At 40.6% G+C, this 57,671-nt stretch carries 47 protein-coding genes (1 of these 47 running past the window's edge); 22 read left to right on the top strand and 25 right to left on the bottom strand.

Going from position 1 to position 57,671, the window contains the following annotated elements:
- On the top strand, positions 1–711 hold the 3' end of the coding sequence (locus V7K73_RS06440) for a fasciclin domain-containing protein (protein ID WP_334878207.1). The gene continues 1,011 nt to the left of window position 1, outside the view; 711 of the gene's 1,722 nt are visible here — the last part of the coding sequence; its start codon lies beyond the left edge, outside the window; it ends in the stop codon at positions 709–711.
- A gap of 83 nt (positions 712–794) precedes the next feature.
- Here the strand turns inward: V7K73_RS06440 and V7K73_RS06435 are convergent, their stop codons facing one another.
- On the bottom strand, positions 795–1,460 hold the full coding sequence (locus V7K73_RS06435; protein ID WP_334878205.1) for a class I SAM-dependent methyltransferase: 666 nt from the start codon (positions 1,458–1,460) through the stop codon (positions 795–797).
- 418 nt (positions 1,461–1,878) lie between these two features.
- Between V7K73_RS06435 and V7K73_RS06430 the strand changes: the two genes are divergently transcribed.
- From V7K73_RS06430 to V7K73_RS06420, 3 genes are all read left to right on the top strand, one after another.
- Entirely contained in the window at positions 1,879–2,493 is a 615-nt protein-coding gene (locus V7K73_RS06430; RefSeq protein ID WP_334878203.1) for a hypothetical protein, read from the top strand.
- A 227-nt stretch (positions 2,494–2,720) separates the two neighbouring features.
- Positions 2,721–3,362 (top strand): DUF938 domain-containing protein, encoded by a 642-nt coding sequence (locus V7K73_RS06425; RefSeq protein ID WP_334878201.1) that lies wholly within the window; start codon positions 2,721–2,723, stop codon positions 3,360–3,362.
- Between the two features lie 199 nt (positions 3,363–3,561).
- Positions 3,562–3,768 carry a hypothetical protein gene (locus V7K73_RS06420; RefSeq protein ID WP_334878199.1) on the top strand — a complete coding sequence of 69 codons (207 nt, stop codon included), beginning with the start codon at positions 3,562–3,564 and terminating at the stop codon, positions 3,766–3,768.
- A gap of 496 nt (positions 3,769–4,264) precedes the next feature.
- Here V7K73_RS06420 and V7K73_RS06415 read toward each other — a convergent pair whose 3' ends face one another.
- The 3 genes from V7K73_RS06415 to V7K73_RS06405 form a co-directional block, all read right to left on the bottom strand.
- The gene (locus tag V7K73_RS06415) at positions 4,265–5,197 is read right to left on the bottom strand and encodes an alpha/beta fold hydrolase (RefSeq protein WP_334878197.1); all 933 of its coding nucleotides are present in this window, start codon (positions 5,195–5,197) and stop codon (positions 4,265–4,267) included.
- 19 nt (positions 5,198–5,216) lie between these two features.
- Positions 5,217–5,723: a DUF4112 domain-containing protein gene (locus tag V7K73_RS06410; protein ID WP_334878195.1), complete on the bottom strand. Its 507-nt coding sequence runs from the start codon at positions 5,721–5,723 to the stop codon at positions 5,217–5,219.
- A 92-nt stretch (positions 5,724–5,815) separates the two neighbouring features.
- Positions 5,816–6,721, bottom strand: a complete 906-nt coding sequence (locus tag V7K73_RS06405; RefSeq protein WP_334878194.1) for a YihY/virulence factor BrkB family protein — start codon at positions 6,719–6,721, stop codon at positions 5,816–5,818.
- Between the two features lie 144 nt (positions 6,722–6,865).
- Between V7K73_RS06405 and V7K73_RS06400 the strand changes: the two genes are divergently transcribed.
- The 3 genes from V7K73_RS06400 (at position 6,866) to V7K73_RS06390 (ending at position 10,067) form a co-directional block, all read left to right on the top strand.
- Positions 6,866–7,321 carry a hypothetical protein gene (locus V7K73_RS06400; protein ID WP_334878193.1) on the top strand — a complete coding sequence of 152 codons (456 nt, stop codon included), beginning with the start codon at positions 6,866–6,868 and terminating at the stop codon, positions 7,319–7,321.
- A 239-nt stretch (positions 7,322–7,560) separates the two neighbouring features.
- Complete coding sequence (locus tag V7K73_RS06395; protein WP_334878191.1) at positions 7,561–7,866, top strand: hypothetical protein; 306 nt, start codon at positions 7,561–7,563, stop codon at positions 7,864–7,866.
- Positions 7,860–10,067 carry a GNAT family N-acetyltransferase gene (locus V7K73_RS06390; RefSeq protein ID WP_334878189.1) on the top strand — a complete coding sequence of 736 codons (2,208 nt, stop codon included), beginning with the start codon at positions 7,860–7,862 and terminating at the stop codon, positions 10,065–10,067. The genes V7K73_RS06395 and V7K73_RS06390 overlap by 7 nt, the downstream gene beginning before the upstream one ends.
- 223 nt (positions 10,068–10,290) lie before the next feature.
- On the opposite strand, the gene V7K73_RS06385 is transcribed toward V7K73_RS06390, so the two are convergent.
- The 4 genes from V7K73_RS06385 to V7K73_RS06370 form a co-directional block, all read right to left on the bottom strand.
- Positions 10,291–12,765, bottom strand: coding sequence for a two-component system response regulator (locus V7K73_RS06385; protein ID WP_334878187.1), 2,475 nt, complete (start codon positions 12,763–12,765; stop codon positions 10,291–10,293).
- A gap of 21 nt (positions 12,766–12,786) precedes the next feature.
- Positions 12,787–13,824, bottom strand: a complete 1,038-nt coding sequence (locus tag V7K73_RS06380; protein ID WP_334878185.1) for a sensor histidine kinase — start codon at positions 13,822–13,824, stop codon at positions 12,787–12,789.
- Between the two features lie 357 nt (positions 13,825–14,181).
- On the bottom strand, positions 14,182–14,610 hold the full coding sequence (locus V7K73_RS06375) for a response regulator (protein ID WP_334878183.1): 429 nt from the start codon (positions 14,608–14,610) through the stop codon (positions 14,182–14,184).
- A 16-nt stretch (positions 14,611–14,626) separates the two neighbouring features.
- Positions 14,627–16,120: a sensor histidine kinase gene (locus tag V7K73_RS06370; protein WP_334878181.1), complete on the bottom strand. Its 1,494-nt coding sequence runs from the start codon at positions 16,118–16,120 to the stop codon at positions 14,627–14,629.
- 934 nt (positions 16,121–17,054) lie between these two features.
- Here V7K73_RS06370 and V7K73_RS06365 point away from each other — a divergent pair.
- Both V7K73_RS06365 and V7K73_RS06360 read left to right on the top strand, forming a co-directional pair.
- Complete coding sequence (locus tag V7K73_RS06365) at positions 17,055–18,278, top strand: tetratricopeptide repeat protein (RefSeq protein WP_334878179.1); 1,224 nt, start codon at positions 17,055–17,057, stop codon at positions 18,276–18,278.
- 497 nt (positions 18,279–18,775) lie between these two features.
- Positions 18,776–19,534, top strand: a complete 759-nt coding sequence (locus V7K73_RS06360) for a Uma2 family endonuclease (RefSeq protein WP_334878323.1) — start codon at positions 18,776–18,778, stop codon at positions 19,532–19,534.
- Here the strand turns inward: V7K73_RS06360 and V7K73_RS06355 are convergent.
- The 6 genes from V7K73_RS06355 to V7K73_RS06330 form a co-directional block, all read right to left on the bottom strand.
- Positions 19,531–20,112, bottom strand: a complete 582-nt coding sequence (locus V7K73_RS06355) for a Uma2 family endonuclease (RefSeq protein ID WP_334878177.1) — start codon at positions 20,110–20,112, stop codon at positions 19,531–19,533. The genes V7K73_RS06360 and V7K73_RS06355 overlap by 4 nt on opposite strands.
- 48 nt (positions 20,113–20,160) lie before the next feature.
- Entirely contained in the window at positions 20,161–21,741 is a 1,581-nt protein-coding gene (locus V7K73_RS06350; RefSeq protein ID WP_334878175.1) for a DHA2 family efflux MFS transporter permease subunit, read from the bottom strand.
- A 102-nt stretch (positions 21,742–21,843) separates the two neighbouring features.
- Positions 21,844–23,094 (bottom strand): MFS transporter, encoded by a 1,251-nt coding sequence (locus V7K73_RS06345; RefSeq protein WP_334878173.1) that lies wholly within the window; start codon positions 23,092–23,094, stop codon positions 21,844–21,846.
- 474 nt (positions 23,095–23,568) lie between these two features.
- The gene (locus V7K73_RS06340; protein WP_334878171.1) at positions 23,569–25,047 is read right to left on the bottom strand and encodes an HlyD family secretion protein; all 1,479 of its coding nucleotides are present in this window, start codon (positions 25,045–25,047) and stop codon (positions 23,569–23,571) included.
- A 162-nt stretch (positions 25,048–25,209) separates the two neighbouring features.
- A complete protein-coding gene (locus tag V7K73_RS06335) occupies positions 25,210–25,677 on the bottom strand; it encodes a MarR family winged helix-turn-helix transcriptional regulator (protein ID WP_334878169.1) in 468 nt (155 codons plus the stop codon).
- Positions 25,678–25,765: 88 nt separating this feature from the next.
- Entirely contained in the window at positions 25,766–25,960 is a 195-nt protein-coding gene (locus V7K73_RS06330; protein ID WP_334878167.1) for a hypothetical protein, read from the bottom strand.
- Positions 25,961–26,172: 212 nt separating this feature from the next.
- Here V7K73_RS06330 and V7K73_RS06325 point away from each other — a divergent pair, with 212 nt between their 5' ends.
- Both V7K73_RS06325 and V7K73_RS06320 read left to right on the top strand, forming a co-directional pair.
- Positions 26,173–27,912, top strand: a complete 1,740-nt coding sequence (locus tag V7K73_RS06325) for a hypothetical protein (RefSeq protein WP_334878165.1) — start codon at positions 26,173–26,175, stop codon at positions 27,910–27,912.
- Positions 27,913–28,108: 196 nt separating this feature from the next.
- On the top strand, positions 28,109–28,753 hold the full coding sequence (locus V7K73_RS06320; protein WP_334878163.1) for a class I SAM-dependent methyltransferase: 645 nt from the start codon (positions 28,109–28,111) through the stop codon (positions 28,751–28,753).
- Between the two features lie 240 nt (positions 28,754–28,993).
- On the opposite strand, the gene V7K73_RS06315 is transcribed toward V7K73_RS06320, so the two are convergent.
- From V7K73_RS06315 to V7K73_RS06305, 3 genes are all read right to left on the bottom strand, one after another.
- Positions 28,994–29,818, bottom strand: a complete 825-nt coding sequence (locus V7K73_RS06315; RefSeq protein WP_334878161.1) for a zinc-dependent peptidase — start codon at positions 29,816–29,818, stop codon at positions 28,994–28,996.
- Between the two features lie 435 nt (positions 29,819–30,253).
- A complete protein-coding gene (locus V7K73_RS06310; protein ID WP_334878159.1) occupies positions 30,254–32,176 on the bottom strand; it encodes an Hsp70 family protein in 1,923 nt (640 codons plus the stop codon).
- 14 nt (positions 32,177–32,190) lie between these two features.
- Entirely contained in the window at positions 32,191–33,093 is a 903-nt protein-coding gene (locus V7K73_RS06305) for a hypothetical protein (RefSeq protein WP_334878321.1), read from the bottom strand.
- Positions 33,094–33,369: 276 nt separating this feature from the next.
- Here V7K73_RS06305 and V7K73_RS06300 point away from each other — a divergent pair, with 276 nt between their 5' ends.
- Positions 33,370–34,164 carry an SAM hydrolase/SAM-dependent halogenase family protein gene (locus V7K73_RS06300; protein WP_334878157.1) on the top strand — a complete coding sequence of 265 codons (795 nt, stop codon included), beginning with the start codon at positions 33,370–33,372 and terminating at the stop codon, positions 34,162–34,164.
- A gap of 361 nt (positions 34,165–34,525) precedes the next feature.
- Positions 34,526–35,689 (top strand): DNA polymerase III subunit beta, encoded by a 1,164-nt coding sequence (gene dnaN, locus V7K73_RS06295; RefSeq protein WP_334878155.1) that lies wholly within the window; start codon positions 34,526–34,528, stop codon positions 35,687–35,689.
- Positions 35,690–36,170: 481 nt separating this feature from the next.
- On the opposite strand, the gene V7K73_RS06290 is transcribed toward dnaN, so the two are convergent.
- On the bottom strand, positions 36,171–37,769 hold the full coding sequence (locus V7K73_RS06290) for a B12-binding domain-containing radical SAM protein (protein ID WP_334878153.1): 1,599 nt from the start codon (positions 37,767–37,769) through the stop codon (positions 36,171–36,173).
- Between the two features lie 121 nt (positions 37,770–37,890).
- On the opposite strand from V7K73_RS06290, the gene V7K73_RS06285 reads away from it, so the two are divergent.
- The gene (locus V7K73_RS06285) at positions 37,891–38,547 is read left to right on the top strand and encodes a hypothetical protein (protein ID WP_334878151.1); all 657 of its coding nucleotides are present in this window, start codon (positions 37,891–37,893) and stop codon (positions 38,545–38,547) included.
- Here V7K73_RS06285 and V7K73_RS06280 read toward each other — a convergent pair.
- Positions 38,531–39,310: a DNA methyltransferase gene (locus V7K73_RS06280; RefSeq protein ID WP_334878149.1), complete on the bottom strand. Its 780-nt coding sequence runs from the start codon at positions 39,308–39,310 to the stop codon at positions 38,531–38,533. The two genes, V7K73_RS06285 and V7K73_RS06280, sit on opposite strands and share 17 nt — an antisense overlap.
- Between V7K73_RS06280 and V7K73_RS06275 the strand changes: the two genes are divergently transcribed.
- Complete coding sequence (locus V7K73_RS06275) at positions 39,295–39,636, top strand: helix-turn-helix transcriptional regulator (RefSeq protein WP_334878147.1); 342 nt, start codon at positions 39,295–39,297, stop codon at positions 39,634–39,636. The two genes, V7K73_RS06280 and V7K73_RS06275, sit on opposite strands and share 16 nt — an antisense overlap.
- Positions 39,637–39,707: 71 nt before the next feature.
- Here the strand turns inward: V7K73_RS06275 and V7K73_RS06270 are convergent, their stop codons facing one another.
- Together V7K73_RS06270 and hemE are read right to left on the bottom strand one after the other, a co-directional pair.
- A complete protein-coding gene (locus tag V7K73_RS06270; RefSeq protein WP_334878145.1) occupies positions 39,708–40,685 on the bottom strand; it encodes an NAD-dependent epimerase/dehydratase family protein in 978 nt (325 codons plus the stop codon).
- A gap of 183 nt (positions 40,686–40,868) precedes the next feature.
- On the bottom strand, positions 40,869–41,930 hold the full coding sequence (hemE, locus tag V7K73_RS06265; protein WP_334878143.1) for a uroporphyrinogen decarboxylase: 1,062 nt from the start codon (positions 41,928–41,930) through the stop codon (positions 40,869–40,871).
- Positions 41,931–42,187: 257 nt separating this feature from the next.
- On the opposite strand from hemE, the gene V7K73_RS06260 reads away from it, so the two are divergent.
- Complete coding sequence (locus tag V7K73_RS06260) at positions 42,188–42,922, top strand: hypothetical protein (protein WP_334878141.1); 735 nt, start codon at positions 42,188–42,190, stop codon at positions 42,920–42,922.
- A 239-nt stretch (positions 42,923–43,161) separates the two neighbouring features.
- Here the strand turns inward: V7K73_RS06260 and V7K73_RS06255 are convergent, their stop codons facing one another.
- Positions 43,162–44,481 (bottom strand): ABC transporter substrate-binding protein, encoded by a 1,320-nt coding sequence (locus V7K73_RS06255; protein WP_334878139.1) that lies wholly within the window; start codon positions 44,479–44,481, stop codon positions 43,162–43,164.
- An 810-nt stretch (positions 44,482–45,291) separates the two neighbouring features.
- Here V7K73_RS06255 and V7K73_RS06250 point away from each other — a divergent pair.
- Together V7K73_RS06250 and V7K73_RS06245 are read left to right on the top strand one after the other, a co-directional pair.
- Positions 45,292–45,978, top strand: a complete 687-nt coding sequence (locus V7K73_RS06250) for a class I SAM-dependent methyltransferase (protein ID WP_334878137.1) — start codon at positions 45,292–45,294, stop codon at positions 45,976–45,978.
- 120 nt (positions 45,979–46,098) lie between these two features.
- Positions 46,099–47,142 (top strand): glycosyltransferase family 4 protein, encoded by a 1,044-nt coding sequence (locus tag V7K73_RS06245; RefSeq protein WP_334878135.1) that lies wholly within the window; start codon positions 46,099–46,101, stop codon positions 47,140–47,142.
- Positions 47,143–47,150: 8 nt separating this feature from the next.
- Here the strand turns inward: V7K73_RS06245 and V7K73_RS06240 are convergent, their stop codons facing one another.
- Complete coding sequence (locus V7K73_RS06240) at positions 47,151–48,047, bottom strand: S66 peptidase family protein (RefSeq protein ID WP_334878133.1); 897 nt, start codon at positions 48,045–48,047, stop codon at positions 47,151–47,153.
- A 405-nt stretch (positions 48,048–48,452) separates the two neighbouring features.
- Entirely contained in the window at positions 48,453–48,980 is a 528-nt protein-coding gene (gene pgsA / locus V7K73_RS06235) for a CDP-diacylglycerol--glycerol-3-phosphate 3-phosphatidyltransferase (protein ID WP_334878131.1), read from the bottom strand.
- Positions 48,981–49,124: 144 nt separating this feature from the next.
- On the opposite strand from pgsA, the gene V7K73_RS06230 reads away from it, so the two are divergent.
- The 3 genes from V7K73_RS06230 to V7K73_RS06220 all read left to right on the top strand — a co-directional run bounded on the left by V7K73_RS06230 (position 49,125) and on the right by V7K73_RS06220 (position 52,741).
- Complete coding sequence (locus V7K73_RS06230) at positions 49,125–50,546, top strand: aspartate ammonia-lyase (RefSeq protein WP_334878129.1); 1,422 nt, start codon at positions 49,125–49,127, stop codon at positions 50,544–50,546.
- A 91-nt stretch (positions 50,547–50,637) separates the two neighbouring features.
- On the top strand, positions 50,638–51,609 hold the full coding sequence (locus V7K73_RS06225) for a DUF362 domain-containing protein (protein WP_334878127.1): 972 nt from the start codon (positions 50,638–50,640) through the stop codon (positions 51,607–51,609).
- Positions 51,610–52,555: 946 nt separating this feature from the next.
- Complete coding sequence (locus V7K73_RS06220) at positions 52,556–52,741, top strand: hypothetical protein (protein ID WP_334878125.1); 186 nt, start codon at positions 52,556–52,558, stop codon at positions 52,739–52,741.
- A 572-nt stretch (positions 52,742–53,313) separates the two neighbouring features.
- Here V7K73_RS06220 and V7K73_RS06215 read toward each other — a convergent pair.
- Positions 53,314–55,902 carry a chloride channel protein gene (locus tag V7K73_RS06215; protein WP_334878319.1) on the bottom strand — a complete coding sequence of 863 codons (2,589 nt, stop codon included), beginning with the start codon at positions 55,900–55,902 and terminating at the stop codon, positions 53,314–53,316.
- Between the two features lie 861 nt (positions 55,903–56,763).
- On the opposite strand from V7K73_RS06215, the gene V7K73_RS06210 reads away from it, so the two are divergent.
- Positions 56,764–57,276, top strand: a complete 513-nt coding sequence (locus V7K73_RS06210) for an inorganic diphosphatase (RefSeq protein ID WP_334878123.1) — start codon at positions 56,764–56,766, stop codon at positions 57,274–57,276.
- Positions 57,277–57,671: the final 395 nt, after the last annotated feature.

Genomic DNA, 57,671 nt, shown 5'->3' with positions numbered 1-57,671 from the left:
TTGATTAAGATTTTGTCATACCATGTCGTTCCAGGTGCAGTCACTTCTAGTCAACTGTCGGCTGGAGACTTGAAAACCTCTGAACAAAGCCCTGTAAATATTAAAATCGATCGCTCTAGTAATCAACTCACGGTGAATAATGCCAGAGTTATCCAGGCGGATGTGAAAGCTAGCAATGGTGTTATCTATGCAATTAATCAAGTCCTCGTCCCGCCTGATGTTAACATTAGTCAGTTAAATCAACCAGGAACAGGAACCACAAATGCTACAACACCTCAGGTAAAGCCAGGTAGAACTACTCTTGGTGGCCCTAGCTATATAGGAGTTGCTGGTAACATTGGTTTGATTGGCAACGATGCAGCTCTGAGCGATGGTAACTTTGCAGTGATCAGCAAAGTTGGTCTGACACGCAATATATCAGTGCGACCATCGGTGATATTTGGGGATAATACACTGTTTATGGTTCCCTTGACTTTGGATTTTTCTCCCCGCACAGCAGGTTCGGTGGGCGCAAGAAGCCTTGCTATATCTCCTTATCTGGGTGCTGGTGTAGCAATTGAAGCTAATGCTAATACTGATATTGGATTACTGCTAACTGGTGGTGTAGACCTTCCTGTTGGTTCTCGATTTACGGTGACAGGTGCTGTAAATGCTGCTTTTCTGGATGACACTGATGTAGGGCTACTATTTGGAGTTGGCTACAACTTCTAAGTAAATAAAAGTAAAACATGCATTAAGGTAGCACATCTGTGCTACCTTAGTGTATTAAAAAAAATTGAGACAGCTATAGTGTATTAAGGTCGCTTGATGGCTAAAGTAAGCCCATCAGCGATGGGGACAAGGGAGAGCGTTACCCGTTCGTCATGATATAACTTCTCGTTGAGCGCCCGGATAGCTTGGGTGCTTTCATCTTGATTTTGCAAGTCAGCAACTTGTCCTGACCACAAAACATTATCAATAGCAATCAATCCACCTGGACGCAGTAATTGCAGCGATCGCTCATAATATCCATCATAATTTTCTTTATCAGCATCAATAAAAGCAAAATCAAATGTCTCGGCTTGCCCAGTTGCCAACAAGTGATCTAAAGTTTCTAAACCTGGTGCTAATCGTAGATCGATTTTATCGGCAACCCCGGCTTCTTGCCAATACCGCCGGGCGATCGCAGTAAATTCTTCACTCACATCAGCAGCGATTATCTTCCCATCAGCCGGTAGTGCTAAAGCTACAGAAAGTGAGCTATAACCCGTAAATACACCAACTTCAAGGGTTTTCTTCGCTCCAATGAGTTGCACCAAAAGTCTCATAAACTGCCCTTGTTCTGGTGAAATCTGCATTGTGCTTCTGGGATGGCTGGCGGTTTCTTGGCGCAACTTCAAAAGAATCTCCGGCTCCCGCAGCGAAACGGATAAAAGGTAATTATAGAGTTGAGGATCGAGACCTATAGACTGTTTTGGCATAGTAGATGAGAGAATTGAAAGAATCTACAGTTATACTATCGCCCAAGAATCGTTTATCAGGAATACCCAGTCAAACCAATTCGCAATTCGCAATTCGCAATTCGCAATTCGCAATTCGCAATTCGCAATTAATGCCCCAGGATTTATCCGGTAGCTCTGAACCAAGCAAAGTTTAAAATTTATCTATCCATAAATGAATTTAGTTGCTCTGTACCATTAAGGAATAATTGGTCAGCAAAGAATTTACTAGTAACATTTTTTGCTTATAATTATAGCCGTAACTTGAGTGAGTATCTAAGGGACAAAGCTTTTGGGCAGTATATAATACCACTTCGCAGTGAACAATAAGTGATATTAATTGTTGAATCAAAGGAAAGCTGACTTGAGTTTTGTATTTATTTAGTCATAGCCAAAATTTATGAATCGACCTCGAATTATTCAACCTGGTCAAAGTTATACATTTAGTAAATATTTTGAACTACCTTTTTCTCCAGGGGATATTCTAGCTGAATTGGGTTGTAACTACGAACGTGAACGGTTAGAATTACCGCGATCGCTATCTATCCCCAATCAAGTCCCAGAATTGCAGCGAACCATTGAACGGAATCTCCGACGTGTCAAACTACTGAGTGAAGATGCACGTAAGCAAGCAATTATCGCACCCATACTACTAGAAGTTTGTGAAATCACGCAAACCCAATTGAATATTGAGTATCCCATTAGCGTCAGCGACCAACTCAAAGGTAACTTAGATTACTACATTGATAAAGGTAAGGGATTGTTAGTGATTGAAGCTAAACAAGCAGACTTAAGTAGGGGTTTTATACAATTAGCAGTAGAATTAATTGCACTAGATCAATGGATAAATTCAGATACACCAATTCTTTATGGAGCAGTAACTACTGGTGAGGATTGGCGATTTGCTACTTATAAACGCCAAGAAAAACAGATAACTGAAGACTTCAAATTATATCGAGTCCCAGAAGAATTAACTGAATTAATTAATATTTTGGTTGGCATACTAAGCAATTAAACCTGGATGTAAAAATTCTAAAACTACTAAATCTCATTTTTGGTTGTGTAAACAAATTCTGGCATAATTAGATAAGTTTTGATTAGAGGTAAAAATCGAGGGCAGCAAACTCAAAGAGGAAATTATTGAAGTCAAAAACAAGTATGTAGAGTTCTTTGTTTGAGATGAAAGTGAGATGCATTGTTTCATATTCATATTCATATTAATTATAAAATATAAGGATACAGATGACAGCACAAGACGCACGACAATATGCACCAGCAACCGAGCGTAACCGTGAACCAATTCTAGAAGTACTTTTACAAGAGTTGCCGAAGAGTGGCACTATTTTAGAAATAGCAAGCGGTACTGGTGAACACGCAGTCTTTTTTGCGTCCCGGCTGAGGGATTTTCTGTGGCTACCAACAGATGTAAATCCACAATTACGAGCGAGTATTATTGCATGGACTGAACACAATGTATGTGATAACATTTATGCACCCCAATATCTTGATGTAAGAGAACCAGTTTGGGCAGTGGAGAATGGTGAATTTGATTGGCTCTCTAGGAAGCCAATTGTTGCCATCGTCAACATCAATATGATTCACATTTCACCTTGGTCAGCCTGTCTGGGCTTAATGGCAGGGGCAGGTCGTATTTTAAAAGCAGGAGGTATCCTCTATTTGTATGGCCCATTCAAACAAGGAGGAGAACATACAGCATCGAGTAATGCAGCTTTTGACGAATATTTACAAGCCGAAAACCAACAGTGGGGTGTGCGTAACTTGGATGATGTTGTAGCAGTAGCTAACGCACAAAATCTCACCTTGAAACAGATTTACCAAATGCCAGCAAATAATCTTTCAGTAGTGTTTCAACGTTACGCATAGTGAATCAGGGCTATTTCATTCTATTTTTACGGCAGTTTTTAGGAATCTTTTTCAGAAAAATAAGAATTTAAACGCGATTTAAGTTGAGAACCGTAGTTTTTGCCCTCACCCTAAATCCCTCTCCCAAGTCTGGGAGAGGGACTTTGATAAACGTCACATTTTAGAATGAAATAGCCCTGCGATTAGCCAAGCACCTGCTATGGAAATATGGTTATCCACCAGAAAAGCAAGAGAAGCCGATGGTGCTGCAACAGGTGAGCAATTTGGAAATTTAAAAACCTGCCAAAATGGCAACCTGATTCTAATTAACCAAGTTAAATTGTACAAAGATAAACGACTTCAAGGGTTTTGTTATCAGGGACTACCACGTAAAAATTCCTTTTGGAAAACACTATCTACTAAGTGATTTGCAAAAACAAAAAACTATCTCTACCAATTATTTGCAGAGTATTTTTCTCAGCAGATAAATATTAATAATCAGGTAGGCATAATTAAATATAAGATTAAACCTCACCCTCAATCCCTCTCCTTAATAAGGAGAGGGAAGCCGGATTGAGGGTGAGGTTTTATATTTAATTTGACCCACTTACTTAATCAGGTTTGACATTTGCTGCAACAGGAATATTAAATGCGTATGGGCGTTGTTGTTGAAGTACGCATTAGCCCCAAATAAGGGCAACGTCCGTATACATTCCTGTTCACTTCAGCAGCAAATGGCTGAGTGGGAGTTTGAAAGCTGACTGATATGCTTCCTCCCACTCTCTTTTTATTTAATTCGTAATTCCTACCTCGGCAACGCTTGGTAACCTAATTCATAATTCGTAATATTGTTGGAACAAACGCGCCAAATTGTGAGGGAATTTTATATATTTGGGATGCCCTCATCAAAAAATGAACTATCTTTAGAAATGAGTCTCTCGTAAAAACTCAATAATCGCTGCATTCAACACTTCAAAAGCACCAGTTGAGGCATCATGATAGCAGTTAGACAAAATTTGTAATTTAGAATTGGGGATATGCTGATGCAATTTTTCACCATGACTAACAGGAAACCAACTATCTCGCTCACCCCACAAAACTAGTGTAGGACACTTAATTGCACTCAGGTTATTTTGAATTTTGGTAAGCATATTTGGCTTATTTTCTTGCCAATTCTCAATTTCTCGCGCTGCTATTTGTAACTCTTCGGCGACTTTTGCAACTGTACCAGGTAGCTCAATAAACGGGTAAGTTATCCAATAAACATCTTCCTGTGTCAAAATTGATGGATCAAATAATACTCTACGTCTTTCTATCGCCATAATTTCTCTAAATAGAGGCGCAAACAAATATGCCAGACGCAAAGAATCAATTGTTTGTATTATTTCCAAGGGCGTTTGGGCAAGTAACCACATAACCCAATGGGGTAGACGTTCGGCAAAAATAGGTACGTTTACGACTACAAGTCGCCCGATTAACTGCGGATTTTGTTGAGCAAGGGCAAGGGCAACCAATCCCCCCAGAGATTCAGCCACAATCACTGCGGGTTCATCGCATAATGCCTCAATAACTCTTTTAAATTCAATAACTTGATGACCGTTGTCTTCTCTACGAGACAATGGTTTTTCGGAAAAACCAAAACATTTGGCATCAAAACAAATTACCCGAAAATGTTTAGATAATGGTGCTATACTATGGCGCCAATTATAGCTCCAACTACCCATACCATGTAATAAAATTAGCGGTTTACCTCTACCTATTTCGCCATAAGCAATTTGTACAGGATACCCTTTAGCATCAGTAATAATTAGACTTTGCCGCCCTTTAGGAAAAGTAGCTTGCCACCAATCTTTCATTCGATTATCAATAAATAATTTAACCGCCAGTTAAGGCATTCCACAGCATTCTAACTAGTATCACTGGTAATGCTACTAAAACAATCGCAATCAGCAACAATCCTACCAAAACGCCAAAGATAAACCACCTGTCTGCACTCTTTTGCTGGCTAGGAAACTTTAAGTAATCTTCTAATAGCTTGATATTATAAGTGTTAGCTGTCCAGGCAAAATCAAAAAAGTCTCCCAAAATTGGGACAGCGCCTACTAAGCCATCAACGATCACATTTAGAACCATTTTGCTTAAAGTAGCTCTAGATACACCCAGCCGCGCTGCTTCTAGGATGATGTAGCTAGAAAACATGACTCCCAAAAAATCACCACCAATAGGTATAAGTCCTACAATTGGATCTAGACCAACACCAATCTTCGTACCAGGAATGGTAATAACATTATCTAGCAGCCGACTTAACTGACGCAAGCGCTTCAAGGTGGGTGCTTTGGCATCAGGTTCAATCATCGAAAATCGAAAAGGAGAATCAGGCATGAAGGCGATCGCTAAGTTTGTCTTGAATCGTTAGACATTTTACTCCCCTACTCAACTTTTGCAAAAAATTTCTCAGGGATTTATAACGATATTTACAATTTAATATTTTTCACGAGATTCTGACTGTGCTTTTGGCGCATATCTTCGCCGACAGTCACGTTCAACTGATCGCCGATTAACAGAACCGCAGCACTCATCGACAGCCAAAGCATTAAAACTATCACAGCCCCTACTGCGCCATAGACTTTATTATAATTGCCAAAATTCGCCACATAAAGCCGAAATAGAGCAGATAATATCGCCCAGAAAACAGCTGCTAAAATTGCTCCAGGCATCATTGGCGTGCCTGAGTTCCACTGGCTTGGACCATAGCGATAGACAAAGCTAAAGGCGATAGCAACAATACTTAAAGCTAAAGGCCAACGTAAAAGCTGCCAAAGATGCAACAAGAAAATCAAAGAACCATTTCCGCGCACTACCATTTCCAGCAGTAGATCGCTAGTAAACACTAAGAAAGAAGCCAACACTAAAAGCAACATTGTCCCAACTGTCAACGCAATAGAGATGAGCTTGGCTTTCCAAAAGGGACGGATGTTTTCTGAAGGAATTTGATGGATTTGGTCGAAGGCAGTCATCGCGGTACTCACCGCCCCAGAAGCAGTCCAAATTGCTAATACAAAGCTCAGAGAAAATAAACTACTGTTTTTGGAGTTAGTAATTTCTGTAGTGGCAAAATTACGTATCAAGTCGAGAGCTTGTTCTGGTAGGACTTGACTAAGTTGTGCCGCCAACTGTTTAAAGGTAGCTTGTAAAGATTCTGCCAATAAGCCAATGGCTGTGACTACAGCAAGTATTGCCGGAAACAGCGATAACATAGCATTGAAAGCAATTTCCGAGGCGAGTCCAAAAAGTCGTCTTTCGATTGTCCTAGCAAAAGTTTTTTTGAGCGTGCGCCAATTGAGGTGGCGAAAGAAGCGGAAAAAACGAGGCTTTGGCATGACTTAGAGTTAAAACTAGTTAGCTTTATTAACTACTGTGCCAAATTTTGCGTAGCGATCGCATTTATCTTTTTACCGCAATAATACCTAGTAGGGAGTAGGGGAGGGACGGGAAGAAAACAAATGACAAATGACAAATTATTTATGAATCAAGATTTAACACAACAGTGGTTGACAGAAATCCAGACACTCAAAGAGCAGATGGCGGCACTTCAGAGCGATCGCAATGCTGGTTGGGAAAGCGCCCAAAAATGGCGTCAGCTTTACAACACAGAAGCAGAACAACGGCGCACAGATGCCCAATTGTCCCAACAGGCGATCGCATCTCTCAAGGCAGATTTGCATAAACTCTCTTGTCTTGAGATCGAGACACGGGCTGCTGAAACACCAGTAACAGCGATCCAACAAGAAATTGAACAACTAAAATCTATAGAGGAATTGCAAGCTAAACTCATCGCCCTAATCAAAGAACGCGATCGCCTCTTGCAAGCTTTGAAAACTGAGCAGGATAACCACGCTCAAACCCGCAATAGCCTTACTACTGCCTTGGGTGATGCTATTGATAGCTTGACACAGGAACGAGCCAAAGGTGCTATATAAGCAGGACTTACGCAAAAACTCTCTCAAACTCTTATTCCTCTGTGTTCTCTGCGTCCTCTGCGGTTCGTTTTTTGGTCATTTTGCGTAAGTCCTAATAAGGTTGAGCTACTTATCGCTCAACGACTAAAGCTTAGTTTTCAGTGTAATTGCGGTTCTCGATAATTTAAGCGGCGTGAAAAGCTAGGAGCATTAACAAAGTAGTGTTTATGCTTTCACTTTACTCAAAGCGTCATTAATCAATGTCCTTATCTGGAGAACCACCTGTTGAATCTTACCAGCCACCGTCGGGTTACTCATTACGGCGTGGCACTTTACAAGATATCCAATCGTACAACTTCAATGCTTCATTTTGGATTGTTGCTATAGCTTTCTTGTTGCTAGTTATTAGCATCCGTTTACTTCTGGAAGCTTGGCTAAATAAATTATCTATCATTCATAAAGCCTATTTGTTTGAATATGGAAAATTACCAGATAATATCTTTTTTGAAGATTTGCAATATATTATCCCATCATTAAAAAAGTTAATTGGTCGTTTATCTTGGTAATAGTATCTGCAATTATTACTGCATTTTTAATTGTAGTTACACTTAAGCATCTAATCCCCAGGTTATTAGCATCACAATCTGCCAATCGTACCGTGTGGGTAGCTGAATATCAACAGCAAATTGTTGGATGGGCAATATTTTTACAACGCTCGAACTACACTATACTTTCTCCACTTTATATTACTTCACAACACCGATCGCGGGGTGTTGGTTCATATCTACTCTGGAGTTGTTTAAATAATATTGGGCAACCAGTCTATCTTATCTGTGTTCCTCAACTGCAATCTTTTTACGCTAAATTTGGCTTTGTTGCGCTTCTCAAAGAGCAAGTGCCTAAAGAACTGCGGTTTTCTAAAATACCCTGTATGGGTTTATTGGGGAAACCAATACCTATCAAAAACGAGCCATCAACTAATGTATTACCATCTGGGATTTTAATTCGCCCATTCCAAAATTTAGAAGAACAATTCCATTTTTACACAACCTTTTGGCACAGAAAGCAATTTAGAAACTCTCGACTTTATGTTTTTAGCTTAATCGCCTTCGTATCAAGCAGTGCTTTTGTTTTATTGAGCGTAATTTTTGGCAGTCTCAGAGCAATATTTGGCAAAACATGGTTAGCTAACTTTGATTTTTATTTTTTGGGTATTCAATTTTTAGGAATTACTATAGCTGCCTGGTTGTATTTAGAACTGATGATTTTGATGTGGTTTTCTGTCAGATGGCAAGAGTGGATTATTGAACAAAATGGTCGTGCGATCGGCTATATTCACTTTTCTCAACAAGCAGAGTGTTCTATACTATACAATTTGTATGTTGAACCACAGGAGCAGGTAGACAATTTTAGTAAGTTGTTGTTAGCTCGTCTCAGCCGCCAAATAGCACTACCTTTATACTTCAATTGCCCACCTCAAAATAGGCAGTTTTATTGTGGATTGGGTTTTACACCAGTTAATCGCAATAGACTACCGTTTGAATTAAAAATTATCCAACTGACTAATCCAATACCTCTTAAACTTACACAGCAGGCAGCTAAAAACTTAATTACACAACTGCCTCAAATCATAGACTTAATTAATTCTCATTACAGTGTGTCATCAACTAATCATCAAAAAACAAAAGTTAAAACACTACGTAATATCAAGAAAATTTTGATTCAAATTGTAGCCGAGCTACTTATAGCATTCATGATTGCGCCAGTCTTCCGACTACCTCAAATGTATGCTGAACTCAAGCAACAAAGTCAAATAGCAAATCCTAGTAATAAACAGGTTGGGAAAACTTTATTAGGGCAAGAACAGATCCGCGTATTAGCGATCGCATCCGATAATCAAACCCTAATTAGTGGTAACGAAAACGAAACTATCACAATTTGGAATTTGAGCAATCAAAGCCTGGAAAAAACTATCAGCTTGCCTTCTGGCTCTGGTAAAATTCAATCTTTGGTAGTGAGTCCAGACAAAGAAACTTTAGTTATTGGAACATCAAAAGGTATAATTCAAGCATGGAATTATAAAAATGGCACAATTAAAAAAATCCTTTCTCCTGGTCACTTGGGAAATATCATAGCATTAAGAATTAGTTCTGATGGTCAAAAGTTAGTTAGTGGGAGTTGGAATGATCCAGTGGTAAAAGTTTGGGATTTACACCTGGGTAAACTTCAACACACTCTTAATACTGGTGGTAATAATGTTCTGTCTTTAGCTATTAGTCAAGATAGTAAAACTATCTATATCGGCTTATTTAGCACGCTCCAGATTTGGCATTTAGAGCGTCAATTTTTTGTAGATAAACTAGCTGCTAATTCTGCTGAAATCGATGCGATCGCTGTTAGTACAGATGGCAAATTATTAGTAACTGGTGGAACAGATCGTCTAATAACTCAAGGTGAGATTCCGAGCAATATTTGGATGGTAAAAGTTTGGGATGCTCAGACATTTAAACTATTAAAAGCATTACAAGGGTATTCTAGTTCAATATACAAATTAATTCTCACCCCCGATGCTAAAACAGTTATTCTTGATAGTTGTTGTGAAGCCCATTTTTGGGACTGGATAAATAATAAAGACATTACAGATATTCATGGACTAGTTCGTAATACTGTACTCAGCCCTAACAGCAAAATTATTGTCAGTGTTGCGTCTGATGGCAAAACAATCACAATCACAGATTTAGACACTTTGAAGATGTTGCGATCGTGAGCATACTAAAAACCTCTCTCATTTAACTGCTGTCCGTGGGTTGAAGTCCCCCGGTTCAATAAAAAAAAGCAAGTAATGCGATTGGGGTTAAATCCCCATTACAAAACAAAATTTACGTACAGCCCAAAAGGCCATGAAAACCGAGGAGCGTGCCAGAGGCTCTATTACGAATTACGAATTACGAATTAAAATGGGATATTTTTTTATTTTGAACTCCCTAACGCTATCCTTGTCTTGGCTGAATGCCAGATGCAATTAATGTCTCTATCGACTTGCTCTCCAGGGGTTGGGAGAACAAATATCCCTGTGCGTACTTGCATTTCATGGCTCTAAGTAGTGCCAGTTGCTCTACAGTTTCTACGCCCTCTGCGATTACATCTATATTTAGACTCTGGGCTAGGGTGATGATCGCTTGGACAATTTCCAAGTTTTCTCCGTTAGCACCAATTTTAGTAACAAAAGAACGATCAATCTTCAAGGCATTACTTGGAAAGCGGTGCAGGTAACTCAAGGATGAATAGCCTATGCCAAAATCATCTAAGTGTAATTGGATATTCATCTGTTGCAGTTGCAAAAGCATAAAAGCTGCTGATTGAATATTTTCCATCAGTACGCTTTCGGTTATTTCCAGCTTTAAATTATTACCTTCCAGACCAGTCTCTTGCATAATTTGGGTAATTTTCTCAATTAGCCCGGGCTGTGAGAACTGTTTAGTAGAAAGATTTACACTGATTGTCAAAGGTGGGTCACTAGGAAATTGTATTTGCCAAGCCCGCATCTGGCGACAAGCTTCGCTAAGTACCCAATAACCAATAGGGATAATCAACCCAGTTTCTTCTGCTAGTGGAATAAAGTTGTTTGGAGGAACTAATCCCTGTTGTGGGTGCTGCCAGCGAACAAGAGCCTCAAAACCAATAATTTTGTAAGTTTCTAACAACACAATTGGCTGGTAGTAAACCTGAAACTCTTGGCGTTCAACTGCCCGCCGTAAATCCATCTCTAACTCTAATAATTTTGTTATTTGCCTGTACATGGTTGAGTCAAATATCTCATGGCGTGCCTTACCCAATGTCTTAGCGCGATACATTGCAATGTCAGCATCGCGCAGGAGTTCTTCTGGATGGTTGTAACTACCCCTATTTAGGGCGATGCCAATGCTGACGGTGGTAAATACCTCATATCCACTGAGTTTGAAGGCAGATGTCAGAGCTTCGTGTATCCGCTCCACTACGCCAGTTACGTCATTGATGTTGTTGAGATCCTCAAGCAAAATTGTAAACTCATCTCCCCCTAGACGGGCAACTGTGTCTCCAGCACGCACGCAGTTCTCCAGTCTGCGAGCAAGGGCAGTTAGTAGTTGATCGCCAATCATGTGGCCGAGACTGTCGTTGACAACTTTGAAGCGATCTAGGTCTAGAAACAGAACAGCAAATGTATATTCCGCACGTCGTTTTGTCAGCATTAACGACCGTTCTAGCCGTTCCATAAATAAAGCGCGGTTTGGCAGACCGGTCAGGACATCGTGAAAAGCTTCATAAATTAATTGCGCTTCTGCAAGTTTTAGAGCAGTTATGTTGCGAGAAATACTCAAAACAAAACATACTGAGCCGTCGCTAGCCAATTCAGGAACAAGACGGGTATGGTAATGTTTTGTTTCTTGAGCGATCGCTAAACTGCATTCAAACTCGGTTTCTTGCTTAGTTTGAAAAACTTGCCCAAGCTTGCGATCGCATATCCGGCAAAATTCTTCTGGCATATTTAACTCTACGTTTGTTTTGCCAATAAATCTTTCGGCTGATATTGCTGTAACCTTTTCAATAACTGGATTAACATAAACGTAGCGCAATTGAGTGTTAAATCTGGAAATAATATCAGGTGCATTTTCAACTAGTGCTTTGAATTCTTGCTGGCGACGCGCTAGTGCCTCCAATATCTGCTTACGCTCAGTGATATCCTGAAAAACGCAAACTGCACCTGTGATGTTACCGTTGTCATCTTTAATTGCTGCGACGCTATCATCAATTGGGATTTCTCTACCGTTTTTAGTAATAAGTATTGTCTGCTCTGGTAAACCGGCAGGGAGGCCAGACTGAAGAACTTGCCTGATCGGACTTTCAATCATTATCCGAGTTTCTTCATGAGCTATATTAAATATTTCTGTTGCTTCTTTACCAAGCGCATCAGAATAATTCCAACCCGTCAGTTCCTCTGCCATCGGGTTCATAAAAGTTACAGTTCCAGATTCGTCACTAGTAATTACAGCATCTCCAATACTTTTAAGTACAGCAGTCAGCCATTGTTCGTTCTGTTTTAATTTTTTTTCAGTTCGATGTTTGGAAAGCGTGATTTCAATAGTGAACTTTAATTCCTTTTCTTTGAAAGGCTTGAGAATGTAGCCAAACGGTTCTGTATTTTTTGCTCGGTTCAATGTTGATTCATCTGCATTAGCAGTAAGATATATTACTGGAATTTTAAAAATATTATAAATTATCTCAGCAGCCTCCACACCGTCCATCTTTCCTTTGAGGTGAATATCCATTAGAACTAAATCTATAGAATTATCTGCTGCTTTTTTGATTGCTTCTTCTCCCGAATCGGCAAGCCCCAAAACAGTGTAACCAAATTTTCGTAGCCGACTTTGTATATCCATTGCTACGATCATTTCATCTTCAACAATTAATATATTTGCTGGATGCATGATTTCGTTAAACTTATAAGTTTAGACTTTTTTAGTCGGGAATATAATTTTATACTCTACTCCGTTATAACTGATAAAATTGATATTGCCTTGTAGCTGATGTGTTAGACCTTTAACTAATCGCAAACCTAATGATTCTGTAGCTTTAAAGTCAAAATCTTCGGCAAACCCGATCCCATTATCACTGATAGTAAGTGTCAAAAAATTTGCTTCTATGGAGCAAATGTCAATACAAATTTCTCCCGGTTTTCTTTGGGGAAAGGCATGTTTTAAGGAATTTGAAATAAGTTCATTGATAATCAAGCCGCAAGGAATAGCCGCATCAATAGCTAGAAAAACCTCCTCAACGTTCATTTTTAAGGTAATATCGCTGGAATTAACGTTGTATGAATAAAATAAATTAGTTACTAAATCTTGGATATAGTCAGCAAAATTAATTTTTGCCAAGTCTTGAGATTGATATAGTTTTTCGTGGATCAAAGCCATTGATTCAATCCGGTTCTGGCTATCTTTAAATACCTCAAGGGCTTGATTGTCCTTGAGATACTCTGCTTGCAAGTTGAGCAGACTAGAAATAATCTGCAAATTATTTTTTACTCGGTGATGAATTTCTTTTAATAGCACCTCTTTTTCTTGAAGCGATGCTTTAATCTGCTCCTCTGCTTGTTTACGCTCTCGCCTCACTAGTGCCTCACGCAACTCGCGGGCAACAGCAGGGATAAGTCGTGCTAAATTGCCTTTAATGATGTAGTCATGGGCGCCACCTTTCATAGCAGCTACTGCGGTATCTTCACCAATAGTGCCTGATACAATAATAAATGGCAAGTCAAGTCCACTTTCCTTAACTTGCTTCAATGCAGCAGGGGCGCTAAAGGCGGGCATGGAATAATCGCAGATGACGATATCCCATGTTTGCCGTGCGATCGCAGCTTTCATGGCTGTGGGTGTATCAATCCGTTCAAAGTTTACTTGATAGCCACCACGTTGCAGTTCACGCAGCATCAACAAAGCGTCATCTTCTGAATCCTCAACAAGTAATACGCGCAGTGGTATACCCATGTAATTCGTAATTCGTAATTCGTAATTCGTAATTCGTAAATTTTGAAAGTCAGCTTTGTATCTATAACCTGATTTTGGAGGATTGCTAAGGAGGCAGGAGGCTCAGTTGGCAACCACTTTTAAAAACGTGGGATTGATCTTCGATCGCCACTTGAGAGTAGTTGCTTCAAGTGGGGAAACCGCAAGGGCGCACTGCCTCCTTTCTTTTATGCCGGAAAACCCTTCCACCGCAGTGGCTTTGCTTTGTATCTCGTAGCACTTGAGCCTCGATACAATTCTTCTTTTCAATTGGGCAATAACCCACAACTAAAGTGTTCATACTTCTTTCTCCCAGCAAGAACTGCCCCCTTTGGTAAGCTATACCCTTGGTGGTGATTCGTTTAAAACAAACCAGTACAACCCTAGTTGGCGAACTGCTTCGCTGAATTGGGAAAAATTTACTGGTTTGCGAACATAGCTGTTAGCACCCAAGCTGTAACCATTGATTAAGTCTTGCTCCTCTTTGGACGAGGTGAGAATGACGACGGGAAGGATTCTTGTCCTGTCGTCGGTTCGCAGGTGTCGCAAAACTTCCAAACCATCCATCTTAGGCAACTTTAAATCTAGGAGGATGAGATTTGGCATAACGTTCATGTCGCGATCGGCGTACACACCTTTACCAAAGAGATAATCTAGGGCTTCTACCCCATCGCGTGCCACTACTACCTCGTTCATAATATTGTTTTTCTTGAGTGCGCGTAGGGTTAGCGCTTCATCGTCAGGATTATCTTCTACAAGTAAAATCATGTTGTATCTCCTATAGTTAAAGGGTGAAGTAAAATGTTGCGCCATGCTCTACTGCACTTTCGGCCCAGACACGGCCACCATGACGGTGAATAATTCGCTGCACAGTAGCTAGTCCGATACCAGTACCTTCAAATTCAGTCATGGCGTGCAGGCGCTGAAAAGCACCAAAGAGTTTCTCAACATAGGCCATATCGAAGCCAGTGCCATCATCACGGACAAAATACACATGGGTGTTATCTTGTTGCAAAAGCCCAAATTCTATACGTGCTTTTGGATTTTTTCCTGTAAACTTCCACGCATTACCCAGCAGGTTTTCTAGCACGATCCGTAAAAGATGAGTATCACCATTGGCAAACAATCCCGGTGTAATGACAAACTCTACTTGGCGTTCTGGTTGGGTTTTGTGCAACTCTGTAGCGATCGCCTCTACCAGTGCGCTCAGATCCACCTTTTCGTAACGCATCTCACTACGCGTCAGTCGTGACAGATTCAGTAAATCGTCGATCAATTGTGCCATTCGCTGGGTAGCTGCACGCACTCGCTGGAGGTAGTTTTGACCTAGTGCGTCGAGGTTATCAGCATAATCTTCTAGTAGCGCTTGGCTAAAGCCGTCGATACTCCGCAAGGGGGCCCGCAGATCGTGAGACACTGAATAACTAAATGCTTCCATCTCTTTATTAGTGGCTTCGAGTTGTGCTGTGCGTTCTGCAACTCGCCCCTCAAGCTCAACGTTCAAACGCAAAATCTCTGACTCTGCCCTTTTACGCTCATTAATTTCAGTTTGCAATTCTTCGTTAATGCTTCTCAGTTCGGCAGTGCGTTTGCTAACTTCTATTTCTAACTCATCACGAGCCTTTTGCAGAAAATTTTCCATCCGCTTGCGTTTTACAAGTTCCTGATTGGTAATTATCGCTGCTAAACCGACGATCGCAGAAGCGATAACGCTACCAAAAATAGTCAAGAAAGTTGTTTGATGAGCGCTGGCGTTCGCCTTTATTGACCGCTGTTTCAACAACTCATTCTCTTCGTTCTCCATACCTGTAGTCAGCATTCGGATATCCTGCATGATCTGGTAACCCTGATCTGTCTGAACTATTTGCAGCGCGGACTCTAAATTTTTACTTCTGGCGTTAATCCCCTGTTCCATCAAAACTAGTTTTTTGCCAACCAGGGGTTCAAGGCGATCGAGCCGTCGTTGTTGATTGGGGTTATCCGCAGTCAATTGGCGCAGAGCCTTAATTTTTTGACTAATCTCACCAGTTGCAGTCCGATAGGGTTCTAGATACTCTTCTTTGCCCGTGAGAAGATAGCCCCGTTGTCCAGTCTCTGCATCTTTGATCTGTGACATTACTTCTTTAGTCTTTTCCAGCACCTCGCGTGTATGTGTAACCCATTGAGCGTTTTCTTTATACTGAAGCAAACTAAGATACGAGACTACGCCAACACCAGTCATAATTGCGACTGCTATTACAAAACTGCCAGTATTCTTTTTGTAAATAGCCCATTCCATTTTTTACCTTCCTAGTTGAAAAAGTAGCTGCTGACTAAATTGGTAAAAACGGTGAGCCAGCTCTGTAGACGGGTAACACTCATTAGTGCAGCGTTTAGCAACCTTAGAAAGTCCGTACCCCTAAAGCTTGCTACGCGTTAGCATCTTTCGTACCCCACAGAAGGAGAAGGGTGACTAGCAGTCCGAGTCCAAGTGGCTATATCTTCGTTCCACCAAATAAGACCTATGAAACAATTGGCTTGCTGAATAAGAAATACCGATATAGAGACGCGATATATCGCGTCTCTACCTCTTAATTCATACTCTAAATCTAGTCTGACAATTCAGGTAATCTGGAAAACCTCACTTCTATTTCTCTCTTCCTTTGAGGAGGAGCCACTGCGCCCTTCGGGCTTTGCCCGATAGCCAAGCATGTGGCGTACTTTGAATTTTCCCCCTTAGAGCCTCGGTAAGGGGTTAGGTGAATCGTTAGCTTTTCCACATAATCTGAAAACTCAGAAATCTAGTAATGCCAAAAGTTTTTTACGGTACTACTCGTCATAGTCGTTCTAACTGATACCAACTTTGTTAACTTCTAGAGCAAATTAGCTCTAATAAAGGATATCTATAATTAGTTAATTATTGGGAGCGTATATTTCCTGACTCATAGGAAGACAAATAATAAATTCTATTAAATTATTCAGTATATCCCTCAGCCATTTTCAAGACATTCTCGCTTGCATAAATTATGTAAATCTGCTATCAGATTCAGCAATTACACTTAAAAAGCTTTGCTGAAATTAGCTTTAACTTGATCGATTAAATACATAGAATAGAATTGATATATACATAAAGTAGTATCAGTAAGGCTTCGGATTTGCTGGAATAAGATAGAAATAATAGGGCATGGGGATAATTAACTCATACAACTAACTCAAGGCAAGGTAAAGTACCCATGAGGCGCTTAATTGTGATTGTTACTGCTGCTATCCTCTTTAGCAGTTCTTTGACGCTGGCACAGACTAAAAAGCCTAAACCACTGGATGAATTTCCTCCTAATCCTTTAGAAATTACCACACCCGATCCACTGCTACCACGTTCGTCTAAGGATAAACAGCCGTTAATCCAAGAACAGCAAAATTTAGAACCAGCGCTGGATGCGTTAAATCAAGAAGCAGCAGCGAAACTGCAAGCAGGAGATCAGGTGGCGGCGTTTGAAATTTGGAACCGGGAACTTCGTTTGCGGCGTTTTTTAGGTTCATTAGCAGAGGTGCAAGCACTATCACGAGTCGGGGCGATCGCTTGGAAGCAAAATAATGGGCAGGAAGTACAATATATTACGCTGCGATTGCAAGCAATTCAAAAGCAGGCACAATCTCAGAAAACAACTGCCCCAATTGATCTAGAATTGTGGCGATCGCTAGGTCAAGCTTATCAAAATGTGCGATCGCCTAAACTAGCTGTGGAAGCTTACGACCAAGTTTTGTTAGTCGTGCGACAGCAAAAAGATACAACAGCACTAGTAGAAACCCTCAAGATAATTGGAGAGGTGCATTTGAGTTGGTTTGATTATGTCAAAGCTGCGCCAATCTACGAGGAATTATTGAGTTTAGCGACATCCCAAGGCGTTCGTGTAAACGAGGTAACATATCTGCGACAACTAGCTGAAATTTACGAGCAAACAAACCAACCGCAGCAATCATTGAATGTGCTTAATAAACTAGTAGAAATATCCGTTAGTGAAAATAATCTTACTGAAATACCACAATTAAAGCTAGCGATCGCTTCAAATTACGAATCTCTAGCAAAGAAAGCTCCTAACTTACTGCTAGAAGCTTTTAAAAATTATCAAGAAGCTTATACCACTGCTTGGCAATTAAAGGAATATGTTCGGGCTGGTGAAGCTTTGCAGAAGTTAATTGCGCTGTACCATTCTCAAGGACAAACAGACGAGGCTTTGCAGGCTAGCCAAATTCTTGTGGAGACAGAGACGCAAGCCACCAACTTTTACGGGCTGATGCAAGCTTATGACCAAATTGGGCAATTGTATCTAGAACGCAAAGAATTTCCTCAAGCACTAACAGCTTTTCAAAAAGGGTTAGAATTAGCGCAACAACTCAAATATCAGGAAGCATACTTTGCTGGGCAAATTCAAAAAGTCTCAAAAGCAAATTTGTAGGCAATCAGGACTTACGCACAGGTAACGGAAAATCGAACCACAGAGACGCAGAGGACACGGAGGAATAAGAGTTTGAGAGGTTTTTTGCGTAAGTACTAGGCAATAAGTAAGTGGGTAGGCAAGATAAAACCAAACTATGTAACGAAAAGTAAAATCTCTGTATTTGGCTCGTAGTTGCGCTTTAGCGCTAAAGCGCAACTACGAGCGAGTGATAATTATTTGCGCCCAGTTACTTAAGTGGGTCAAATTAAATATAGCGCTTCTCGTTTATGTGAGGTACATCGGTAGGGGCATGGCAGTGCCAGACCCCTACTTAGGCATCAAGTACCAAATGTAGGGGCAATTCATGAATTGCCCCTAGAGTAAATCAGGGCTTTCACTGCCTTGAAAGCGTAAGTCCTAGAAATATAATCTTGGTTTCCCTCGTTGACTTGCCCCTAAATTTATGGGGATTAAAAATTATTGAATTTTGACTTTTGAATTCGGAGCGAAGCGACGTGATTTCCCTATCAACATTAACTTTACCCGATCACACCGACTTACCAGACTCAGATGGTACATTTGTGAAAAATCTTCAGGAGCATCCGCAAAGTATCTTAATTACAGATTCAATTAAACCAGTTCTAGAACAACGCCATCCTGACGGTCAATATTGTATTGGACAAGATTCTGGTATCTACTGGCGATTGACAGAACCTCCTGAAAAAGGCGCTGAAGCACCCGATTGGTTTTATGTACCGAATGTACCACCAACTCTGAATGGTAAAATGCGGCGTTCTTATGTGCTGTGGAAAGAGTATGTTGCACCGTTAATTGTGATTGAATTTGTTTCTGGAGATGGTTCACAAGAGCGAGATAACACACCCCCATCTCAAGGGGAAGGTGGGAATGTTGGTAAATTTTGGGTTTATGAGCAGGCGATTCGAGTCCCTTATTATGGGATTTATGAAGTGGCAAAAGCTCAGATTGAGGTGTATCACCTAATCGATTTTACCTATCAACTGATGCAACCCAATGAACGGGGACATTACCCAATTGCTCCTTTAGGGGTAGAATTGGGAATCTGGCAGGGATTTTATCAGAATGCAGAGTTACCTTGGTTGCGCTGGTGGGATGCACAAGGAAATTTATTGCTAACGGGTGAAGAACGGGCGGAAGTTGAACGACAAAAGCGGGAGAAAATTGTAGAGAAATTGCGTACTCTTTCTGTTGAACAACTCAATGCTTTAGGAATTGATCCAGAAATGTTGGATTAAGAAATATTTTCGTCTACTAATATTACATCTTCGTATATTTCTGCGATCGCACACAGAAAATCAACGCTAGCTAAATGCACTTCTTGCTCTTTTTCATAAGGGTAAAGTACCCACTGTCCTACATCATTGCGGCGGAAGGATTCGACACTCATTCGGTCTGGTGAAATTAGCACATATTCTTGTAGTGATTCTAAGTGTCGGTAACTAGCAAATTTCTTGCCTCTGTCATACCCTTCTGTTGACTCAGAAAGCACTTCGATAATTAAGCAAGGATGAGATTTAAAATATTCAGATTCTTTATCTCGTGTATCACAAGTCACCATTACATCAGGATAAAAATAGCGATTTATCAGATCAATTTGTGCTTTCATGTCTAACATGTAGACACGGCAACCACTACCCCGGAGATGGTTTCGTAACAGCATTGATACATTCATGCTAACTGTGACATGAGCATCACTTGCCCCTGCCATTGCATAGACTTGCCCATCAATATACTCGTGTTTGATTTCACTAAATTTCTCGCCTTCTAAATATTCTTCTGGAGAGATATAGTACTCACTTTGGCTAATGACCATTTTAGTACTTTAGTAGTTTTACCAAACATTGTAACCCATAGAACACATTTAATGAGCGACAGCCCCACCAGTTGGCTTCACCTTTTTGAGGAATAAAATAGCAAGCCCACTGACTAATAAAGCAATACCAATAAAGTAGAAACAATCGTTAAAAGCCATTACAAATGCTTCCCGGCGGACTATATTAGATATGGATGCGATCGCTTGATTTTGTGCTGTACTTAAATCTGCTCCTTTACTGACAAAATACTGCGTCATTTGGTCAATTCGCTGTTGAGTTTCTGGGTTATATAAAGACACTGTATCACCCAATCTATTCGAGTGAAATTGCTCTCTATTAGTTAACAATGTTGCTAAAGATGCAATTCCGATAGAACCGCCCAGATTCCGCATCATATTAAATAAACCACTTGCAGAACCTGCTTCTTTCGGACTTAATCCACCAGTGGCGATAGAACTAAGCGGTACCATAATTAGGGGTTGTCCCATTGCACGGACAATTTGCGACCACCGTAATTGATCTAATCCTGTTTCATTAGTCATTCCAGAGTTCATAAATGCACTGATGGAAAACAAAGTCACACCAACAGCTACTATTAACCGCACATCAATGCGTTGCATCAATTTGGGGATAAGGGGAATAATAAACAGTTGGGGAATACCAGCCCAAATTAATACTTGACCAATTTGCAGTGCATTGTATTGTTGAATTTGGGCAAGATACAACGGTAAAATATAAATTGAACCATACAACCCTACCCCCAACGACACATTCACAATACTGGCTAAACCAAAGTTACGTCTAGACAAAAGTCGTAGATTAATAAATGGTTGCTTTCGAGTTAATTCTATAAAGAAAAATATCGCCAAAAAAATTACCGCAATTACACTTAAGCGTACAATCAATGCTGAACCAAACCAATCTTTGCGGCTACCTTCTTCTAAAACAACTTGCAGGGAAGCTAACCCAATAGCCATCGCAATAATTCCCCACCAATCACCTTGTTTCAGTAAATTAATTTGGGGCTTTTCTTGCTTAATTCCATACCAAACACCAGCTAGCATTAATGCCCCTGGAATTACATTTATATAAAAGTTGTATTCCCAACCAAAGTTTTCTGTTAACCAACCTCCTAATGTTGGGCCAATTGAAGGTGCAAAAACTGCACTAAACCCAAATGCAGCCAGTCCAACTGATTGCTTAGATTGGGGTAAAGTCGTTAATACAACTGTCATAGCGGTGGGAATTAATACTCCTCCGCTAAAACCTTGTAAGGCGCGAAAGAAAATCATGGAATTGAGATCCCACGACCAAGCACAGCATATAGAAAAGAAAATAAATAGTGCAGTATTTACTACCAAATAACGCTGTAAAGAAAACACCCGTGATAACCATCCTGTTAGAGGAATTACCACAATTTCTGCCACGAGATACGCTGTAGAAATCCAAGAACCTTCTTCTAGGGTTGCTCCTAAACTTGCTTGAATATCTTGCAGCGATGCATTAGTTATTTGAATATCCAATACCGCCATAAATGCACCAAGCATACTGGCTAATACACCAATCCAGGTTCTTAGCGGTACAGTCTCTGGTGGTGCTTGCTGACGAATTACCCCTGCATTAGCCATAGTCTTTTTCCTGTTTCAAAGTTAACTTTTAAAAAATTTCTTATTAAATCTTAATTTTCTCTCTGCACAGCAAAATTAAAATATGATCCCTATTTAAACTTCTTAAGTTTCGATAATCCCCTTTTGCTCATAAATTGGACGCATCATTTTCTTTAAAGCAGGCAACTGTCTGCTAAAAATGATCGACCCTAAAATACAAACTATACCATCAATGATTAAAGTGTTGGGAGCGCCAATATGACTGGCTAAAAAACCTCCTAATAAATTGCCCACGGGAATCATCCCCAAAAATGACATTGTGTATAAGCTCATCAATCGCCCGCGTTTGTCATCTTCTACAATTGTTTGTAAAAAGGTGTTGCTAGCAGCAATTTGAAGAATTGTTCCTAAGCCAACAAATAACATTGTAAATAAAGAGAGTGGTAAAAATCTAGACAATGAAAAGGCAATTAGACCCATTCCTAAAATTGCTGGTGCTAAAGCAATTAATTTACCAATTCCTAAGATTGTTTGGCGCGTAGTCAAATAAATACCACCAGTTAAGGCTCCAACTCCAGAAGCCGCCATCAAAAAACCCAAACTTTCTGCACCACCTTTGAGAACTTGTTCTGCAATAATTGGTACTAAAATAGTGTTTTGTAGCCCCATAAGGCTAACTAAAGCTGATAGCAATAAGATTGCTCGAATCGGTGGGAAACTAAAGGCATATACAAATCCCTCTTTGACTTTTTCTATGGGATTACCGTCAGTTACTACATGTTTCCACGGTTTAACTTTCATTGCTAATAAAGCGGCGATGACAGCAATGTAACTCAAACCATCAAATAAAAAACAATAACCAGTTCCAACCCTGGCAATTAATAAACCCCCGATCGCAGGCCCAATTAATCTAGCACCGTTGATCATGGTAGAGTTGATAGCGATCGCATTGCCTAAATCTTCTCTGCGCTCAACCAATTCTGGGACAAATGCTTGGCGGGCTGGCGCATCTAAGGCGTTAATAAATCCTTGCAACAAACTCAAGGTGATAATCTGCCATATCTGGATAACACCAGTCAGCGCCAGCGCCGCTAATGTTAAGGATTGAATCATTGCCAATACTTGCGTACAAATTAAGGTACGATATCGAGAAAAGCGATCTACAAAGACTCCGCCAAAGGGAGCTAAAAAAAAGCTAGGAATTTGACTCGAAAATCCCACAACTCCTAGCATTAATGGGGAATTTGTCAAGCTATAAACTAGCCAAATCGTAGCTAGTTGTGTCATCCACGTCCCAATTAGAGAAATACCTTGTCCGGCAAAAAACAGCTGGTAGTTTCTTGACCTTAAAGCAGGTATTAGGGGTTTTTTCATGTTACAGGTTGTTTGAAAAAGTCTAATTTATTACTAGCCTTGGCGGTTAGAAACCGCGGCTACACAGACAAAACCTGCCTCCGCAGGTTAAAAACCCTTGATGAGTGTATTAGTCCACGGAGGTGGACTTCGTTTGTGTAGTAGCGTTCGCGTCAGCGTGCCGGAGGCTCTATTTTATTCGCCCAAAACTTGTTCATTCATCCTCTTAGTGCTTGCTTTATACCAATCTGCTTTTATAAATATCATTTCACCTCATCTCTATACCCCTATCTTTAGATGTATGAAAATGTCATAGGCAGAAAGAGGTTTTTCAATCTGTTTGCAGTCAATTTAATATTAATGATGTCCGGTTAATTACTTACTAAACCCCAAGAACCCCACCCCGCCAAAGCTGTGCTTTTGCTCCCCTCCCCGCAAGCTCTTAGGGGTTGGGGGTGGGGTTCTTTTATTATGGGTAATTTGGGGGACATGATATTACTTGACTTCCACAGCAATTTCCGCAGACATCCCCGGAGTAATCCGCGATTCGTAGCCTTGAATGCTCTTTTGGTCGAAAACTATTTTTACTGGGATACGTTGGACAACTTTAGTAAAGTTACCTGTAGCGTTATCCGGTGGTAATAAGGCAAACTGAGCGCCGGAAGCTGGCGAAATACTGTCAACACGACCAATAAAGCCATGATGAGGAAAAGTATCCAGCTTGATTTCTACTGGCTGTCCTGGGCGCATCTTTTCTAATTGAGTTTCTTTGAAGTTCGCAATTACCCAATAGTTGTTATCGACGATCGCCATTAATGGTGTTCCCGACTGGACTCGGTTACCAACTTCGACGTTTTTTCTACCTACGCGTCCAGCAGTAGGGGCGGTAATATTAACATAAGATAGTTGCAATTGGGCATTTTTCAGCGATGCTTCTGATTGCGCGATCGCCGCTTTTGCTGCTTCATATTGGCTACGTTTTACTGTGGTATCTTGTCCACCTGCGGTAGCTTGTTGCAATCCTCCCTTAGATGCTGCTAATTTAGCTTGGGCGTTGGTGACATTTTCTTGCGCCTGTGCTAATTGAGACTGAGCTTGGGCTACACCAACTTTGGCAGAAGCTAATTTGGCTTGCGCTTGTTTTACTCCCTCAAGAGCGGCGTTTTTCTGTGCGATCGCTACATTATAAGCGGCCTTGGCTGTGTCTAGCTGCTGGCGAGGAATCGCACCTGTTTTATACAAATCGTTGTAACGATTGTAATCTGCTTGGGCTTTTTCTAAATTCGCATTTGTTTGCGCTACCTGCGCTTGGGCTGCTGGTATCCCCGCTTGGGCTTCTTGTACTACTGCTTGGGCTGCTGGTATCCCCGCTTGGGCTTCTTGTACTGCTGCTTGGGCTGTGGAAATTGCCGCTACAGCACTGCTAACATCACCTTGGGCTTGAGTTGTCTTACCAGTGGTGGTTTGTGAAGTTAAAGAAATACTTGCTTGGGCGGCTTGGGCTTGACCACGAGCATTTTCTAGGGCGGCTTGGGCTTGTTCTACCTGACTTTGATAGTCCCGTGGATCTAACTTCACCAACAATTGTCCTGGTTGCACCAGTTGGTTATCATTCACAAGCACTTCACTTATAGTTCCGGGAATGCGGGTACTAACTTGGTGAATGTTTCCGGCTACGGTGGCGTTATCTGTTTCCTGATGGGTGGAGGAATATTGCCAATAGTGATAACCAAAAGCACCTGCGGCGATCGCACCCACAGCACCTGCTGCCAAAATTAAACCAGTCGGTCTTTTCCGCTTCGGTGGAACTTCTTTTTCTTTCTCCTTCTCTATCTCAGGTGTTACAACAGGCGCTTCTGCTGTTGTCGATGTTTCTATGGTCACAGCCTCTAAAGTCTCGGAATCAGGAATCAATTGTTTTTCAATAACTGGGGTTTTGTGTCCGTTGCGTCCGTTAAAAGTATTAGTTTTCATGATTCTTAACTTGTTTTTTCGTTCAGTAATTTGATTGATAGCCTTTTATTTAGAATGCGTAGTATTTTAGGAAAAAAAATCTTTTTTTCTTAGTATGCGTACTATTATCTCAAAACAAATCTTTACACCACCTCCCCCAGTCGGGTGATTATGGGATCATCTTTAGGAGAGGTTAGCGATCGCCCGGTTCAAGATTTCAGAAAACAGTTCCCGATCAGCAAAGGAAATACCATTCATCGCTTCATCACGCACGGCTGCGGCGATTGGGGGTAAAACACCTTCTAGTTCCTTACCTGCATCCGTTAGCCAGATTCGCCAGATGCGGCGATCGTGAGTGTCGCGTTCTCGGCGCACCAAGCCGCGTTCTTCCATCCGATCTAGTACACCTGTTAAAGTCCCACCCACTTGTTTGAGTTTGTCCCCAATACTAGAAGTAGGTAACCCATCTTCTTGCCACAAACAGCACAACACCAGCCAGTGAAATGGCGTAAGTCCAAAAGGTTCTAGCCTCTCTGTAAACTTGCGTCCAAGCAGTTGTGAGACTAATTTGATTCTGTAACCCAAATTGTATGGTGCCAGATTTTGCTGCCACGAATCTAAAGCTGGGGAGTGATTAGATGTAGAAACCATTTAGCAAAATACTTAGTATGCGTACTATTATTATAACTAGATTAATTTTTTTAGCAATACTTGCTTGACATCTGCTTGCCAGTCCGTCTTAGGGAATAAATTCAATCAACTGGTACTCTTTGAGGCTGCCGATAATCTGGTGAGGTCGAGATAATTTAGGGGAGTGGTCAGCATATATCCAAGCATAGCTCAAAGGTGGTATTTGGGAAATAGAGGCTACTTGTTGGAGGTGAATAGAAAGATAGAAATTAAGCACTACTTGGGTTTTCTGGCCTATTTGCACATAGTAGGTAGGATGAGATTGGAGAATTGAGGCGATCGCACTTTGTTGTCAGAAAGATTTTAAAACAGGGTAAAACCTGATTGGTATATCGGTACATTATTTTATTACAAGTCTCTTAGTACTTGAAGATAGTACAATCATAAAAATTGAAGAAAGCTTTTGATTTTCCTCATTAACGCGATTGATTGATTCAGACCTGGACGGGTATAATAATGCTAATTCCACAAGTACAAAAACTTTTAACAACACCTCTTACTCAAAAAAATAGACAAAATCAATCTCGATTGACTGTCATCTTTTGGTACAGTCTAAGTCTAACTTTTGCTGTTGGCTATATTATTATGGGGGTGCGACAAGCTTTCAGCAGTAAATATATAGTCAGCGACGATGCACGGGAATATATTTCTTGGATGTATCGTTACTTTAACCCAGATTTATTTCCTGGGGATTTAATCGCTGATTATTTCCAGTCGGTGACACCAATTGGATATGGTCTTCTTTATAAGATAATTGCGGCTTTAAATATCGATCTAACTTTCTTTAGCAAAATTTTTCCAATAGTACTAGGACTAATTACAACTAGCTATTGCTTTGCAGTCTGTATACAGATATTACCAGTGCCAATGGCGGGGTTTATTGCATCTTTACTTTTGAATCAAAGTCTTTGTATGCATGATGACCTATTTTCTGCAACTCCTAGAGATTTTATTTATCCCCTATTTTTAGCTTTTCTATATTATTCAATACGGTCTTCTGCATTAGGTATATTAATTGTACTTGCACTCCAGTGCTTAATATACCCTGTAATAGGTTTTGTCGATTTATTAATTTTATTTTTGAGATTATTTAGCTGGAAAAATGGGCAGATAAGTATTTCTCAGAATCGAAAAGATTTTATTTTATTTGCAGCAGCAATTATGATTGTTGGTATTATGATTTTACCTTATGCCATTCAATCATCACAATTTAGCCCGGTAATTACTGCTGCTGTTGCAAGAACTATGCCGGAATATTGGGATGGAGGAAGATTCAAGTATTTTAGTCATAATATTATTAGTTATTGGTTTGATGGTAGAGATAGCGGGTTTTTTGCTTTAATTTCACCTCCGCAACTATTGGTTGGTTTATTATTACCAATTATTCTGAAAATCCAGTCTCCTTATTTTCTCCTAACCAAGCAAGTAAATGATCAAGTCAAACTATTGTTACAGGTAGTAATAGCTAGTTTAATAATGTTTTTTACTGCCCATGCCTTAGCTTTTCAACTATACTGGCCTAGCCGCTACACCCATCATACTTTTAAGATAATACTTGCTCTTGCAGCAGCAATCTCTATTACCTTGATTTTAGATGCTACATTTCGATGGTCGAGACAAAATGGGAGACAAATTTTAATTTTAGGGGCTAGTATAATCCTTGGTTTAGGACTCGTTTTGCACCCTAGCAGCTTCAGCTTAAAAGTTTTTCCCAAAACCCCTTATGTAGAGGGTACAGTCCCAACATTATATAATTTTTTGCAAAAGCAACCGCAAAATATTGTCATAGCCTCTACTTCTGAAGAAGCAGATAACATTCCTATTTTCGCTCAAAGAACCATTTTGGTTGGTAAAGAATATGCTTTACCAACCCATACAAAATATTATGCTCAATTTCGCCAGAGGATGGTTGACCTTATTAATGCCCAATATACTGAAGATATTAACCAGCTTAAAGAATTTATCCAAAAATACCACGTAACTTTTTGGCTATTAGAACGTTCTGCATTCATTCCCGAATATATAACTAAAAACACTTGGCTACAACAATATCAGCCAGCAGCACAACAAGCGAACACAAACTTACAAAAAGCTCTACCCATCTTAGCGACATTAATTAACTCTTGTGCAGTTTTGGAGACTGATAATTTAGTACTTCTCAAAACAGAATGTATCAAAGTCGTAACCAAGACTTGAACACAATGCCCAATTATAATCAAAGCTATAGGATTGAAATAGCAATGCTGATTAACTACTTTGACTTCACAAAAAAAAGGTTCTTCAGTAGTACTTGTAGTTAGTACTGAAGAACCCAAATATGTTACATAGTGATTGTGAAAAAATACCTTAAATTGCCGCAATTCTGCTAAAAAGTTCTCTAAAACAAAGATTTATGCAGTTAAGACCGAATCAACGCCTGAAATTAGACGATACAGACGATAAGCTTTTCTATGCGTATCCCCGCTTTGTTACCCATGTCGATGAAGGATTTATTCAACAGCTAACGGATTTATATAGCGATCGCCTCAAACCCAACACCCGCATTTTTGATATGATGAGCAGCTGGGTGTCTCATCTGCCAGAAGAGATGCAGTTTGCCCATGTGGAAGGACACGGACTCAACGCTGAGGAATTAGCACGAAATCCTCGCTTAAATCATTATTTTGTCCAAAATCTTAACGAAAATCCGCAGCTACCTTTCCCAGATGAAGATTTTGATGCTGTTCTCAATTGCGTATCTGTGCAGTATGTGCAATATCCAGAAGCAGTATTTTCTGAAATTTACCGCATCCTAAAACCTGGTGGTGTCGCAATTATCAGCTTTTCTAACCGGATGTTTTTTGAAAAGGCGATTCAAGCTTGGCGGGAGGCAACAGATGCACAGCGAGTAGAATTAGTCAAAGAGTATTTCGCCTCAGTTCCAGGATTTACAACCGCAGAAGTTATAGCGAATAAGTCAACATTACCGAATTTATTACAGTGGTTGGGTGCAGCTGGAGGAGATCCATTTTATGCCGTTATAGCTTACCGGAATTAAGTCAAATATTTACTAATAATGCTATGGCTGCTAATGGTTATAACGCCACACAAAGTTATGACAAAGCGAATTTGCAAGGTAAGTAAATCGGCGAGAAAAAACCAAACTATGTAACGAAAAGTAAAATGTCTGTATTTGGCTCGTAGTTGCGCTTTAGCGCTAAAGCGCAACTACGAACATTTTTGAAGGAAGTTTGATTAACTGAATAGAATCTGATTTATTCTTACCTACTTACTTACTTTACGTCCATTGCAGAGGATCTAATTGATAGTAACGTTGCAATTGCTCATAAAGTACTGGATGTTTGGATAACAATTGGTGCGGTTTCTCAAAGAATGTCTCAGTCGCTACGGCAAAAAATTCTGCGGGATTCGTTGCACCATAGCTGTCCATTACTGTATTTACGCCTTGTAGAACATCATTACAAAGTTGCTGATATGCTTCTGTCATCACCTTCGCCCAAATAGCATAATCTGAGTTGCTTTGCAGTATAGGAACTCCATCACCTTTACCATCTTCTTGATCCAACTGATGGGCAAATTCATGAAGCACAACGTTACGTCCATCTCTCCAGTTATTAATGTCTTGTTTCACCTGTTCCCAAGAAAGTACTAATTGGTCATTTGTCCACGATTCACCTAGTCTTGCCACACGCCTTTCTTCAACAACATAATTTCCAATTGCAGTCGTTTCTTGAACAAAATAAGCGTTGGGATAGACCAGAATGGAACGAAGTCTAGGGAAGTATTGCCCACGTTCATTTAATAGGAGTAAACAGGCGATCGCAGCAATGGTCAGTTTCATTTCCTCCGTTACCTGTAATCCTCTACAGCCAATAAATTGCTTTTCTGCTAAAAATACTTGAATATGTCCCTGAAGTCGTCTGATTTCATTGGGAGAGAGACAAAGATAAATGGAAAGATTATTTTCAATAATAGCATTCCACAGTGGGGGAAAAGGACGGTGCTTTAGGCGGTTTCTTCGCCTTTTTACTAGAATGGGATTGATTAAAATCCCAGTGATAATCAGCCCAATGATGATAAATACAACTATTGTTTGAATCATTGAATTATGAGCAGGTTACATTTTTAAATAATTGGTAAACATCAAAACTAGATAAAATAATTGTTTTTGTTGTGGCTCAATAACTAAATTTAAATGGGACTTTTTTATCTTTTATAACGTTTCCTAATAAGACAGGAATTACGTAAAAAGGCAGTGAAAGCCCTGATTTTCCGTAGGGGAAATTCATGAATTGCCCCTAGATTTTGTACCTAATGCGTAAGTCCTATAAGAGTGAGGTTAAGCTGTACCTCACCCCCAACCCCTCTCCTTATTAAGGAGAGGGGTTGGGGGTGAGGTTTTGATATGTAGTTCATGGTCTGGAAACTGCTATATTTTCCTACTGTTGCTAGCACTCTGATTTTAGCCACAATTTTAAAATATTAAGGACATACCATAAGAGGTTCTAAAAAATATATTTACTACCATACATCAACGCTATTGAATCAAAATTATGCAAGATTGAACTTTGGTAGAAAGGGTTTTTTGAAGCCCTTCCTGAACTTTGCTAATCAGTTTATCAAAAGCCTCTTGATCTGCTGTCAATTGTTCTTGAAGAACATTCTCTAACTCAGGCTTTATTTGCTCAGACATCTCCTCGATTTTGTTGTTGCTCAAAAAACTAGAACGAACCCAACTAGGTACATCCACATTAGTCTTGATTACTTCTTGAACACTCTTACGATTTAGCTCCATTCCTGCTGCCATCATCGAAGCCCCATATACTAATGCAATCGGCCAGGTTAAATGTCCAGTTAATATAAGAGTGATGATGCTAGCTACAGTGCCTCCACCAATTACTACATTGACAATAAAGCCCACTGTCTCAGCCAAGATAGCATCTCCAATTCGTAGCTCTGGATTAACAAAATTTGGGTCAATACTATCCTGGAACCTTAAGCTGCTTCTAGGTATCTGAAACTTTCGACAGATTGGATCGGTTTGTGCGGCTAAATCGGGTTGGATTTTATTACTAAACCAAGAAGCGCATTGATAATTAATTATCTGCACAGCGCGATCGCTTTTGAGCCACTGTTCTGCCCGACCGATTAAAGCTGTTTCCAAATCGGCTAAAGTCCGTATTTTGTTTTTTTGCCAATCTTTTAAACCTGGTTTAACTGCGTTGACAATCAAGCCATCTGTCAAAGGCTTAGTTAGTGATTCGATTAACTCCGGGATATGCTTTTCAATCAAACCTTTAAGTGTGTTCGAGGTAAATAGTTTGTTGACTTCTTGCTTAAAAGCAGCAGCCCGCAAATCCCATCTTCCTACTCGTGCTAAACCCATTGCAATACACCGTTCCGGTTCAGAATCGGGGCGAAGCTGCGTTTCTGGTTCGGGAAACATTTCTTGACAAAGCAAGTGCGTAAACTTCATGCGAGATGCACCGCCAGTCATCAGCACAAGTTTTGGCACAATTCCCAGTTTTTCTAGCTTTTCTTTCGCCTCGGTTAAAGAGTCGCTAAACGATCGCACCCAACTATGATGCTCCAATTCCGGTAAGGGCTGGTTTAAAATTTCCTCCATCATCAATTTATTGACTTGGGGAATAAAATAAATCTGTTCGTTGATCGACTCGAAGCCACGCGCAAAGGATTCAGGATCGCTATATAGCTGTTCATTAGAAAAGTAATCTTCTTTTGCTTTGCGACAAGCAAGTTCACAACGAGCTTGGTGATGCGGATATTCCTTAAATACTTTTTCGAGTAATGCTTTTTGTTCGTGGTTGGCGAGAGTCTGGGCAAAAATAGCTTTGTCAATTAGCGATGCACCTAAAGTATTACTCCCAAAATCTATCGGGATTTCTTCTAAGCTCTTAACCAAAGTAAAATCTGTGGTTGAAGAACCAATATCGACAATTAACACCGCTCCTATAAGTTTGTCATACTCCAGTTTCCCGGCTTCTTTAGCTTGCATGAAAGCAGCCCGCGATTCCGGTACAACATTTAGTTGGGGAATACCAGCTGCTTGAAGTAACTTTTGGTATTCGGTGCGATCGCTAACTGACCATCCTGAAGGGCAACCTATGTAAAAATAACTACCTTCCCCACCTTCAAGTTGTTTGCTTTCTTTCAAAAGTCGGTAGTAGGTTGCGACAAAAGTGCTAATTGTTTCTCGATATTTGGGGTCGTTGTTGGGTTTTTGCTTAAATGAAATTGTCAGCTGGGTAACGCCAGCTTGAATTAATGCTTGTTCGCCGACAAGATAACCGAGTTTAGGATGCCAACCAAGGGCTGTAATTTGGTTCTTCTTGTTATTAACTTCCAGCATCTGGGGAGGTTCGATGCTTTCTACTACAGCTTTAGCTACAGCCGTTTCACCGTGTCCCAAATCAAAACCGATTGTTTCTAAAATTTCCATACCCTTATTGTCTATTATTCTCTAGAAGCAGAATATGCTGGCTCAATTACTCGACCGCGCCGAATTAAGCGATCGCCTTTCAACAAAGCCGGAGTTAAAGTTACGTGATCTTTGGTATCGGGGTCGATACTTGGCTCAAAGTCAAAATAGCCGCGATCGCTATGCGGGTCATTTGGTCGGTAAATTTGAGCGTTAATTCCCTGAGACATTAAAATTTGTGGCAGAAGTTTTGCAAGTTCATAAGCCATTTGGGGTTTATCAAGTTTTGATGCGCCCATTAGCCTTTGCAGAAAATTCAATAGCTCTGGTAGTTCTTCTATTGCTAGATCGCTTTCATGTTTATTCCATTCTTCTACTCTACCTACTGCTAGGTCGATAGTGTTGAGAGCATCGCCAAGGTGATCTAAAAATATTTTGCTATCAACCCGGAGCATAGGTTTAGGTAATTCCAATAGCTCTGAAGACATAGAATTTTGCTGGTTGTTTAATTCGAGTTGAAGTACAACTTCTACCCCTAGAAGTAGAGAGATTAGTAAAATAGCCATCCATGCACCTGGGGTTGTTTTAGTTAAGGAGAATAACGAACCTAAGATGCCGATATAAATTAGTCCCTTTAGTAGTTTCAGGATTAATCTGCTGGAAAACAACTTTGTAGGGTTAATAAATTGCTTTTGTTCTGTTGGAGCAATTTGAGAATAGTTAGCCGCAGCGAGAGTGGCGATGGACTGTCGCAGCGTATCTAAGAAAAAAGAAGCTAGACGAACTTGAGCCAAATTGAGCTTTTCAATGTAAATTCTTTCGAGATTATCAAGTCGATTCTGAACCAGTTTAACTATCTCCTCAATGTTGGTTGTATTATCAATATCTGTCTTGAGTTGGTTGCGTTCTTCGCTAAAAAGTGAATTGATTGTTTTCATTGCGTTGAGTAAGACTTTAAGGTTACTAGTAGGGGGAAAATGAGCAGTTGTTTGTTCATTTAACCCTGTAATCACATAATGACTGATGTAATTAACTGAGTTGTATGGTTCCAGCATTTTTTTACGGGAAAATTGCGCTCAATGTTATCAAGAAATCTTGCATATAGTTGAGATCGCATTTAGACTGCTGATGAGGCAGATTCACTGGCATGTTTTGAACATTACCCATTGCCTAACCATTGATTGCAAATTACTAGCTAAGGAAGGAGGAGCAGAATGTTTATTTGTGTTATTGCAGACTACGGTACAGGAGATCCGGCATTTACAGAAGTAACACAGCGTTTGCTGATGGCTTTTCCCCATGCCCAAATTCATTTGCTTTCGGTTCCAGCATTCAGTACATTGGCAACGGGATTCTGGATTGCCCAGCTAGGACTCAACCCAGGGCCTGGCGATCGCCTAATTTATCATAACTGTGCGCCTCGTCAGGATGATCCTGAAGCCCGTCGAGACAATGAAGGTGAAGGACTAACTTATGCCCTTTTATCCAATGGTGTAAAAGTAGTAGGTGTAAATGCAGGGTACACACTCTCCTTTATCAAAGACTATACAAAGGAGTTGCGAGTGGTCAACGTTTCTCGTGGTGGTTCGCAATTTCGCTCACGCGATGTCTTTCCGCCGGCTGCGGCTGCCATTATGAATGAAGATTTTAGCCTTCTAGGAGATAGTCTTAAAAGTGAGCAAATCCCAGATGTTCCACCAGATAGAATAGCCTGGATTGATGGCTACGGCAACATCAAAACAACTATTGGGGCGCATACACTGAACTTGGAGCCTCAAACCAAAATCGTGATCCGAATTGGAGATGTAGTCAGTGATGCAGTCTATTCTGATGGCAGCTTCAAAGTTTCTGAAGGAACTTTGGCCTTTGCTCCTGGTAGTTCCGGTTGGTCAAGAGGCGATTCAGGAGAACCATTGCGCTTTTTAGAGCTATTTCTGCGAGGAGGGAGTGCTTGGGAACGCTTTGGCCGTCCCCGCGTAAATCAGCAAGTAACTCGAATGGTGCATTAAACCAATTCGCAATTCGCAATTCGCAATTCGCAATTCGCAATTCGCAATAGAGCCTCCGGCACGCTCCGCGGTTTTCATGCCCAAAGGGCTGTACGCAATTAAGTTTTGTGACTCTTATTTAGACCCCGACCCAAAACTTTCTGCTTGTAGAGACTCTTGACTTAAACCCGCAAAGTTCGTTAAGGCTTTAGAACTCCCAACTCCCAACTCCCAACTCCCAACTCCCAACTCCTAACTCCCAACTCCCAACTCCCAACTCCCAACTCCTAACTCCTAACTCCTAACTCCTAACTTTTTCATCCAAACTCCCAACTCCAAACTCCAAACTGTTAGGATATCTTTCACCAGCTGAATCTGACTTATGAAATTAGTTTGCTCCCAAAGCGATCTTAGTACAAACCTCTCACTCGTCAGTCGTGCAGTACCTTCACGACCAACTCATCCAGTACTTGCCAATGTGCTGTTACAAGCGGATGCCCAAACTAACCAAGTAAGCTTAACAGCCTTTGATCTCAGCTTGGGAATCCGCACCAGCTTTAATGCAGAGGTATGGCAAAGTGGTGCGATCGCACTTCCTGCTAAGTTACTTGTAGACATCACCTCTCGTCTTCCAGAGGGCGAAATTACTCTAGACGATGAATCAGCCCTCACAGGTGTTACACCCGGTGGAGAAGGTTTAATTGTTACACTAACACCCAAGAGTGGACATTACCAAGTCCGAGCAATGGGGCCTGAAGAATTTCCTGAATTACCTGTAATTGAAAATACAGAAGTAATCTATCTCACAACCACTGCATTAATTGAGGGATTACGCGGTTCATTGTTTGCCACCAGTGGTGATGAAACCAAGCAAGTACTTACGGGAGTGCATTTAACAGTTAAACAAGATACTCTAGAATTTGCAGCTACCGACGGACATCGCCTAGCAGTGGTAGAAACTAGCAACGAGCGTCCTTTAGGCGGAACTAGTCAATTAGAAGTGACAGTACCAGCTAGAGCATTACGCGAATTACAACGAATGCTAGCTCATAGCGCTTCGTCAGATGAACCTGTAGCTTTATATTTCGATCAAGGTCAAGTTGTGTTTGCATGGCAAAATCAACGCTTGACTAGTCGCACATTAGAAGGGCAATATCCTGCCTATCGACAACTAATTCCGCGCCAATTTGAGCGACAAGTCACAATTGAACGGCGACAATTTGTCAGCACTTTAGAGCGGATTGCTGTACTAGCCGATCAAAAAAATAATATTGTCAAGGTTAGTATTGATAGCGAAGCTCAAGAAATTACCTTATCTTGTGAAGCCCAAGATGTGGGGAGTGGTAGAGAGTCTATGCCAGCCCAAATTTCTGGGGAAAACATAGAAATTGCTTTTAACATTAAATATTTGATGGAAGGCTTGAAAGAGTTACCATCTACCGAAATTCAAATGCACTTAAATCAAAGCCTAACTCCAGTGATTTTTACGCCATTGGGAGGTTTGAAAATGACCTATTTAGCGATGCCGGTGCAACTGAGAAGTTAAATAATTCGTAATTCGTAAGTAAGTGGGCGCAAATAATCATCACTGATTCGTAGTTGCGCTTTAGCGCTAAAGCGCAACTACGAGCCAAATACAGAGATTTTACTTTTCGTTACATAGTTTGGTTTTATCTTGTCTACCTACTTAATTCGTAATTCGTAATTCGTAATTAAATAAGAATACCTAACCCCCAATCCCTTTCTTAGGGAGCATTCCAATTTTGGCTTAAATCTTTTCCCTCACCCCCAGCCCCTCTCCTATCATTTGGGAGAGGGGAGAGAAAGTACAGCTTTGGCTCTTTGGGGTGATTCGGATTTAATAAGTAATCAAGCGGACGTGATAAGTAGGTAAGCGTAATTAAACAATAAGAAAAAACCTCACCCTCAATCCCTCTCCAAAGTATCGGAGAGGGAAGCCGGATAGAGGGTGAGGTTTTATATTTAATTTGACCCACTTACTTATCAGTTGTTATTTTCCAATGAAACTAACTGACTACAGCTTCCGCTTTTTCCTGGGCTTTTTCCTTCACTAGCACATAAGGCGTTTCTGCACCTTGTGCGAGATATTCAGCTAGCTGACTTTCAATTTGATCGCGCACAATTTGGCGATACTCTAGAAAATGCTCGTTGTGGGCGCAAGCAGAGATGTAATGCTCAAGAACGCCAGGGTTCCGCTTGAGAATGCTAAACAAATGATGCCAGAATTTCCAACGGGTTTCCCGTTTGATGCCTTGTCGCCAAATTACAATTAACAACGCTTTCACAACCACCCATTCTGGCATTTTCGCTGGCGCTTTCCAACTTGGCAAACCCATCATCAAGAAACAGCGATAGGTACGATCTAAATATTGTACTGGGTCGTATAAAGTACAAAAGGCTTCAATATATTCTCTGGCAAGTTCTTCTAGAGGACGGGTGGGTAGGAAGTTCATCAATGTTGTTTGATTGATGTTGCCATCTTGATTTTCCCGTAGTCGCCCTTCTTTTTTCAGGCGATGCCAAAGCGCAGTGTTAGGTAACGCTTGCAACATGGCAAAGGTAGTAGAGGGAATCGCGGCTTGTTCTGCAAAGCGGACGATGCGATCGCCTGCACCTGCTTTTTCGCCATCAAACCCGATAATAAACCCAGCCATTGGGCGTAATCCGGCTCTGGTGATGGTTTCTACTGCCTCAGTTAGGGAACTGCGAGTATTTTGAAACTTCTTAGTCATTTGCAAACTATCCTCATCCGGCGTTTCGATTCCCAAAAACACCGCCGAGAAACCGCACTCAACCATCAACTCCAACATTTCTGCATCTTGGGCTAAGTCAATTGAAGCTTCAGTGTCAAACCGGAAGGGATACTTATGTTCTGCCATCCAGACTTTTAACTCTTTGAGCAACAATTTTACATTTCGTTTGTTGCCAATAAAGTTGTCATCCACCATGAACACACCCCGCCGCCAACCCAATTCATAGAGGTAATCTAATTCTGCTAACAGTTGGGCTGGGGCTTTGGTGCGTGGTTTGCGCCCGTAAAGAACAATAATGTCGCAAAATTCGCACTGGAAGGGACATCCGCGCGAAAACTGCACCGACATCATGTCATAAGCATCTAATTCTAATAAATCAAAGCGGGGTATTGGTGTGCTTGTGACATCAGGTTTTTCTGTGGCGCGGAAAGTGCCAGATGTGTCTCCCCGTTTGATTGCCTCAATAAACATAGGGAGAGTGATTTCTCCTTCATCCAAAATCAGAAAATCTGCGCCAACATTTTCAACTTCGTGAGGTACAGAGGTGGGGTAGGGGCCGCCAACTGCGACTAGCTTGCCACGTTTTTTGGCTTCCTGGATTTGCTCAAGTAAATCTTGTTTCTGGACAATCATCGCAGAGAGAATTACCACATCTGCCCATGCCCATTCTGCTTCTGTTGCGGCGCGGATGTTGCGATCGACTAGCTTGAATTCCCATTCTTGGGGGAGAATTGCGGCTACTGTTACTAAACCTAAAGGTGGTAATAAAACCTTGCGATCGACTAACTCCAAGATTTTTTCATAAGACCAAAAGGTTTTGGGAAATATCGGATACACCAACAAGATTCGCATGTAGTATCAATCCTCACACTTTGATTGTTATCCCACTTTAACGAAAATTAAGAGCTATTGACTTTTTACTAAAAAGGTTATTTTAATACACATAAGTTTAAATTTTTTATAAGCTATATGTATGTATAATATTCTAGAACGTTGGAATATTACGGTTGAGGAGCTTAGTCAAGCAATTCTTGAAAATGGTAGCCTACGCGGAATGGTATTTGGTTATGTAGCTGAAATTAAGCTGCGTAATATCCTTAAAAGTGCTGGGACTATAGCAAGCTTGGTTAAAGACGACGATCATGACCGAAAGAAAAAGGGCGACCTCCGCATCACATATAAAGGTCATGAGTTTAAAATTGAAGCTAAATCTCTTCAAACTGCTCGTAATAAAGTTTTAAATGATGCAACTTTTGAAGGAGTATCACAAGTTGATGCCAGCGATCGAAGAACAGTAACATTGCCAGATGGATCGAAGCTTGAGACAACTAATCTTGTTGTCGGCGAATTTGATATATTAGCAGTAAATTGCTTTACATTCGAGGATAAGTGGCATTTTGTTTTTGCTAAAAATAAAGATTTACCTCGAACTAACTGGAGAAAATACACAGAAGCACAACGGCAATATTTGTTAGCAACAATAGTTAAAGTTACATGGCCTCCTACAGGTATATTTACAGCTAATATATTTAGTCTTTTAGACAAAATAATAGAAGAACAAAGCAATGAACCTAAAGAGGTTATTCTTGTTGAAGAGAAAGGTAAATCACCTTTTATTGCCGAAGAGTAACTATATTAGAAATGCGAGTTTTTATTTTCTGAAATACTAAGAAGTAAGAATGATTTTTCCTTGCATGTACTTGAGTTTTTAGTCTACTAACACCAGGTTGGTTAGCTCGCATTACTACAAACAAATCTTTTGTGTAAAAGCCTAAAGATTCATACGCTGTAATAATCTCTACATGGGTTAATCGCTGTTTATTAGCACTTACTTCGTCCTGGCACTTAACTATAAAAATACCTTTAGGTTTCATTACTCTATATGCTTCTAGACCAGTTTTAAGGTACAAATCTACAACAGCATCATGCCACTTTGGTTGGTCATCTGCATGTTCTATGGCTTTACCATTAGAGTAGTGATCTCTAAAAGCTGAGTGTGTTCCTGACCCTGCTAATTGTCTAACTGAGGAGCGAAATAGACCTTCCATATAAGGTGGGTCAAATACCATACAATCAAGATAATTATCTTGAAATGGAAGCATCCTACTGTCTATTTGTGTCTTAACTTGAACTTCATGAATGGGGTCTATCTGTACTTTCGCATCAATATCTGAAAACAGTATCCGATACTGATTTACTGGAACCTGTTGCCAAAAAACCCCTTTGCCATAGGTAACATCAGCAACAATAGAATTTTTCGGAACATGTAATTTCATTATGTTTGCAAAAACTTCTGCATTCCCTGTAATGTAAGAGGATACAATGACATCTGTCGTTGCCTCACCACCCTGGACACGGCAAGGTTTTTGTTCTGATAATGGTAACTGCTCCATTAGGGATTTTTTTTAAACACTTAAGTTTATTCATATTCAATACTCTACCTGAAGTAGAGTATAAAGTCAAGGTATCCAGCAGTGCAGGAAAAAAAACTATAAAAATTACGATTACGTTAAAACAATATTTGGATTCTGTTGGAATTACTTCTTACGTCTTGGGCAAGTGGGTTGATGGAGTAAGCCCTCAAATGGTCTACGCCATAGCAAATGGTACGCGTCGCCCAAGTTTGGAGGTATTAGAAAAAATTATTAGCAGTCTCCATTCTCATGGTTATCCTGCAAGCTTAGAAGACATTATTCAAATTGAAGCAAAAGAGAACTAAGCTGTAGATTCAATACTCCCAGGTAATTATTAATTATTTGGGAAAAGTTTTTCCAGTTATACTCGAAGGGGCTACGATAATTCTTGCAATTTGTTAGAGCTAGCCTCAACGCCACTAATTTTTAAAACATCAGTCATGGTTGCACAATAATTTGGCAAGCCGAAACTATCAGGATTGATGAATTTTTTATATGTAAAATGCCGATAGTTCATGCAAAACCGATCCCATGCGGCCATCTGAATGCGGAAGAGAACAATAAACAAGTTAGCTAATGCTATAGATATGGGAATGCGAAAGTAAATCTTTTTGCCCAGATAAGCACAAACTTCTTTCACTGCTTGATTAGCAGTTAAGGGTGCTTGACCTAAAACAAGCCGATGTGGTTGATCGTTTTCGGGAGGATGATCGATTAAATATTGCACGACTGTGGCAATATCTCGCCCGTGGATAAAGTGAAAACTGCCATCTGCTTCTAGAAAGCGAATCAAATTAATATATTTCGTAACTTCTGGAATGCCAGATGTGAGATGAGAATAGGGTTTTTTTGCATCACCGCCTAATACTAAAGTAGGAAATACTGTGGTAATTTTGGGTGCGATCGCTAATTTTTCTTTTTTCTCTAAGCACTCATATTTAGAACGGATATAATCTGTGCCAATTTCCCCGGCTTCTTTTAATGGTTGATTGTACTGATCCAAAACGCTAGCTGTCGAAAAATAAATCACCTGCTGGCAACGTTCTGGATCTAAGAGTTCGAGCAACTCTATAGTCTTAACCACATTAATATCAAATGTCTCATCACCACCCCAAGCTGTGGCTGTGAGTACCGCCGTATCAATTGTGGATAGCAAATCGGCAAATTGGCGAATATTTTGCATATCACCTTGCAAAACGTTGATACCTAAACGTGCCTTGGTATCAACTTGCAGTTTACTTGGGTTCCTAACTAGTAGATACAGTTCGTGATCTGTTTCCTTAATTAAGACTTCTGTTAAATAATGACCTATGCAACCACTTGCACCAGTCACTAAAATCCGTTTCTGGCTCATACTAAGATTTTAATAAGTTAGGAGTTAGGAGTTAAGAGTTAAAAATAAAGTTAAAAGTTCCAAATTAGGAGCCATGAATCAAGTTAGGAGTGAGGAGTTAAGAATAAAAAAATAACCCTGCGCCTCGCAACTGATAACTTTATAGTTTATAACTCCTAACTCATAACTCATAACTCATAACTCCTAATTCTTAACCCCTGCAAGATTCAATTCTTTTGCTGTTTCAAAGAAGAAAGCAACATTTTCTTCGGGAGTTTCTGGTAAGACACCGTGACCGAGATTAAGAATGTGACCCCAATTACCAGCTTTGCGAACGGTATCGAGAATGCGATCGCGGATAAACTCTTTAGAGCCGAATAACACGCCTGGGTCAAGATTTCCTTGAACTTTGACTTGCTTACCCAATCTGGCTCGTGCGTCTGCCATATCCACTGCCCAGTCTACACTGACTATATCAGCGCCAGATTGTGCCATTCTTTCTAACACACCTGCACTACCGCTAACTAGCAAAATCAAAGGTGTATCCGGGTGGGTTTGCTTGACTTGCTGAAAAACTCGCTGCTGATAGGGGAGAGCAAAGGTATCATAATCTTGAGGACTCAATTGACCCGCCCAAGAATCGAACATTTGCACAACTTGAGCGCCGGAGTCAATTTGGTAGCGGGCATAAATGGCGATCGCATCTGCTAATTTAGCTAACAGTTGATGCAATATCGTCGGGTCGGAAAATGCCATGTTTTTGATAATGGAGTAGGTTTTAGAACCTTTTCCTTCAACTGCATAAGCTGCTAATGTCCACGGCGCACCCACAAAGCCCAACACCGTTGATTTATCGCCTACTTCAGAACGCAGCGCTTGTAAGATTGTTTTGATAAATGGTAGAGCTGCTTCTGGTTCTAAAGGATGCAGACGTTCAATTTGTTCTTGAGTGCGGAGGGGCGAGTGAATGATTGGCCCTTTACCTTCGGCAATATCCATGTCAATGCCCAAACCAGGTAATGGGGTGACAATATCAGAAAATAAAATTACTCCGTCTGGCTCAAAAGCTCTCCAGGGTTGCAAGGAAACTTCAATTGCTACATCTGGAATTTCGGAGCGATCGCGAAAGGAAGGATACTTCTCTCTTAAGTCTCGATATGCTTTCATATATCGTCCCGCTTGTCGCATCATCCATACAGGGGGACGATCTACTACTTCACCACGAGCAGCCCGTAAGAGATGAGGAGTCGTTGAATAAACACCCATTTATCACTTCATCCTAAGTCACAATTTTTATGCCACTGTTTAGCTTATCATTCTGGGATTACGCTTTTTCAGCAGGTTTGGAGATTAGGGGAGTGGAAAGTCGGGAGTGACGACTAAGGAGTGAGAAATAGGATAAAACAAGAATCAATATTGAAGTGAGGATTGGAAATTGGGCATGGTTATTATTCTTATCCCTCGTCTCCTTTGTCCCCTTGTCTCCCACTCCCTACTCTCCACTCCCCACTCCCTAACTCCCTATGCAAACTGACTCTAACAGTCCCGATCGTGTTGCATCTGCTAATAATGAGCCTAATCCAGGAAAGTTTTTGATTCCGCGATCGCAGCGACAGCGGTTCTTTATTCAGTTTACCTTAATGACCCTGATCGGATGGGTTGTGGGTGGCGTTGCCAGTATCGCCTTAGAGAAAATTATTCTCCAAAGCTTACTTAGTGTTGCAATCGAACCACAAATATGGAGCATTGTTGCCAGAAGTCTCAGCGATGTTGTATTTGCCCTGATTTTTGCTGCCGATCAAGCTCTTGCTATTTACCGATATTTACTGCCTTGGCAGTGGATATTTGCTACTAGTGCAGGTTGGCTGATTGCCAACGGCGTTTCTAAAGCTTGGATTAACTACATTTCAACCATTGTCTCATCATCTCCTGAACAAACTTTTATTTTGGGATTTTTGTCTGCGATCGCATATATTATTTCTGGTATTTGGCTGGGGCTTTGCCAATGGCTGGTATTGAGGCGATACACAACAGGTATTTGGTGGTGGAATTTTTTACCCTCAATCTCTTTTTTATTGATTACTATTTTGGTTTGGTTACTTTTTCTTGTGCAAAATTTGATTCCAGAAGCCAACCGTAATTTTATACTGTATTGGACTGAACAAGGATTTACAGCACTAATTTTGGGAATTATACCAGCAATTGGCTTATGTACCTTGAAAAGAAATTCACATCGCCAAAGTGGAATTTCTAGTTAATTATCAAAAAATTGGTAAGTAGGTCGGCGAGAAAAAACCAAACTATCAGGACTTACGCAAAAACTCTCTCAAACTTTTATTCCTCTGTGTTCTCTGCGTCCTCTGCGGTTCGTTTTTTGGTCATTTTGCGTAAGTCCTAACTATGTAACGAAAAGTAAAATCTCTGTATTTGGCTCGTAGTTACGTTTTAGCGCTAAAGCGCAACTACAAACCAGTGATGATTATTTGCGCCGAATTAATTATAGAGAATCCCAAATTGAATCGAGGTTTGCTTGAGCTTGTTTGAGTGCTGTTTCTGGAGATGCTCCTAGCATAGTAGCTTCGATGGCTCGACCTAAACTGTCAGACAAGCGACTATAGCCAGGAATGATCGGTCGAGAACCTGATACAGACATTTGCTCAATAAAGACTTTCAAGACAGGTTTTTGCTGGAGAACTTCTTGATAAGCCTGACTTTGGGCAGATTTAATGTTAACTGGTAAAAAACCCGTCCCTATACTCCATTCTGTTTGGAATTCTTCACTTAAAACATACTCTAAAAATTTGAGTGCGGCTTGCTCCCTTTCTGGTATAGTCTTCATCAAATACATATTTCCAGTGGCACTCACCGTAGCAGGTTTCACATTTGCAGGTATAGGGAATACGTTAAAGTCAACATTGGACTTCATTATATAAGTCCAAGGACCAGTGAGTTGCATAGCAACGCGACCTGCAATAAAAGCGTCTTCTTCATAACCTCGCTCTGGTGAAGAGAGGGTTGCTGAACCATCTTTTAATAGGTTTTGCCAAAATTGTAATGCTGCGATCGCACCTGGATTCGTCAAATTTGGACGGTTATTTGTTACAATCTCTCCGCCAGCGCTTAATAAGAACGGGAACCAAGTAAATACAGTCCATTCTTCTTTTCCTAAAGGTAGTAACATTCCGTACTGTTCAGGTCGATTATCACCATTCCTATCTATGGTCAATTTTTTAGCAACTTCCCTTAACTCTTCCCAAGTCTTAGGTATTTGCCTAATTCCCGCAGCTTGAAAAAGTTTAGGTCGGTAAAAAATCCCTACATTGCCGGTGTAAAGTGGGATTGACCAAAGATGACCGTCTAATTTTAATCCTTCCCATAAATTGGGGCTAATTTCTGATTTTAATGGCAATTTTTCCAGCCATTTTTCTAAAGGACGAATTGCCCCTAGTTCCATAAATTGACCTGTCAATTGAGGATCGAATGACAAAATATCTGGAGATGTATTGCCCACAACTGCTGTTAATATTTTTGGCAATTGGGGTTGACCTATAAAGATAGATTTTACCTGGATATCACTATGAGTCTGATTAAATTTATTTACTAGTTTATCAAACACATCCCGATTACTAGGGGGATTAATTGATTGCCATAGACTCAAATTAATTACTCTATCATGCTTCTGGATTGTCCCCTGACAACCATATAAAAATATCAAAAAGATACTCAGAATAATTCCTATCAGCGAAAGCCGCCAAATAGAATTGTTCAACTTGGGCGAAATTTTTTGAATTTGGAATTGGAAAAAGTTAACTTTCATATCAATTTTTAGATTTGTTAGGCATCTATCATTTCACCCTTTTAAACTACACTGCCGTGTAGTCAATTATATAAAGATTAAAAGTATTGAAGATAAGTAAGTGGGTCAAATTAAATATCAAACCTCACTCTCAATCCGGCTTCCCTCTCCAAAATATCGGAGAGGGATTGAGGGTGAGGTTTTATCTTATATTTAATTACACCTATAAGTAGGTAGACAAGATAAAACCAAACTATGTAACGAAAAGTAAAATCTCTGTATTTGGCTCGTAGTTGCGCTTTAGCGCTAAAGCGCAACTACGAACCAGTGATGATTATTTGCGCCCATTTACTTAGCGGTTCTCGTTTATGTGAGGTACATCGGTAAGGGCATGGCACTGCCATGCCCCTACACCTGGCAATATAATGTTGTACCGCATCTGAATGGAAACCGCTATACCGACTTATCCATATTTATTTGATCTATGAGTTGATTAACATCTTTATAATTAAAAATATCTATTTAATTTCCAATATTATATAAAAAACATTTATCTTGCATCAGAGTTGAAATAGGATTTGATAAGGGAGGTGCAGGAATATAACCTCCAGCAACTAAGACCATTTTCATTAAAAAATCTCTCTTAATCTCTATTTTAGAAAAAATTGCTCTAATATACTACATTTTACCTGAATCTTCATGAGTGCTAATAAGTTAAACTAGCAGATATTTATTGTATAGTATAATACGTTATTCACTGGCAACACAAATTTTATGGTAAGCTCTATCACACCTTATTTTTAAAGTAGCTTTTTAGAAAATTCATTTTATTTGAAGCATCATCTACAAGATTTTTTACAGTTAGATGCAGAAACCGTAGAGACAAAGTTAGCAGCAGCACAAGAAGAAATAAAAAACTTAGGACACAAAGATTTTAATTGGCAAGAAGCAAGTACTTTCTACCGTGATAAAGTAGGAGAACTTTACTTATTTGAATTGGGGGCTTGGCATCTGTCAAGTTATGAGTATATTGGAGATATGTTGCGGTTAATTGCAGATTCTGCCCAAGGTCGAGTGTTAGATTTTGGTGGTGGAATAGGAACTCATGCCATTGGCGCTGCTCTTTGCCCACAAGTTGAGCAAGTAATCTATTATGATATAAATCCGATAAATCGTGATTTTGTTCAGTATCGCTCTGAGAAAATGGGATTGGATAAAAAAATAGTTTTTGCTCTTGAAATGCCTGCGAAAGAGAAATTTGATACGATTTTATGCTTTGATGTTTTAGGGCATTTGTTAGATCCTAGCGAGCAGTTATTGCAATTTTATCAAGCTTTGAACTGTGATGGTAAGATGATAATGAATTGGTATTTATTTAAAGGTATTAATCAAGAATACCCTTTTCATTTAGATGATACCAAAGCAATCGAAACCTTTTCCCGTACACTTCAGAGTCACTTTTTAGAGGTTTTTCACCCTTATCTGATTACAACCCGTTGCTACCAGAAGCAGAGTTAAATTCGACTTAATGTCTTTTGGGTGGAGTGATACCCAAACCCAATAAGTACATTGTTTAGGTAAAAAAATGATCTTGAAAAAAATACATTAACGACGAAAATGTACCATAAATTATTATTTATGTCTACTCCAATTGGTTCACTAGGTTCAGGATTGGGTGGCGGAGTTGAGTTGACCCTATATAATCTTGCTACAGAGATGCTGCGGCGAGGACATCAATTAGAAATTGTTGCACCACAGGGGTCTATTAGCAGTTCATTACCTATTAAACAAATCCCTGGAGAACTCCAGATACCAGCCCAAAATCAGACTCGGACTGAGCCAATTTTGATCCCGAAAAATTCTGTTTTAGCGAATATGTGGGATTATGCTCGCCAAGTGCAAGCAGATTATGATGTGATTGTGAATTTTGCTTATGATTGGCTGCCACTGTATTTAACACCATTTTTTAATACTCCGATCGCGCATTTTATCAGTATGGGTTCTTTGATAGATGCAATCGATGAGATTATTGAAAGTGTGGCAATTGAGTTTCCGAATACTATTGGTGTTTACACTCAATCACAGGCGGCCACCTTTTCATGTGCAGAACAATGTTACTGTCTGCTAAATGGTTTGGATTTATCTATTTATCAATTTTGTCCTAAACCAACTCAGAGCTTGGCGTGGGTAGGTAGAATAGCTCCTGAAAAAGGACTAGAAGATGCAGTAGCAGCAGCAGAAATAATCGGAATTACACTGAAAATATTCGGTTTAAAACAGGATGTATCTTATTGGGAGAAGATTTGTCAAGAATACCCTAATGCTCCCATAGAATATGTAGGATTTTTACCAACAGTTGAACTACAAAAAGAGTTAGGTCAATGTAGAGCAGTTTTAGTAACTCCTCGTTGGATAGAAGCATTTGGAAATGTAGCAATAGAGGCGCTTGCTTGTGGAGTACCTTTAATTGCTTACCGTCGGGGTGGTTTAACAGAAATTGTCCAAGAAGGCAAAACTGGTTTTTTGGTTGAACCAGATAGTGTTCAAGGTTTAGTAGAAGCGATTAAGCATTTGGATGAAATTGACCGCCAAGCTTGTCGCCAGCAAGCAGAAACTTTATACTCTTTAGAAGCTATGGGCGATCGCACCGAAGAGTGGTTTCAAAAAATTCTGAAAAATTGATATACTACCTATGGCGCTATCGCTAATATTCCGGTATCCCCATCTAAAGTTACCTCTACTCCCACTGGTAAAGCTACATTGGGGCTATCATGACCAAAAGGCAAATCAGAAACAATAGGAATACCCAAATCACCCAAGCGATCGCGCAATACTTCTTCTACACTAAAGCTAGACACGGTTGGCGGCGCTTCACAGCGAGTAAAACCACCCAAAGCAATACCGCAGACTTGAGATAAAGCACCGCTCAAACGCCACTGCGTCAGCATCCTGTCAATACGATAAGGTGCTTCTGTAACATCCTCCAACGCCAGAATTACACCATCAAGATGTGGCAAAATTGGTGTAGCTAAAAGGTTAGTAGCCACCGTGAGATTACCTGGTAACAAAGTACCACTAACTACGCCGCCCCCCCACCCGCAACCTTTGAGAGGGGCGAAAGAACTACCTTCTACCCAATCAAATAATCTCTCAATAGACCAGTCTGGCTCATCTACCAAAGTAGTCATTACGGGACCGTGAACGCCAGAAATTCCTGCTGTATAAAGGCTCCATAATAAAGCTGTGATATCAGAAAAGCCAATCAACCACTTCGGAACCGCTAAGTTTGGCCAATTCCAATCTTCTAAAATACGGGTGCTACCAAAACCACCTCTGGTACAGAGAATACCACGACAATCAGGATCTTGCCATGCTGCTGCTAGTTGGTGACGACGCTTTTCGTCTCTACCAGCAAGATAACCCCATTTGTCATCTATCTGAGGACTGATTTCTAGTCGATAACCACGCGATCGCCAAATTTCTAGACTCCGTTCAAATGCCTCAAATTCTCGCAAAGCACCACTAGGGCTAATTACTCGTAGTAAGTCTCCAGGTTTCAGGGGCGGGGGTAAGATTTTGGATGGCATGAAAAAAGTTAGGAGTTAGGAGTTAGGAGTTAGGAGTTAGGAGTTAGGAGTTGGGAGTTTGGAGTTTGGAGTTGGGAGTTGGGAGTTAGGAGTTTGGAGTTTGGAGTTGGGAGTTGGGAGTTAGGAGTTGGGAGTTGGGAGTTAGGAGTTTGGAGTTTAGGGAGCATCCCAATGAGTGCTTAAATCTTTTCCCTCACCCCCAGCCCCTCTCCCAAATATGGGAGAGGGGAGACATAATTCTAGTTCCCCGAATCCCATATGATGGGATTCGGGGTTAGGGGATGAGGGCTATCAAGGTTTTTGCACCTGACGGGATGCTCCCGGAGTTAGGAGTTAGGAGTTTGGAGTTTGGAGTTAGGAATTAGGAATTAGGGGTTTGGAGTTGGGAGTTGGGAGTTAACAATACTATATTGTGGTTTCATTAATCCTAGCTTTTTGCGGCAAAAGATAAATACCCCCAGATATTAAAGTTAGGGCGACAGAAATCCAAAAGGCAATTAGAGAGGGAGTTTGCCACACTTCACCCAGAGGCGCAATCAAAAGCGCGATCGCAACTATTTGACTAACAGTTTTGAGTTTACCCCAAATATTCGCTCCGGTAATCGTCGTTTGATTTACCCGCCAACCAGCGATCGCTAATTCTCGCGCTAAAATCAAAAACACTCCCCAAGCCGGCACTTTTCCTAGTTCAATAAAAACTAGCAACGGCGCTAGTACCAGAAGTTTATCTACTAAGGGATCAAGAAATTTACCCAACTCACTAATTTGGTTGAGTTTCCGCGCTAAATAGCCGTCTAACCAATCAGTTAATGCAGCAATGAGAAAAATCGCCAAACATATCCACTGAGCTTGAGGTGTGGGATTATATAAACCGTAAAGCAGAAATGGTATCCCCAATAGACGAGAAAAGGTAATCCAGTTGGGTATAGTCATAGGGAATTCAAAAATCAAACTTCAAAATTAACAATTGTAAAGCAACAAGCAGCCAGAGAAATATGCAAAATCTATGCAGATTAGTGTATCTGAGTGTGGCTGCATGGGAAAATCTGTTTTCTGTAGCTCTCCTAAAACAATACTATGACTGAAAACACAGACTCTCAATTCCGCATCGAACGCGATTCGATGGGCGATCGCCAAATTGCTAGTAGCGTTTATTACGGCATTCAAACGCTTCGGGCTATCGAAAACTTTCCTATTAGCGGCATAAAGCCTTTAGCTACTTACGTAAATGCTGGATTAATCATAAAAAAAGCTACAGCAATTGTGAATGGAGAACTAAATTGCATTCCCCAAGATATTAGTCAGGCGATTGTCCAAGCAAGCGATGAAATCCTGGCTGGGAAGTTCCGGGATCAATTTGTCGTAGATGTTTATCAGGCGGGGGCCGGAACATCCCACCACATGAATGTCAACGAAGTTTTGGCAAACCGCGCCTTAGAAATTCTTGGTGAAGAAAAGGGCAATTATAAACGTGTTAGTCCTAACGATCACGTTAATTATGGGCAGTCTACCAATGATGTGATTCCGACCGCAATTCGGATTGGTGGATTATTGGCATTATCCAAGACATTACACCCAGCAATAGATGGTGCGATCGCATCCTTAGAAAACAAAGCTGTAGAATTTCAAGATATCGTCAAATCTGGCAGAACCCACTTGCAAGATGCAGTACCAGTGCGTTTGGGTGAGAATTTTCGGGCTTGGGCGCAAATTCTTACAGAACATCAAAACCGGATTTACACCGCCTCTGGTGATTTGATGGTGTTGGGTTTGGGAGGTAGTGCAGCCGGAACCGGGTTAAATACTCATCCTTTGTATCGCGCCCGTGTGGTAGAAGTTCTTTCAGAATTGATTGATACTCCTTTAGAACCTGCACCGCATCTTATGGCAGCCATGCAAAGTATGGCACCATTTGTAAATGTTTCCGGTGCTTTACGCAACTTAGCGCAGGATTTAGTCAAAATATCTCATGATTTACGACTGATGGATTCGGGGCCAAAAACTGGTTTGAAAGAAATTCAACTACCACCAGTGCAACCCGGTTCCTCGATTATGCCAGGGAAATATAACCCAGTCATGGCAGAGATGACATCAATGGTGTGTTTTCAGGTGATGGGTTACGATAGTGCGATCGCATTAGCCGCACAAGCCGGACAATTAGAATTAAATGTGATGATGCCCCTGATTGCCTATAACTTGATTCACAGCATCGAAATTCTGGGTAATACCATCGCCGCACTCACCGAACGCTGCATCGAGGGAATTACCGCAAACCAAGAACGTTGTTTAGCTTATGCCGAAGGCAGTTTAGCTTTAGTAACCGCACTAAATACCCACATCGGTTATTTAAACGCTGCTGCTGTCGCCAAAGAATCTTTAGAAACTGGTAAATCTTTACGGCAAATTGTCTTAGAACGCGGATTGATGAGTGAAACAGACTTAGCCACAGTCTTAAATCTAGAACAAATGAGTCGTATCTTACCGCTCAAAACAGAATAATAGGTTATGGGGGATTAGGCATTGGTTATTAATTCTTCTCTCCCATCTCCCCCACTCCCCACTCCCCACTCCCTCTATCCCCTATCTATCCATGCAGACTCAAAAACCATCTGTTAGTCTTATTCGGGCTACATCCTACGAACGAGAGGCTTTACGAGAATCCTTAGTTATTCTCCTGGAACCTTTTGGAGGGATGGCAGCGTTTGTTAAAAAAGGCGATCGCGTTTTACTAAAACCGAATCTACTTACAGCTACCCGTCCTGGTAAAGAGTGTATCACCCGTGCCGAACTAGTTTATCAAGTTGCCCAGATGGTAATTGAGGCTGGCGGTAAGCCATTTTTGGGCGATAGTCCTGCTTTTGGCAGTGCCAGGGGCGTAGCAGTAGCAAACGGCTATCTGCCGATTTTAGAAGAACTCAATCTTCCCATCATCGATTTTCATGGTCAGCGTTACCTAACCGTCAGTGACAATTTTAACCATCTGCGGCTGTCTAAAGAAGCAATGGAAGCAGACGTAGTGATTAACCTACCTAAAGTGAAATCACATGCCCAGCTAACATTAACACTGGGTGTAAAAAACTTGTTTGGTTGCGTCCCAGGTAAAATGAAAGCTTGGTGGCACATGGAAGCTGGAAAAGACGCGAATAGATTTGGTGAAATGTTAGTAGAAACTGCTAGGGCAATTAACCCTAACTTAACCATATTAGATGGCATCATCGGTCATGAAGGAAATGGCCCCAGTAATGGTGAACCTCGCCAACTGGGCATTTTAGCAGCCGCATCAAATATATTTGCCTTAGATAGGGCAATGGTAGAAATCCTTAATGTTCCTCCTGAACAAGTACCCACGGTTGCAGCTTCCCAAAGGCTGGGAGTTTGTCCAGAACTAGATGCCATAGAGTTTCCGCATTTAAATCCTGACTTATTAAAAATACAAGATTGGCGACTACCAGACAAGTTGATGCCCATCGATTTTGGTATGCCCCGTGTAATTAAGTCTACGTTTAAGCATCTTTACACCCGATTTATCAAGGAACCGATCAGTGTTTATGGAAGGGAGTAGGAAGTAGGGAGTGAGGGGACAAGTCTTTCTCCTTGTCCCTAAGAGGATGAATGAACAAGTTTTGGGCGAATATAATTCGCTACTACACTAGCATTGTCCACCTCCGTGGACTAATACAAAATCGAGGTTTTTAACCCACGGAGGTGGGTTTTGTTCGTGTAGCTGCGTAAAGCCTTCGGCATAGCTTCGCTTACCGCGTCAGCGTGCCGGAGGCTCTATTCTATTCGCCAAGGCTAGTAATAAATTAGACTTGTTCATTCAACCTCTAAGTCTTCTTCACTATGCCCCATGCCCAATGGCCTATATAAATTGACAAAATTACTGTGATATTACGGAAATTTGAAAATTTAAATTCTAAAATATTTGTTTAGTGATATTACTGAATCCATGCTACACAACGTTGATGCATCTGTATTTATTCGGTAACTATCGTTGGTTATAAAAATTATTGCTATCCCTTTCTTCTTTAATGTCAAATCTTTTTGTGTATAACTACTGTATAACAATCAATCGCACTGATAGATTTTCAGTAATTTTGCGGTTTTGTGTCCTGTATCACAAATTAATAATTAGAATAAAATGACCTTATCAAAGGCTTTGCAGAATGTTATAATCATGAAGTATCAAACAAATACATTTTGCTAATTAATCTTGAAGCAGCGAAAAAATGTAATTTATGATGCCGTTAAAGTTGGCTTTGCGTATGCAAACCGTTACACCATACAGGGAAACATCTCAAAATATTAATTACAAAATAAAACATGATTTGTTTACTTGTAACTTTGTATTAAGAACTCCATGTATAAAAATGCTATTATGACAGTTGTAAAACTGGTTTAGATTGTAGAATGCTAGACATTTTACAGTTTAAAAATAGCTAAAATAGCATTAAGACTCTCGCTCGGAGAGTAGACCTACACAGTGATCCGAAAAACGCCAATTTTGTATGAATTCAAATAGTCAGTCTGCCAATACCGATACATATTCCCAACGTTTGGCAGACATTGTGGGAACTGCGATCGCTCTGTTGACTCTCACCCTACCCGTGTTTGTCATCGCCCACTATTCTTCAAGTAATGTTCAAATCAACCAGCAACCCTTGGTTCAAAATTTCAAAGGAAGTCAAGATTGATAAAGTTTTCCAGTAGCATTTCACCAGCAGGAAAGCTACAAAAAAGGAGAAAAGTAATATTGAGAAAATCTCTCTAGATTTTGATCTAGTTCATCAAGAATAAGCTGAAATCTGTATTGTAGTTACTCCAGATTTCAGTTGTCTTGACAAAGTACGAGCAAAAATAAATCCCTCCAACAGTAATCAACGGTGGGACAGAATAATACCCTCTTAGAAAAAGCGTTGCGAAGTAACTTTGCAACGCTTTTTCCATATCAATAGGAGTGGTAGAGATGAGGGAGCAGGTCTTTTCTGACAATTCAGGTTATGTGGAAAAGCTAACCATTAACCTAACCCCCAACTCGTCGCTCTAAGGGGGGAAATTCAAAGTGTCTCTCGTAAAAGGAAGAGAAAAATAGAAGGGTAGGTAAGAATTAAACATAAGAAAAAACCTCACCCTCAATCCCTCTCCTTAGTATTGTAGGGGGAAGCCGGAGGCAGGGTGAGGTTTTATATTTAAAAATCAGGCAGTAGAGAGGGTGATTTGAAAGACAATTCTTTAATACCTTAAACTTACGATTACGCCTGCATAATTAAGTTTTAACCATGATAACTGTACAATTACTTTTGCGAGAAATATTCTCTGCAATATTTCCTTGAATTACTTGTTGCAGTAAAGTTTCACGACTAGCTCCCAGAACAATCACATCACTATTGTCAAGTTCTGCACACTTAAGGACAGCCTCAGAAACAGAATTGGCACGAACTGGAGTAGCGATGACTTTACCACTAACTCGGCGTTGGAGAAAGTGAACAGATTTATCTAGTAATTTTGTGTCAGGAATAGAGTCATTAGGCTGGAAAACCTGACATAGTTTAATTTGGGGTGATGTACTTAGAGAAGCAAGAGCAGGTAATAACTTAATTGCTTGGCTGGAGTTAGGGCCGCCTGCCATTGGCAGCAACCAACGGTCAAAGGCTCTTTTATCATTCAATTTAGCCAGGATAACATCACAACCTGCCTGTCGAATTACCGTATCCACCACTCGGCTAAAAACTCTACCAGGAGTTGATGTAGTGCCTTTCCATCCCATCAGCACCAAGTCAATGTGTCGATCTTTGACAGCCTCTAAAATTGCCTCAGCGACATTATGGGTAACTCGAATTTGGGTGTGAACGGGAATCCGCGATTTCTCTCCTAATAATATTGCCTGTTGCAAAAGTTCAAGACTTTTGCTGATTTGCACTGGTGTTTCCGAGGGGATGCGGCCAGATGGAACGATAATCACTTGTAGGCATTCTATTTCGTAATTGCGATCTTTGGCGATCGCAACTGCCATTTTCAATAAAGTTTCGGCTGTCTGCGGATGTGAAAGTGGTAGTAGTAACCGTCCTTTGCCTGTAGCCGGAGCGCGAGTTTGGTAGACTACATAAGAAGGTGCTGATTTGGATTCTATTTGTTGGGTATTACCACTCAGTCGCTCTGCTTCTACACGGATAATATCACTACGAGTAATAATTCCTATAAGCTTGCGACCTTCTGTAACAGGTAAGCAGCTTAGGTGATAACGATTGAGTATATGCAAGACATGAGCTAGTGTAGCAGTGGGGTTTACTGTGACTGGCTCTGGTGTCATAATCTGGCTGATAGTTGTATCTTTACCTAACTGTTCTGAAGCAATATTAACTAAATCTTTCTGAGTCACAATGCCAACAACTCTCCCATTCTTTAAAACTGGAAAGTTGCGATGGTGAGAGAGGGAAAATGCCTGTACTGCTTCATCAGTGTTCATTTGGCTAGAGAGAGTTTCCACACGCCGTTGCATCACATCTGCGGCACTCAGTTGTGCTAAAAGCCCCTCTGTACTTGGCTCTTTGGTGATGTGAATCCCTTTCCACTCTAGTAGAAGGTCGTAGAGCGATCGCCGATCAATTTTTTCTGCGACTAAATAGGCAACCACAGACGCAATCATTAGCGGTAGCACCAGATTGAAATCTGTTGTCATCTCAAACACAATCACAACTGCTGTAATTGGCACCTTAGAGACGGCGCTAAAAAAAGCAGCCATGCCCACATGAGCATAGATTGTTGCAGCGCTCATTCCTAGTAAACTGTGTTCAACAGCACCCACTAAGTAACCAAGAGCCGCTCCCAAGACCAAGGTAGGAACTAGTAAACCCCCTGGCGCTCCAGAGCCGTAGGTAAAAATAATTAGGGTAAACTGAACTAAAAGAGCGATCGCTGCAAATGACCAGTTAGCACTACCCACAAGCAAAATTTCTCTCAGCCCAGCATGATCCCGAAAGGTAACAGGTAATAAAGCGATCGCAACACCACTGACTAACCCAGCAATTCCAATTCGCCAGGGTAAACTCAGGCGTAGGCGGCGGTTAATTGCTAGACTGGCAAGAATACCTTTATTAAACAGAATGCCTAGTAGTCCCGCCAGCACTCCCAAAATCAAGTAGAAAGGGATTTCCTGAGCGAAGAAAGTTGTATCTGGCAAACCTAAATTCAGATGATTCAGATCCAGGCTGTGACTACCATAGAGCCGGGAGATGACTGAAGCGATGAAAGAAGCCAAAATCGCAGTGCCAAGAGTAATACCTGATACATCTTGCAGTAATTCTTCCACTACAAAAAGGACACCTGCGATCGGTGCATTAAAAGCCGCAGCTAACCCAGCCCCAGCCCCTGCGGCGATCAATTGGCGACGATGCTCCGGCGAAGTCGGTACCCAGTTACTAAGTTGATTGGCCAAAGCTGCGCCAATTTGGACAGTAGGCCCTTCCCGTCCCAAAGGCATTCCACAACCCAACACTAATGTAGCGCTGATCAACTTGACCAAAGCAATCCGTAGATTTAACGGCATCGGCACGCGAGCTAATACGGCTTTGACTTCAGACATCCCACTACCTGATGCTTCAGGTGCAAAGCGCTCTACTAGCCAACCAGCTAAAAATCCTCCTACCAGTCCAATACCTGGTAGCACTAAGTAGGCAGGCCACAGATAAGAAATATGTACTCGCAATGCGCCTGCCCAATCCACTGTTTGTCCTAACAGAACTGCCGCTACCCCAGAAACTAGACCAATCAGGCAAGCTTCTACGAAAGCCAACCGTTTAGGCCGAAGCATCTGACGGGAAAGCCTCAACCAGAGAATTTTACCCCTGGCTAACATATTTTTAGAAATCACTTGTGATAAATGAAGGTATATAAATGTCGAAATGTCTTACCGTTCACCCTATTCATAGGGTTTCACAAAAAAATGAAATCAGAATAAAATTTTTCTATGCCTAAAGATAGATATATGCAGTAGCAGTTTCGTCGTCCCTCCTCGCAATGACGGAAGATTGTTATACCATTTCTTTGTGAGGCTGCGCCAAACCCTCTTAACTTCTTCTTTCTTTCTTTCTTTCTTTCTTTCTTTCTTTCTTTCTTTGTGTTCTTTGCGGACTTTGCGGTTCGTTTTGCTTTCTTGTACTTAAATATGGTTTAGCACATCTTCATACAGAATTGGTATTAGATTTTACAAAAGTAGGATGCTCCCATTGCCCTTTTGTTTTCATTGTGAAGTCGTTTCTGAATTGTTTTCTAAAAAAGCGACGCGATTTTTCTCTGGACATTTCAAAATATTTGCCATATTTTGTTAGTAATAAAATGTTGAAATCTTTAGCTTAGGAACGTGGATTAAAATAATTCGTAATAGAGCCTCCGGCACGCTCCGCGGTTTTCATGGCCCTTTGGGGTGTACGTCAATTTTGTTTTGTAATGAAGAGTGCTGTTGTGGGGACGGTTTGGGACTTGCATTACAACGTGCGATTTAACCCCAATCGCATTACTTACCGGTTTTAGAACCGGGGGACTTAAACCCACGGAACTAGTTAATTTTGAATTCCGCCCTGCGGTACTAGCCTCCCGCTTTGTTTACTGTTTTTGTACAAAACTTAGCAGAGAGAGATCCATATTGCCCTAAAATTCTACACGGGGAGCGAAACTGACTGAGTGTCCCCATGATTTATTGTTATCAGAGGAGTTTTTTGTGGACTTATCTCGTATTCCTGCCCAACCCAAACCCGGTCTAATCAACGTTCTGATTGAAATTACTGGCAAAAGTAAAAATAAATACGAATACGACAAGGAACTAGAAGCTTTTGCTTTAGACCGAGTACTTTATTCCTCGGTACAATATCCTTATGACTACGGCTTTGTACCCAATACATTGGCTGATGATGGCGATCCCCTAGATGGTATGGTCATAATTGACGAGCCAACCTTTCCAGGCTGTGTGATTGCCGCACGACCGATTGGCTTCTTGGAGATGATTGACGGGGGCGATCGCGATGAAAAGATCCTTTGTGTTCCTGACAAAGATCCGCGCTACACTCAGGTCAAATCTCTGAATGACTTAGCGCCACACCGCTTAGATGAAATTGCCGAATTTTTCCGTAGTTATAAAAATTTGGAAAAAAAGGTGACTGAAATTCTCGGTTGGCAAGATGTAGACAAAGTTGCAGCAATAGTTGAAAAATCCATCAAAGCTTATAGAGGATAATACAAATTAGAAAGTTAGGAGTTAGGAGTTAAGAGTTAGGAGTTAGGAGTTAGGAGTTAGGAGTTAGGAGTTAGGAGTTAGGAGTTAGGAGTTAGGAGTTAGGAGTTAGGAGTTAGGAGTTAAGAATTATGAGTTAGGAGTTAGGAGTTAAGAATTATGAGTTAGGAGTTAGGAGTTAGGAGTTAAGAATTATGAGTTAGGAGTTAGGAGTTAAGAATTATGAGTTAGGAGTTAAGAATTATGAGTTAGGAGTTAAGAGTTATGAATTTTTATTTTTAACTCCTAACTTTCTAACTCCTCACTCCTAACTTTCTAACTCCTCACTCCTAACTTTCTAACTCCTCACTCCTAACTTTCTAACTCCTCACTCCTAACTTTCTAACTCCTCACTCCTA

It is taken from the genome of Nostoc sp., assembly GCF_036916975.1.
Taxonomy (GTDB): domain Bacteria; phylum Cyanobacteriota; class Cyanobacteriia; order Cyanobacteriales; family Nostocaceae; genus Nostoc.
This window is presented reverse-complemented; position numbering and strand designations above follow the sequence as displayed.

Excerpts from the sequence above, each read along its gene's own strand:
- V7K73_RS06375 (WP_334878183.1), bottom strand. The coding sequence starts at position 14,610 with ATGATTTTACTTGTAGAAGATAATCCTGACGATGAAGCGCTAACCCTA.
- V7K73_RS06370 (WP_334878181.1), bottom strand. The coding sequence starts at position 16,120 with ATGGAATGGGCTATTTACAAAAAGAATACTGGCAGTTTTGTAATAGCA.
- V7K73_RS06395 (WP_334878191.1), top strand. The coding sequence starts at position 7,561 with ATGTCCTTATCTGGAGAACCACCTGTTGAATCTTACCAGCCACCGTCG.
- V7K73_RS06270 (WP_334878145.1), bottom strand. The coding sequence starts at position 40,685 with ATGAGCCAGAAACGGATTTTAGTGACTGGTGCAAGTGGTTGCATAGGT.
- V7K73_RS06365 (WP_334878179.1), top strand. The coding sequence starts at position 17,055 with ATGAGGCGCTTAATTGTGATTGTTACTGCTGCTATCCTCTTTAGCAGT.
- V7K73_RS06285 (WP_334878151.1), top strand. The coding sequence starts at position 37,891 with ATGTATAATATTCTAGAACGTTGGAATATTACGGTTGAGGAGCTTAGT.
- V7K73_RS06275 (WP_334878147.1), top strand. The coding sequence starts at position 39,295 with ATGGTAACTGCTCCATTAGGGATTTTTTTTAAACACTTAAGTTTATTC.
- V7K73_RS06415 (WP_334878197.1), bottom strand. The coding sequence starts at position 5,197 with ATGAAAGATTGGTGGCAAGCTACTTTTCCTAAAGGGCGGCAAAGTCTA.
- V7K73_RS06325 (WP_334878165.1), top strand. The coding sequence starts at position 26,173 with ATGCTAATTCCACAAGTACAAAAACTTTTAACAACACCTCTTACTCAA.
- V7K73_RS06300 (WP_334878157.1), top strand. The coding sequence starts at position 33,370 with ATGTTTATTTGTGTTATTGCAGACTACGGTACAGGAGATCCGGCATTT.
- V7K73_RS06255 (WP_334878139.1), bottom strand. The coding sequence starts at position 44,481 with ATGAAAGTTAACTTTTTCCAATTCCAAATTCAAAAAATTTCGCCCAAG.
- hemE (WP_334878143.1), bottom strand. The coding sequence starts at position 41,930 with ATGGGTGTTTATTCAACGACTCCTCATCTCTTACGGGCTGCTCGTGGT.
- V7K73_RS06260 (WP_334878141.1), top strand. The coding sequence starts at position 42,188 with ATGCAAACTGACTCTAACAGTCCCGATCGTGTTGCATCTGCTAATAAT.
- V7K73_RS06435 (WP_334878205.1), bottom strand. The coding sequence starts at position 1,460 with ATGCCAAAACAGTCTATAGGTCTCGATCCTCAACTCTATAATTACCTT.
- V7K73_RS06315 (WP_334878161.1), bottom strand. The coding sequence starts at position 29,818 with ATGATTCAAACAATAGTTGTATTTATCATCATTGGGCTGATTATCACT.
- V7K73_RS06410 (WP_334878195.1), bottom strand. The coding sequence starts at position 5,723 with ATGCCTGATTCTCCTTTTCGATTTTCGATGATTGAACCTGATGCCAAA.
- V7K73_RS06230 (WP_334878129.1), top strand. The coding sequence starts at position 49,125 with ATGACTGAAAACACAGACTCTCAATTCCGCATCGAACGCGATTCGATG.
- V7K73_RS06305 (WP_334878321.1), bottom strand. The coding sequence starts at position 33,093 with ATGAAAACAATCAATTCACTTTTTAGCGAAGAACGCAACCAACTCAAG.
- V7K73_RS06380 (WP_334878185.1), bottom strand. The coding sequence starts at position 13,824 with ATGGGTATACCACTGCGCGTATTACTTGTTGAGGATTCAGAAGATGAC.
- V7K73_RS06320 (WP_334878163.1), top strand. The coding sequence starts at position 28,109 with ATGCAGTTAAGACCGAATCAACGCCTGAAATTAGACGATACAGACGAT.
- V7K73_RS06290 (WP_334878153.1), bottom strand. The coding sequence starts at position 37,769 with ATGCGAATCTTGTTGGTGTATCCGATATTTCCCAAAACCTTTTGGTCT.
- V7K73_RS06430 (WP_334878203.1), top strand. The coding sequence starts at position 1,879 with ATGAATCGACCTCGAATTATTCAACCTGGTCAAAGTTATACATTTAGT.
- V7K73_RS06335 (WP_334878169.1), bottom strand. The coding sequence starts at position 25,677 with ATGGTTTCTACATCTAATCACTCCCCAGCTTTAGATTCGTGGCAGCAA.
- V7K73_RS06425 (WP_334878201.1), top strand. The coding sequence starts at position 2,721 with ATGACAGCACAAGACGCACGACAATATGCACCAGCAACCGAGCGTAAC.
- V7K73_RS06220 (WP_334878125.1), top strand. The coding sequence starts at position 52,556 with ATGAATTCAAATAGTCAGTCTGCCAATACCGATACATATTCCCAACGT.
- V7K73_RS06215 (WP_334878319.1), bottom strand. The coding sequence starts at position 55,902 with ATGTTAGCCAGGGGTAAAATTCTCTGGTTGAGGCTTTCCCGTCAGATG.
- V7K73_RS06280 (WP_334878149.1), bottom strand. The coding sequence starts at position 39,310 with ATGGAGCAGTTACCATTATCAGAACAAAAACCTTGCCGTGTCCAGGGT.
- pgsA (WP_334878131.1), bottom strand. The coding sequence starts at position 48,980 with ATGACTATACCCAACTGGATTACCTTTTCTCGTCTATTGGGGATACCA.
- V7K73_RS06345 (WP_334878173.1), bottom strand. The coding sequence starts at position 23,094 with ATGAAAAAACCCCTAATACCTGCTTTAAGGTCAAGAAACTACCAGCTG.
- V7K73_RS06310 (WP_334878159.1), bottom strand. The coding sequence starts at position 32,176 with ATGGAAATTTTAGAAACAATCGGTTTTGATTTGGGACACGGTGAAACG.
- V7K73_RS06385 (WP_334878187.1), bottom strand. The coding sequence starts at position 12,765 with ATGCATCCAGCAAATATATTAATTGTTGAAGATGAAATGATCGTAGCA.
- V7K73_RS06245 (WP_334878135.1), top strand. The coding sequence starts at position 46,099 with ATGTCTACTCCAATTGGTTCACTAGGTTCAGGATTGGGTGGCGGAGTT.
- V7K73_RS06340 (WP_334878171.1), bottom strand. The coding sequence starts at position 25,047 with ATGAAAACTAATACTTTTAACGGACGCAACGGACACAAAACCCCAGTT.
- V7K73_RS06405 (WP_334878194.1), bottom strand. The coding sequence starts at position 6,721 with ATGCCAAAGCCTCGTTTTTTCCGCTTCTTTCGCCACCTCAATTGGCGC.
- V7K73_RS06350 (WP_334878175.1), bottom strand. The coding sequence starts at position 21,741 with ATGGCTAATGCAGGGGTAATTCGTCAGCAAGCACCACCAGAGACTGTA.
- dnaN (WP_334878155.1), top strand. The coding sequence starts at position 34,526 with ATGAAATTAGTTTGCTCCCAAAGCGATCTTAGTACAAACCTCTCACTC.
- V7K73_RS06240 (WP_334878133.1), bottom strand. The coding sequence starts at position 48,047 with ATGCCATCCAAAATCTTACCCCCGCCCCTGAAACCTGGAGACTTACTA.
- V7K73_RS06400 (WP_334878193.1), top strand. The coding sequence starts at position 6,866 with ATGAATCAAGATTTAACACAACAGTGGTTGACAGAAATCCAGACACTC.
- V7K73_RS06355 (WP_334878177.1), bottom strand. The coding sequence starts at position 20,112 with ATGGTCATTAGCCAAAGTGAGTACTATATCTCTCCAGAAGAATATTTA.
- V7K73_RS06420 (WP_334878199.1), top strand. The coding sequence starts at position 3,562 with ATGGAAATATGGTTATCCACCAGAAAAGCAAGAGAAGCCGATGGTGCT.
- V7K73_RS06225 (WP_334878127.1), top strand. The coding sequence starts at position 50,638 with ATGCAGACTCAAAAACCATCTGTTAGTCTTATTCGGGCTACATCCTAC.